49 protein-coding genes (2 of these 49 cut by a window edge) are annotated in these 57,671 nt (G+C 63.0%); 27 read left to right on the forward strand and 22 right to left on the reverse strand.

Annotation, left to right across the window (positions count from 1 at the left end; all coding sequences use genetic code 11):
* The 4 genes in view from LNV28_RS14345 to LNV28_RS14360 are tightly spaced (at most 55 nt apart) and all read left to right on the forward strand, a layout consistent with a single transcriptional unit that may run on beyond the window.
* Positions 1-875 carry the 3' portion of an ABC transporter permease gene (locus LNV28_RS14345; protein WP_263518989.1) on the forward strand. Its footprint begins 103 nt before the window's first position, so 875 of the gene's 978 nt are visible here — the last part of the coding sequence; its start codon lies off the left edge, out of view; the stop codon is at positions 873-875.
* Between the two features lie 55 nt (positions 876-930).
* Positions 931-1,875: an ABC transporter permease gene (locus tag LNV28_RS14350; protein WP_263518987.1), complete on the forward strand. Its 945-nt coding sequence runs from the start codon at positions 931-933 to the stop codon at positions 1,873-1,875.
* A 19-nt stretch (positions 1,876-1,894) separates the two neighbouring features.
* Positions 1,895-2,890, forward strand: a complete 996-nt coding sequence (locus LNV28_RS14355; protein WP_263518986.1) for an ABC transporter ATP-binding protein — start codon at positions 1,895-1,897, stop codon at positions 2,888-2,890.
* Complete coding sequence (locus LNV28_RS14360) at positions 2,887-3,882, forward strand: ABC transporter ATP-binding protein (protein WP_263518985.1); 996 nt, start codon at positions 2,887-2,889, stop codon at positions 3,880-3,882. The genes LNV28_RS14355 and LNV28_RS14360 overlap by 4 nt, the downstream gene beginning before the upstream one ends.
* Positions 3,883-3,919: 37 nt before the next feature.
* Here the strand turns inward: LNV28_RS14360 and lptM are convergent, their stop codons facing one another.
* A complete protein-coding gene (gene lptM / locus LNV28_RS25220) occupies positions 3,920-4,141 on the reverse strand; it encodes an LPS translocon maturation chaperone LptM (protein WP_411969976.1) in 222 nt (73 codons plus the stop codon).
* 40 nt (positions 4,142-4,181) lie between these two features.
* On the opposite strand from lptM, the gene cyaY reads away from it, so the two are divergent.
* On the forward strand, positions 4,182-4,565 hold the full coding sequence (gene cyaY / locus LNV28_RS14365; RefSeq protein ID WP_263518983.1) for an iron donor protein CyaY: 384 nt from the start codon (positions 4,182-4,184) through the stop codon (positions 4,563-4,565).
* A 29-nt stretch (positions 4,566-4,594) separates the two neighbouring features.
* Here the strand turns inward: cyaY and LNV28_RS14370 are convergent, their stop codons facing one another.
* Positions 4,595-6,988, reverse strand: a complete 2,394-nt coding sequence (locus LNV28_RS14370) for a penicillin-binding protein 1A (RefSeq protein ID WP_411969977.1) — start codon at positions 6,986-6,988, stop codon at positions 4,595-4,597.
* 354 nt (positions 6,989-7,342) lie between these two features.
* Between LNV28_RS14370 and LNV28_RS14375 the strand changes: the two genes are divergently transcribed.
* From LNV28_RS14375 to LNV28_RS14430, 12 genes are all read left to right on the forward strand, one after another.
* Positions 7,343-8,422: a pilus assembly protein PilM gene (locus tag LNV28_RS14375; RefSeq protein WP_263518980.1), complete on the forward strand. Its 1,080-nt coding sequence runs from the start codon at positions 7,343-7,345 to the stop codon at positions 8,420-8,422.
* Positions 8,389-9,033, forward strand: coding sequence for a PilN domain-containing protein (locus LNV28_RS14380; RefSeq protein ID WP_263568987.1), 645 nt, complete (start codon positions 8,389-8,391; stop codon positions 9,031-9,033). The genes LNV28_RS14375 and LNV28_RS14380 overlap by 34 nt, the downstream gene beginning before the upstream one ends.
* Before the next feature lie 8 nt (positions 9,034-9,041).
* Positions 9,042-9,740, forward strand: coding sequence for a type IV pilus inner membrane component PilO (locus LNV28_RS14385; protein WP_263518979.1), 699 nt, complete (start codon positions 9,042-9,044; stop codon positions 9,738-9,740).
* Positions 9,741-9,748: 8 nt separating this feature from the next.
* Positions 9,749-10,303: a pilus assembly protein PilP gene (locus LNV28_RS14390; protein ID WP_263518977.1), complete on the forward strand. Its 555-nt coding sequence runs from the start codon at positions 9,749-9,751 to the stop codon at positions 10,301-10,303.
* A gap of 23 nt (positions 10,304-10,326) precedes the next feature.
* Complete coding sequence (locus tag LNV28_RS14395; RefSeq protein ID WP_263518975.1) at positions 10,327-12,492, forward strand: type IV pilus secretin PilQ; 2,166 nt, start codon at positions 10,327-10,329, stop codon at positions 12,490-12,492.
* 63 nt (positions 12,493-12,555) lie between these two features.
* Positions 12,556-14,994: an Ig-like domain-containing protein gene (locus LNV28_RS14400; protein WP_263518974.1), complete on the forward strand. Its 2,439-nt coding sequence runs from the start codon at positions 12,556-12,558 to the stop codon at positions 14,992-14,994.
* A gap of 13 nt (positions 14,995-15,007) precedes the next feature.
* Positions 15,008-15,580 (forward strand): shikimate kinase, encoded by a 573-nt coding sequence (locus LNV28_RS14405; protein WP_263518973.1) that lies wholly within the window; start codon positions 15,008-15,010, stop codon positions 15,578-15,580.
* Positions 15,581-15,621: 41 nt separating this feature from the next.
* Complete coding sequence (aroB, locus tag LNV28_RS14410; protein WP_263518971.1) at positions 15,622-16,731, forward strand: 3-dehydroquinate synthase; 1,110 nt, start codon at positions 15,622-15,624, stop codon at positions 16,729-16,731.
* Positions 16,732-16,789: 58 nt separating this feature from the next.
* A complete protein-coding gene (locus LNV28_RS14415) occupies positions 16,790-17,920 on the forward strand; it encodes a deoxyguanosinetriphosphate triphosphohydrolase (RefSeq protein ID WP_263518969.1) in 1,131 nt (376 codons plus the stop codon).
* Between the two features lie 144 nt (positions 17,921-18,064).
* Positions 18,065-18,811: a transposase gene (locus LNV28_RS14420; protein WP_263518967.1), complete on the forward strand. Its 747-nt coding sequence runs from the start codon at positions 18,065-18,067 to the stop codon at positions 18,809-18,811.
* 138 nt (positions 18,812-18,949) lie between these two features.
* A complete protein-coding gene (locus LNV28_RS14425) occupies positions 18,950-23,707 on the forward strand; it encodes a glutamate synthase-related protein (protein ID WP_263518965.1) in 4,758 nt (1,585 codons plus the stop codon).
* Positions 23,708-23,843: 136 nt separating this feature from the next.
* On the forward strand, positions 23,844-25,310 hold the full coding sequence (locus tag LNV28_RS14430) for a glutamate synthase subunit beta (RefSeq protein ID WP_263518964.1): 1,467 nt from the start codon (positions 23,844-23,846) through the stop codon (positions 25,308-25,310).
* Here the strand turns inward: LNV28_RS14430 and LNV28_RS14435 are convergent.
* From LNV28_RS14435 to LNV28_RS14465, 7 genes are all read right to left on the reverse strand, one after another.
* Positions 25,299-25,796: an energy transducer TonB gene (locus LNV28_RS14435; RefSeq protein ID WP_263518962.1), complete on the reverse strand. Its 498-nt coding sequence runs from the start codon at positions 25,794-25,796 to the stop codon at positions 25,299-25,301. The two genes, LNV28_RS14430 and LNV28_RS14435, sit on opposite strands and share 12 nt — an antisense overlap.
* A gap of 342 nt (positions 25,797-26,138) precedes the next feature.
* Entirely contained in the window at positions 26,139-30,407 is a 4,269-nt protein-coding gene (locus LNV28_RS14440) for a pilus assembly protein (protein ID WP_263518960.1), read from the reverse strand.
* A 48-nt stretch (positions 30,408-30,455) separates the two neighbouring features.
* Entirely contained in the window at positions 30,456-31,085 is a 630-nt protein-coding gene (locus LNV28_RS14445) for a pilus assembly PilX family protein (RefSeq protein ID WP_263518958.1), read from the reverse strand.
* Positions 31,079-32,131: a PilW family protein gene (locus LNV28_RS14450; protein ID WP_263518956.1), complete on the reverse strand. Its 1,053-nt coding sequence runs from the start codon at positions 32,129-32,131 to the stop codon at positions 31,079-31,081. The genes LNV28_RS14445 and LNV28_RS14450 overlap by 7 nt, the downstream gene beginning before the upstream one ends.
* Before the next feature lie 14 nt (positions 32,132-32,145).
* Entirely contained in the window at positions 32,146-32,592 is a 447-nt protein-coding gene (locus LNV28_RS14455) for a type IV pilus modification PilV family protein (protein WP_263518954.1), read from the reverse strand.
* 108 nt (positions 32,593-32,700) lie between these two features.
* A complete protein-coding gene (locus LNV28_RS14460; protein WP_263518952.1) occupies positions 32,701-33,345 on the reverse strand; it encodes a GspH/FimT family pseudopilin in 645 nt (214 codons plus the stop codon).
* Positions 33,339-33,788, reverse strand: a complete 450-nt coding sequence (locus tag LNV28_RS14465) for a type IV pilin protein (protein WP_318013858.1) — start codon at positions 33,786-33,788, stop codon at positions 33,339-33,341. The genes LNV28_RS14460 and LNV28_RS14465 overlap by 7 nt, the downstream gene beginning before the upstream one ends.
* A gap of 204 nt (positions 33,789-33,992) precedes the next feature.
* Between LNV28_RS14465 and LNV28_RS14470 the strand changes: the two genes are divergently transcribed.
* Genes LNV28_RS14470 through LNV28_RS14495 form a run of 6 tightly spaced genes read left to right on the forward strand, consistent with a single transcriptional unit; the run spans position 33,993 to position 37,883 of the window.
* Complete coding sequence (locus tag LNV28_RS14470; RefSeq protein WP_263518950.1) at positions 33,993-34,832, forward strand: ABC transporter ATP-binding protein; 840 nt, start codon at positions 33,993-33,995, stop codon at positions 34,830-34,832.
* Positions 34,829-35,611 (forward strand): lipid asymmetry maintenance ABC transporter permease subunit MlaE, encoded by a 783-nt coding sequence (gene mlaE / locus LNV28_RS14475; protein WP_263518948.1) that lies wholly within the window; start codon positions 34,829-34,831, stop codon positions 35,609-35,611. The genes LNV28_RS14470 and mlaE overlap by 4 nt, the downstream gene beginning before the upstream one ends.
* Positions 35,612-35,627: 16 nt before the next feature.
* Positions 35,628-36,113, forward strand: coding sequence for an outer membrane lipid asymmetry maintenance protein MlaD (mlaD, locus tag LNV28_RS14480; RefSeq protein ID WP_263518946.1), 486 nt, complete (start codon positions 35,628-35,630; stop codon positions 36,111-36,113).
* The gene (locus LNV28_RS14485; protein WP_263518944.1) at positions 36,110-36,877 is read left to right on the forward strand and encodes an MlaA family lipoprotein; all 768 of its coding nucleotides are present in this window, start codon (positions 36,110-36,112) and stop codon (positions 36,875-36,877) included. The genes mlaD and LNV28_RS14485 overlap by 4 nt, the downstream gene beginning before the upstream one ends.
* A 35-nt stretch (positions 36,878-36,912) precedes the next feature.
* Positions 36,913-37,557, forward strand: a complete 645-nt coding sequence (locus LNV28_RS14490) for an MlaC/ttg2D family ABC transporter substrate-binding protein (RefSeq protein ID WP_263518942.1) — start codon at positions 36,913-36,915, stop codon at positions 37,555-37,557.
* Between the two features lie 26 nt (positions 37,558-37,583).
* Positions 37,584-37,883 (forward strand): STAS domain-containing protein, encoded by a 300-nt coding sequence (locus tag LNV28_RS14495; RefSeq protein WP_263568988.1) that lies wholly within the window; start codon positions 37,584-37,586, stop codon positions 37,881-37,883.
* On the opposite strand, the gene LNV28_RS14500 is transcribed toward LNV28_RS14495, so the two are convergent.
* Positions 37,876-38,736 carry a MurR/RpiR family transcriptional regulator gene (locus LNV28_RS14500; protein WP_263519169.1) on the reverse strand — a complete coding sequence of 287 codons (861 nt, stop codon included), beginning with the start codon at positions 38,734-38,736 and terminating at the stop codon, positions 37,876-37,878. The genes LNV28_RS14495 and LNV28_RS14500 overlap by 8 nt on opposite strands.
* A gap of 88 nt (positions 38,737-38,824) precedes the next feature.
* Entirely contained in the window at positions 38,825-40,270 is a 1,446-nt protein-coding gene (gene zwf / locus LNV28_RS14505; protein WP_263518938.1) for a glucose-6-phosphate dehydrogenase, read from the reverse strand.
* A gap of 228 nt (positions 40,271-40,498) precedes the next feature.
* Between zwf and tal the strand changes: the two genes are divergently transcribed.
* From tal to LNV28_RS14520, 3 genes are read left to right on the forward strand one after another with little or no spacing between them, the layout of a single operon-like run.
* Positions 40,499-41,443 (forward strand): transaldolase, encoded by a 945-nt coding sequence (tal, locus tag LNV28_RS14510; RefSeq protein WP_263518936.1) that lies wholly within the window; start codon positions 40,499-40,501, stop codon positions 41,441-41,443.
* 2 nt (positions 41,444-41,445) lie between these two features.
* A complete protein-coding gene (pgi, locus tag LNV28_RS14515) occupies positions 41,446-43,083 on the forward strand; it encodes a glucose-6-phosphate isomerase (RefSeq protein WP_263518934.1) in 1,638 nt (545 codons plus the stop codon).
* Positions 43,080-43,709, forward strand: coding sequence for an HAD family hydrolase (locus LNV28_RS14520; protein ID WP_263518932.1), 630 nt, complete (start codon positions 43,080-43,082; stop codon positions 43,707-43,709). The genes pgi and LNV28_RS14520 overlap by 4 nt, the downstream gene beginning before the upstream one ends.
* Here LNV28_RS14520 and LNV28_RS14525 read toward each other — a convergent pair.
* The 10 genes from LNV28_RS14525 to LNV28_RS14570 all read right to left on the reverse strand — a co-directional run bounded on the left by LNV28_RS14525 (position 43,703) and on the right by LNV28_RS14570 (position 57,041).
* Positions 43,703-43,894 (reverse strand): DNA gyrase inhibitor YacG, encoded by a 192-nt coding sequence (locus tag LNV28_RS14525; protein WP_263518931.1) that lies wholly within the window; start codon positions 43,892-43,894, stop codon positions 43,703-43,705. The genes LNV28_RS14520 and LNV28_RS14525 overlap by 7 nt on opposite strands.
* A 38-nt stretch (positions 43,895-43,932) precedes the next feature.
* Positions 43,933-44,688, reverse strand: coding sequence for a cell division protein ZapD (gene zapD, locus LNV28_RS14530; protein ID WP_263519168.1), 756 nt, complete (start codon positions 44,686-44,688; stop codon positions 43,933-43,935).
* Positions 44,689-44,803: 115 nt separating this feature from the next.
* Positions 44,804-45,415: a dephospho-CoA kinase gene (gene coaE / locus LNV28_RS14535; RefSeq protein WP_263518929.1), complete on the reverse strand. Its 612-nt coding sequence runs from the start codon at positions 45,413-45,415 to the stop codon at positions 44,804-44,806.
* Entirely contained in the window at positions 45,412-46,344 is a 933-nt protein-coding gene (locus LNV28_RS14540) for a prepilin peptidase (RefSeq protein WP_263518927.1), read from the reverse strand. Before LNV28_RS14540 ends, coaE begins: the two co-directional genes overlap by 4 nt.
* A 9-nt stretch (positions 46,345-46,353) precedes the next feature.
* Positions 46,354-47,574 (reverse strand): type II secretion system F family protein, encoded by a 1,221-nt coding sequence (locus LNV28_RS14545; RefSeq protein WP_263518926.1) that lies wholly within the window; start codon positions 47,572-47,574, stop codon positions 46,354-46,356.
* A 47-nt stretch (positions 47,575-47,621) separates the two neighbouring features.
* A complete protein-coding gene (pilB, locus tag LNV28_RS14550; protein WP_263519167.1) occupies positions 47,622-49,289 on the reverse strand; it encodes a type IV-A pilus assembly ATPase PilB in 1,668 nt (555 codons plus the stop codon).
* Between the two features lie 264 nt (positions 49,290-49,553).
* A complete protein-coding gene (locus LNV28_RS14555) occupies positions 49,554-52,280 on the reverse strand; it encodes a CHASE domain-containing protein (protein ID WP_263518924.1) in 2,727 nt (908 codons plus the stop codon).
* Positions 52,277-54,577 carry a sensor histidine kinase gene (locus LNV28_RS14560; RefSeq protein WP_263518921.1) on the reverse strand — a complete coding sequence of 767 codons (2,301 nt, stop codon included), beginning with the start codon at positions 54,575-54,577 and terminating at the stop codon, positions 52,277-52,279. The genes LNV28_RS14555 and LNV28_RS14560 overlap by 4 nt, the downstream gene beginning before the upstream one ends.
* Positions 54,578-54,592: 15 nt before the next feature.
* Positions 54,593-55,465: a phosphate/phosphite/phosphonate ABC transporter substrate-binding protein gene (locus LNV28_RS14565; protein ID WP_263518920.1), complete on the reverse strand. Its 873-nt coding sequence runs from the start codon at positions 55,463-55,465 to the stop codon at positions 54,593-54,595.
* A 31-nt stretch (positions 55,466-55,496) separates the two neighbouring features.
* Positions 55,497-57,041, reverse strand: a complete 1,545-nt coding sequence (locus LNV28_RS14570) for a methyl-accepting chemotaxis protein (protein WP_263518918.1) — start codon at positions 57,039-57,041, stop codon at positions 55,497-55,499.
* 42 nt (positions 57,042-57,083) lie between these two features.
* On the opposite strand from LNV28_RS14570, the gene LNV28_RS14575 reads away from it, so the two are divergent.
* A complete protein-coding gene (locus tag LNV28_RS14575; protein WP_318013859.1) occupies positions 57,084-57,611 on the forward strand; it encodes a response regulator transcription factor in 528 nt (175 codons plus the stop codon).
* Positions 57,612-57,620: 9 nt separating this feature from the next.
* On the opposite strand, the gene LNV28_RS14580 is transcribed toward LNV28_RS14575, so the two are convergent.
* Positions 57,621-57,671 carry the final stretch of a protein-glutamate methylesterase/protein-glutamine glutaminase gene (locus LNV28_RS14580; RefSeq protein WP_263518914.1) on the reverse strand. It continues 1,077 nt past the right edge of the window, so the window shows 51 of its 1,128 coding nt (coding positions 1,078-1,128); its start codon lies off the right edge, out of view; its stop codon occupies positions 57,621-57,623.

Here is a 57,671-nt window from a genome sequence, read left to right on the forward strand (position 1 = left end):
CCAATCTGCTGGGCCAGGATGCCACACAGGAGCAGCGCGAGTCCTTGCGCCGCGATCTGGGCCTGGATGCGCCTTTCCCGGTGCAGTTCGCCCGATTCGTCGGCAATGCGGTTCAAGGTGAGTTCGGTTTGAGCTTGCGTCAAGGGCGCAAGGTCTCGGACCTGATCGCCGAACGTCTGCCGGCCACGCTGGAGTTGGCTCTGGTTGCGGGTCTGATTGCTCTGGGTGTGGGCATTCCACTCGGCGTCTACGCGGCTTTGCGGCGGGGCAAGGCGAGCTCGCAGCTCTTGATGATGCTATCTCTGCTGGGTGTGTCCCTGCCGACCTTTCTCATCGGCATCCTGCTGATCCTGGTGTTTGCAGTCTGGTTGAAATGGCTGCCCAGCTTCGGCCGCGGTGACGTCGTCGCCTTTGGCAGTTGGACCACTGGCTTGCTGACCGTCGATGGCCTGCGCCATGTGCTCTTGCCGGCCATCACCTTGTCGGTGTTTCAGCTGACCCTGATCATGCGATTGGTGCGTTCCGAAATGCTGGAGGTGCTGCGCACCGACTACATCAAGTTCGCTCGCGCACGCGGCCTGAGCAACCGGGCGGTGTACTTCGGCCATGCCTTGAAGAACACCTTGGTGCCGGTAATCACCATCACTGGTCTGCAACTGGGCCAGCTGATTGCTTTTGCCATCATCACTGAGACGGTGTTCCAGTGGCCGGGCATGGGCCTGCTCTTCATCCAGGCGGTGCAGTTCGCCGACATCCCGGTCATGGCCGCCTATTTGTGCCTGATCTCCTTCATTTTCGTCACCATCAACTTGCTGGTGGATTTGCTGTATTTCGCGGTCGACCCGCGTTTGCGCACGCAGGGCAAGGCCCATTGAATCGCTTGAATCTGCCAAGCTGCCCCGACCCTGATTCCAGAGAAGCATCGAACCGATGAGCCACCCTTCAAGCCCGCCCGTGCCCGCCGCACCGAATGCGCTGCAGCGCTTTTTCGACGGCGACGTATGGCATTCCTTTCGCAGCTCGCCGGTGGCCATGCTGGCCGCCGTGATCGCGCTGATTTGTATCTTCTGCGCGGTGTTTGCCGAGTTCGTTGCACCCCATAACCCCTTTGATTTGGCCTCGCTGGAGCTGATGGATTCGCGCCTGCCGCCGGCCTGGATGGAGGGGGGCAGCAGCAAGTACCTGCTCGGTACCGACGATCAAGGGCGGGACATCCTCTCGGCCCTCATGTACGGCGCCCGCATCTCGCTGTTCGTGGGCCTGGCTTCCGTGTTCTTGAGCATGGTGCTCGGGGTCGGCCTGGGCTTGCTGGCGGGCTTTGTCGGCGGCCGGATTGACGCGCTGATCATGCGCGTCTGCGATGTCATGCTGTCCTTCCCGTCCATCCTGATCGCCCTGCTGATCGACGGGGTCGGCCGGGCCATGTTCCCAAACGCACACGACACCCTGGCCTTTTTGGTGCTGATCCTGGCGATCTCGCTGACCGGCTGGGTGCAGTACGCCCGCACGGTGCGCGGCACGACCATGGTTGAGCGCAACAAGGAGTATGTGCAGGCGGCGCGCGTCATCGGTGTCACGCCGCTGCGCATCATGCGCCGCCATGTGCTGCCCAATGTGCTGGGCCCGGTGCTGGTGCTGGCCACCATCCAGGTGGCCTCGGCCATCATCACCGAGGCGACCCTGTCCTTCCTCGGCGTCGGCGTGCCGCCAACCAGCCCCTCGCTGGGCACCTTGATCCGTGTGGGCAACGACTTTCTGTTCTCTGGCGAATGGTGGATCACCATCTGGCCCGGCGCCATGCTGGTGCTGATTGCCTTGTCGGTGAACCTGCTTGGGGACTGGCTGCGCGATGCGCTCAATCCCCGCCTGCGTTGAATTGCAAACTTCCCTGCCCATGAGCACACCTTTGCTTGAGGTCCGCCATCTGCGGGTCGAATTCCCCACCCGGCGCGGCACCTTGCTGGCGCTGGACGACATCAATTTCGACATCGCGCCGGGAGAGATCCTTGGCGTGGTGGGCGAGTCGGGCGCCGGCAAATCGCTGACCGGCGCGGCCATCATCGGCTTGCTGGATCCACCGGGGCGCATCGCTTCAGGCGAAATCCTGCTGGAGGGCCGGCGCATCGACAACCTGCCTTACGAGCAGATGCGCAAGATCCGTGGTCGCCAGATTGGCGCGATCTTCCAGGACCCGCTGACCTCGCTGAACCCGCTCTACACCGTCGGGCAGCAGCTGATCGAAACCATCACCACTCATCTGGACCTGAGCCAGGCGCAGGCGCGCGCCCGCGCCATCGAGTTGCTGGAGCAGACCGGTATCCCGGCTGCAGCGGAGCGCATCGACCAGTACCCGCATCAGTTCTCGGGCGGCATGCGCCAGCGCGTGGTGATCGCCCTGGCCTTGGCCGCCAGCCCGAAGCTGATCGTCGCCGACGAGCCGACCACGGCGCTTGATGTCTCCATCCAGGCGCAGATCATTGCCCTGCTCAAACGCATCTGCAAAGAGCAGGGCGCGGCGGTGATGCTGGTCACCCATGACATGGGTGTGATTGCCGAGACCTGCGACCGCGTGGCCGTGCTTTACGCTGGACGCGTCGCCGAGATCGGCCCAGTGCACGATGTCATCCACAAGCCGGCCCACCCCTACACCGCCGGCCTGATGGGTTCCATCCCGGCCATGGACGAGGACCGCGAGCGTCTGCTGCAGATCGATGGTGCCATGCCGCGGCTCAACGCCATCCCGACCGGCTGCGCCTACAACCCACGCTGCCCTCGAGTCTTCGAGCGCTGCCGCAAGGAGCGGCCCGAGCTGGTCCGTGTCGGCGCGGGGCGTGCTGCGTGCTGGTTGCATGCGGTGGCGTCCGAGTCCGAACTGGAGGGTGCGCGATGAGCCGGCCCCTGGTGGAGGTCAAGGACCTCGCGAAGATCTTCGATGTGTCGCCGCCCTGGTTGAATCGGGTGGTGGAGCGCAAGCAGCGCCAGTTCGTCCATGCCGTGGACGGCGTGAGTTTTTCCATTGAACGCGGCAAGACTCTGGCTCTGGTCGGAGAGTCGGGTTGCGGCAAGAGCACGGTCGCGCGACTGCTGGTGGGTTTGTATGAGCCGACCCGCGGCAGCGTCGAGTTCGACGGGGCGGACACCGCCAAGACCTTGGCGTCCAGCGGCGCCCTGGCCTTGCGTCGGCGCATGCAGATGATTTTTCAGGACCCCTATGCGTCGCTGAACCCGCGCTGGAAAGTGCAGGACATCATCGCCGAGCCACTGCGTGAGCATGGCTTGATTGTTGGCCTGGAGGCTCAGCGTGCTCGTGTGGCTGAGTTGTTGCAATCGGTGGGTCTGACGGCGGCCGACCGCGAGAAGTTTCCGCACCAGTTTTCCGGTGGTCAGCGTCAGCGCATTTCAATTGCCCGAGCCTTGGCCACGCAGCCGGAATTCCTGGTCTGTGACGAGCCGACCTCGGCCCTGGATGTATCCGTTCAAGCCCAGGTCCTGAACATCATGAAGGATTTGCAGCGCGCGCGCGGGCTGACCTATCTCTTCATTTCCCACAACCTGGCCGTGGTCCGTCATGTCTCGGATCAGGTGGGTGTGATGTATCTGGGGCGGCTGGTCGAGTTGGCGGACAAGGCTGACCTGTTTGCGCGACCACGGCACCCGTACACCCGCATGCTGCTGGATGCGATTCCCGACATTCACATGAGCGGCCGTTCACGCACCCCCGTGCAGGGCGAGGTGCCCAACCCACTGAACCCGCCCAGTGGCTGCAGCTTCCATCCGCGCTGCCCTCACGCTGGTCCGCGCTGCAAGGCCGAACGACCGGCCTTGCTGGAGATCAAGGGTGTGCGCGTGGCCTGCCACGCGGTGGAGGAAGGCCGGATCTGAATGTCGCCGCGTAGCAGCGCCCTGGATGCTCAGCGCATCAAGGGCGTGCGGCGCTGGCAGCTGGTGCTGCGGCCTTGCCTGCTGTTGGCTTGGGCTGATGGAGCGGACCTTTTTGGCCGCAGGCGCTGAGCAGGCTGAGGCTGAGGCTGAGGCTGAGGCACAGAGTTAGCGCAGAGCGGCGGCGGCCCAAAGACCTTGGCGGGTGAGCGGTGCCGGTCTGCGGGCCTACACTGCGGACTTCCTTGTTGTTTGCTTTCATGGCCGCAGTTTATCGCCGCGTGTCGTCAGCTCTTGCCATCATGTCGCAGCCGTCCGCCCCCTCGTCCTCCCTTGTTCCCGCCGCCACACCGCTCAGCGACGCAGACTACCAAGCACGCACCCGCCGTGTGCTGGACCAGGTCGAGGCAACCGTCGACGCCTGGCTGGATGCCGATCTCATTGACATCGACAGCCACCGCAGCGGCGGCCTCTTGGAGCTCAGCTTTCCCGGCGGCAGCAAGATCATCTTGAACACCCAGGCGCCGCTTCAGGAGCTATGGCTGGCCGCGCGAGCCGGTGGCTTCCATTTTCGGTACGTGGACGGTCAATGGCTGGACACGCGCAGCGGCGCGGAGTTCCATCAAATGCTGTCTGAACTGGCCAGCGCCCAGGGCAGCAAGGCGCTGCTGTTCAAGGCGGCCTGACTGGCCCAGAGGGTGCCGCCAGGCAAAGCCTAGCGCTTGAACAGATCGAGGATGCTCTTCTTTTCGTCGTCGCTGGCGGCACTCGGCATCTTGCCCTCTGACTGAGTCAGCTCTCGCACGCCGGCGGTGCCGGTGTACTCGTCGTAGTACCACTCGCCGTTGCGGTTGACCACGCCTTCGGGCGCTGTCATTTCGTTGACCGCTACGCCTTTCAACGTCTGGCTCATGTACTCGATCCAAATCGGCAGTGACAGACCGCCACCGGTTTCCCGATCGCCCAGTTTCTTGGGCTGGTCGTAGCCCATCCACACCACGGCCACCACCTCCTGCTGGTAGCCGGCGAACCAGGCGTCCATGGAGTCGTTGGTGGTGCCGGTCTTGCCGTAGATGTCAGGCCGCTTGAGTTGGGCCTGGGCCTTGGCCGCGGTGCCGCTGCGTGTCACTTCTTGCAAGAGGCTGGACATCAGGAAGGCGTTGCGGGCCTCGATCACGCGGCTGTCTTCACTCAAGTCCAGCTGGGGCGCTTCGTAGAGCAAACGGCCTTTGTTGTCAGTGAGCTTGGCGATCAGCTGCGGCGTGACGCGATGGCCGCCATTGGCGAACACAGCATAGCCCTGCGCCATCTGCATCGGTGTCACCGAGCCGGCGCCCAAGGCCATGGTCAGGTAGGCCGGGTGCTTTTCGGCTTCGAAGCCAAAGCGGGTGATCCAGTCCTGCGCGTAATTCACACCAATGGAATTGAGCACACGGATCGACACCATGTTTTTGGACTTGGCCAGAGCCTTGCGCAAGGGCAGGGGGCCGTCGAAGGTGCCATCGTAGTTCTTGGGCTCCCAGGGCTGGCTGCCGGTGGTGGCGGCGTCGAAGAACAGTGGTGCGTCATTGACGACGGTGCTGGGTGTAAAGCCCTTTTCCAGCGCCGCCGAGTAGATGAAGGGCTTGAAGCTGGAGCCAGGTTGGCGCCAGGCCTGGGTCACGTGGTTGAACTTGTTCTTGGCATAGTCAAAGCCGCCGACCATGGCCCGCACACGGCCGTTACGCGGGTCTAGCGAGACGAAGGCGCCTTCCACCACGGGCAGCTGGGTGATGGTCCATTCTTCCTGGCTCGGCTTGGCCGCGACCGGAGCCTTCACCACGCGAATGATGGCGCCGCGTCGCACCCGGGTCTTGGGGTTGCCGTTTTCGGCCAGGCCGGAGGTGGCCGGCTTCAGGCCTTCGCCGGTGATGGTGACAGTTTCGCCACTCTGCAATGCGGCCACCACCTTCTTCGGGCTGGCCTCCAGCACCACGGCAGCCAGCAGTTCGTCATTGGCGGGGTGGTCGTTCAGGGCCTCGGCGATGCGGCTGTCCAGCTCGGCCGGGTTGGCCGGCAGATCGGCATAGGCTTCGGGGCCTCGGTAGACCTGGCGGCGCTCAAAGTTGAGGATGCCTCGACGCAGGGCTCGGTAGGCTACGTTTTGTTCCTCGGCCTTGAGTGTGAGATAAACATTGAGGCCGCGCGTGTAGGCTTCCTCGCCGTATTGGCTGTAGATCAGCTGGCGCGCCGCTTCGGTCACAAACTCGGCATGGCTGGGCGTCTCATTGGCTGGGCGCAGGCGCAGCTTCTGTGCCTTGGCGCTGTCGCGTTGTTCTTCGGTGATGTAGCCGTTCTCCAACATGCGCTCGATGATGTATTGCTGGCGTATGGTGGCCCGGCGAGGGTTGTTGATCGGGTTGTAGGCGGATGGAGCTTTGGGCAGTCCGGCCAGCATGGCCGCCTCGGCAATCGTGAGGTCCTGAATCGGCTTGCTGAAATAGACCTCGCTGGCGGCGGCGAAACCATAGGCGCGATGCCCCAGAAAGATCTGGTTCATGTAGATCTCGAGGATTTGCTCTTTGCTCAGCGCGTTTTCGATCTTCAGTGCTAGCAGGATCTCGTAGATCTTTCGGGTCAGCGTCTTCTCGGTCGAGAGGTAGAAATTGCGCGCCACCTGCATGGTGATGGTGGAGGCACCCTGACTGCGTGACTCGGTGAAATTGGCCAAACCGGCGCGGATCACGCCGAGGTAGTCCACGCCCCCGTGCTGGTAGAAGCGCGCATCTTCGATTGCCAGCACCGCATCCTGCATGACCTTTGGAATTTCCTTGATGGGCAGGAAATTGCGTCTTTCGTCGCCAAATTCGGCCAAAAGGGTACCGTCATTGGACAGCACCCGCAGCGGTAGCTTGGGGCGGTAATCGGTCAGTCCGCTGATGTCGGGCAGATTTGGGTAGGCGGTGGCCAGGGCCATGGCCACCAGCATCAGCACGGCAAAGGTCCCGGCTGCGGCCAAGCCGAGCAGCCAAGTCAGGGCCTTGAGCAAGACATGTGCGGCAGGCTTGCGCGCGGCGTGCCGGGTCTCAGATGTGGGCTGCTGCGGGGAGTTCTTCTTGGCGTCGCTCATGGGCCTCCGGGTGGGTCGGCGCATTATAGGAAGGGCAGGTCTGAGTCGCGGCCTCAGCTGATTCCAGTTTCTGGGCGGAAATGAACCGGGGGTTTTGCCTGCTTGTCAGCTCCTGGCCTCAAGCCGTTGGGCGGGAGAATTAGGCATAAGCATTTCAGTGGGGCGCTTGTAGGCAGTCTAAAAGCCGAGTTTCTTGGTGTTTTTCGGGGCATCCAGACCGGCGGCGCCCGTGTATGTTACGCAACGAGCTGTTACCAGCTGTGACCGCTTTTCATTGGGCGATCAACACCTTTGCTGCTAGCATTCAAGTAACTTATTAACAGTCCGGCGCACAAACGTTGGGGGATTCGCGTCATGGGCATACTTGACGTTTTACTGGGTCGAAAGCATCCGCCGATGATTGGCCTCGATATCAGTTCGTCGAGTGTCAAGTTGGTGGAGTTGGGCCAAAGCGCCAGCGGTGAGCTGGTGTTGGAGCGATTTGCCACGGAGTCTTTCGAGAAAGGCTGGATCACTGACGGCCAGATCGAGAAATTCGACGAGGTGGCCGACGCGGTGCGGCGTGTGGTGGCCCGCAGTGGCAGCCGCACCCGGGATGCGGTGTTGGCGATGCCGCAATCGGCCGTTATCACCAAGAAGATCATGTTGCCAGCGGGTTTGCGTGACGAAGAGCTGGAAATCCAGGTCGAGGCCGAGGCGAATCAGTACATTCCCTTCTCCCTCGACGAAGTGAGTCTGGATTTCTGCGTGATCGGGCCCAGCCCAACTTCGGTGGGTGATGTTGAAGTCCTGATCGCCGCTTCGCGCAAGGACCGTGTGCAAGATCGCCAGGGTTTGGCTGAAGCGGCCGGCCTGCGGCCTGTGGTGCTGGACATCGAGTCGCACGCCTCGCGCATGGCCATGGGTCGCTTGATCGCCAACCTGCCGAATGCAGGCAAGGACGCGCTGGTGGCTTTGTTCGAGATTGGTGCGGACACGACCAGTCTCAAGGTGCTGCGCGATGACGAAATGCTCTACGACCGCGATCAGGCCTTTGGCGGCTCTCAGCTGACCCAGCTGATTTCGCGTCAATACGGCTTCTCCTTCGAGGAGGCGGAGCAGAAGAAACTGTCGAATGACCTGCCCGAAGACTTTGAGGTCGCGGTGCTCAATCCTTTTGTGGACAGTCTGTCCCAGGAAATCGGCCGAGCTCTGCAGTATTTCTTCACCAGCACGCCGCACCACAAGGTGCACTACGTGATGCTGGCGGGTGGCACGGCCACCTTGCCGGGCCTGAAGGAGCGCGTGACCGAGTTGACTGGCTTTGCTTGCATGGTTGTGAACCCTTTCGAGAATATGGAGCTGGGTTCTTCGGTGCGTGAGCAGAAGCTGCGCCGTGAAGCGCCGGCCTATTTGACCGCTTGCGGCCTGGCGATGCGGAGGTTCTACCAGTGATCTTGATCAATCTGCTTCCCCATCGGGAAGAGAAGCGCAAGCGCCGGAAGAGTGCCTTCTTTGCCGGCTTGGGCTTGTCCGCCCTGGTTGGTGTTGGTCTCTTGATGGCCGGCTATGCTCTTTATCAGCATTTGAGTGCTGAGCAGCGCAGTCGCAATCAGTACCTAAACGATCAGATCGCCAAACTCGACGACCAAATCAAGGACATTGCCAATCTGAAGTCCGAGCTCGAGTCGCTGAAATCGCGCCAGCGGGCTGTGGAAGACTTGCAGAGCGATCGCAATACGCCGGTGCAACTGCTCAATGAGCTGGCCCGGCATACGCCCGAGGGTGTGTACCTGACGGCGATACGGCAATCCGAAAAAGTGGTGACGATCAGCGGCATTGCCCAGACCCAGGAACGCGTGTCGGAGTTCATTCGCAACACCTCACGCAGCTCGGAATGGCTGGAGCGGCCTGATTTGGTGGAAATCAAGGCCACCAATTTGAGTACCAGCAGCAGAGATCAAAAGCGCCTGAATGAGTTTTCCATGCGGGTGTCAATTAAAGAGCCGGTCCGTGAAGCCGCACCCGGCATCCCGAACAAGCCCGCTGCGGCGCCCAAGTCCTGAAGGCAAGCATGGCCAGTACGTCTTTGAATCTCAAATTTGACCCCAATGCCTGGGCAGCTGAGCTTGCGGATCAGTTTCGCGGCCTGAACCCAAATGAGCCGGGGCAGTGGCCTTGGCTGCCCAAACTGGCTGCCTTTGTTGGTGTCACGGTTCTGGTGTTGGTTCTAGGCTGGGTGTTCGCACTGTCCGACGAGCAGGCGCACCTTGATGCTGAGGTGGCCAAAGAACCAGGTTTGCGCCAGGACTACACTGCCAAACTGGCCCAGGCTGTCAACCTGCCTGAGTTGCGCAAGCAGAAGAGCCAGGTCGAGGAGTACGTGACCCAGCTGGAGAAGCAGCTTCCAGGCAAGGCCGAGATGGATGCCTTGTTGTCCGATATCAATCAGGCGGGTGTGGGCCGCGGTTTGCAGTTCGAGTTGTTCCGTCCTGGGCAGGTGCTGGTCAAGGACTACTACGCTGAACAGCCGATCTCCTTGCGTGTCTCCGGCCGCTACCACGACATCGGTGCGTTCGCGGCCGATGTGTCCAACCTCTCGCGAATCGTCACCCTGCACAACCTCAATGTGCTCGCGCCGACGGGCAAAGAAGCGGGTAGTGGCACCCTTAGCATGGAGGCCACCGCTCGCACCTACCGCTACCTGGATACCTTGGAAGTGGCAGAGCAGAAAAAGCTGGCTGCCAAGACCGCAGGTGGAGCGAAGAAATGAGCGCCCGAATGAAGCAAAGCCAGGCGGTTGGGCATCAAGCCTTTCGCCTTCTCGGCATCGTCGTGATCGGGCTGGGTCTGGCGGCCTGTTCCGCCGACATGAATGAACTCCAGCAATGGATGGAACAGCAACGCAAGGACGCCCGGGCCAATATTGTCCCCTTGGTGCCGCCCAAGAAGTTCCTGCCCCAGCCCTATGAAGCCAGTTTGGGTGTCGAGCCCTTCAGCCAGCAAAAGCTCAGCGTGGCGGTAAAGCAGGAAGCTTCCCTGCCCAATTCCTTGTTGGCGGCTGAGATGAAACGGCCGCGTCAGCCTTTGGAGGCCTATCCGCTGGACAGCATGTCCATGGTGGGCAGCATCACGCGCCAAAGCCAGCGCTACGCCTTGCTGCGTGTGGATAACCTGCTCTACCAGGTCAAAGGTGGCGACTACCTGGGTTTGAATTTTGGGCGGGTGATGAAGATCAGCGAAACCGAAATCGGATTGCGAGAAGTCGTCCAGGACGCTGCGGGCGAGTGGATTGAACGCACCAGTACCCTCCAGCTGCAGGAGAAGGGACGATGAAAAATTTCCAGGAGACATCGAGGATGAGCCATTGGCGCAAATGGGCTACGGCCTCGGCCTTCGTTCTGACGGCGCTGGCCATGGTTGCGCCGGCCCAGGCTCAGACGGCCATCCGCTCCATCAATAGCACCCAGCAATCGGGTGTGGAGGTGGTGCGTATCGAACTGAGCCAGCCGCTGACGGAAATTCCGCGCGGCTTCACCGTGCAGACGCCGCCGCGTATCGCGATCGACCTTCCCGGCGTGGTCAATGGCGTCGGGCGCTCGGTGGTGGAAATCAATCAAGGCAATTTGCGCTCGGCCAATATTGCACAGGCTGGCGAGCGTTCGCGGGTGGTGCTGAATCTGCGCACGCCTTCGGGCTACCGCGCCGAGTTGCAGGACAACGCCCTGCTGTTGATTCTTGAAACTGCCGCAGCAGCTCCCCAGGCCGCTAATGAGCCCGTGCATTTCTCGCAAAGTCTCAATGCCGAGGCGCAAGCAATTCGTGACATTGACTTCCGGCGCGGCCAGGACAACTCCGGCCGAGTGATCGTCAATTTGCCGAGCAACCAGGTCGGCGTGGATATCCAGCAGCAAGGTCAGAACTTGGTGGTGGAATTCCTGCGCTCGACCTTGCCGGAGGGCCTGCGTCGCAAGCTAGATGTGGCCGATTTCGGTAGCCCGGTGCAGTCGGTGGTAAGTACCCAGAACGGTGACCGGGTCCGTATGGTCATCGAGCCCAAGGGGGCTTGGGAGCACAGTGCGTACCAGAGTGACAACCAGTTTGTGCTTGAGGTGCGCCACCAGAAACAAGACCCCAACAAGCTGACCACCGGCCCCGGTTACGCCGGCGACAAGTTGTCCTTGAACTTCCAGAACATCGAGGTTCGAGCACTGCTGCAGGTGATCGCCGATTTCACCAACTTCAATGTGGTGACCAGTGACACCGTGACCGGCAGCGTCACCCTGCGCCTCAAGGATGTGCCTTGGGATCAAGCCCTGGACATCATCATGCAGGCCAAGGGCCTGGGTTTGCGCAAATCCGGAAATGTGCTGTGGATCGCGCCCAAGGACGAACTTTCGGCCAAGGAAAAACTCGACCTCGAAGCCAAGGCGCAGATCGCCAACTTGGAGCCGGTGCGTACCCAGTCGATCCAGCTCAATTACACCAAGGCGGAAGAAGTGGCCAAGGGCTTGAGTGGTCAGAATGCGAGCGGCGGCGGAAGCGGAGGACAGAATCCCGCGCGAATCCTTTCGCCGCGCGGCAGTGTGATCTTCGAGACTCGCACCAATCAGTTGTTCGTCACCGACATTCCTTCCAAGCTGGAGGAGATCCTGGCCATGATCGCCAAGATCGACATTCCGGTGCGTCAGGTCTTGATTGAAGCTCGCATTGTTGAGGCTGACGACAAGTTCGGCCGTTCCTTGGGTGTCAAGTTGGGCAGCGCCGATCTGCGCGGGCTCAACGGGGGAATTCCGGGTTATTCAGTCGGCGGCAATAATTACCTGACCTTGGGTGGCAGCTTGAACGGTATCGCCGGACAGACATTGCAACCAGGTGGCAGCGTGGGAGTGGACGGCGCAGGTCGATTCAATACTCAGTTCGTCAATTTGCCGGCCAATGTTTCCTCCGACAGCTTTGGTGGTGCCAATGTCGCGAACTTTGCCTTGTCGCTGTTCAATGCCAGCGCCAACCGTTTCCTGAACCTGGAACTTTCTGCGTTGGAAGCCGACGGCAAGGGCAAGATCGTCTCCAGTCCTCGCGTGATCACTGCCGATCAGGTCAAGGCCTTGATTGAGCAGGGTGAGGAGTTGCCTTACCAAGTGGCCACTTCCAGCGGCGCAACCTCGATTCAGTTCAAGAAGGCTGTGCTGAAGCTGGAAGTCACGCCGCAGATCACGCCGGAAGGCAATGTGATCTTGGATGTGGACGTCAACAAGGACAGCCGCGGCACGCTGACGCCGCAGGGCTACGCCATCAACAACAAGCATGTGAAGACCATGGTTCTGGTCGAGAACGGTGGCACGGTCGTGATCGGCGGCATCTTCACCCAGGATGAACGCGATAGCGAATCCAAGGTGCCTGTGCTGGGCGACATCCCTTATCTGGGGAATTTGTTCAAGAGCAAGAGCCGCACCACCAGCAAGACCGAGCTCTTGATCTTCCTGACCCCCAAGGTGGTCAGTGATCGAGCCACAGTGCGCTGAGGCGTAAGCGATTTCGGGAGAGGCCGCGCGCACGAACGCGGGGCATTGCAGGAGTTTGCAGAAATGAATACATCAATGGGTACCGGTCGCCTGTCATGGCGCCGAATGGCGGGCCGCGCTGCCGCTGTGCTGCTGGCTGCGACTTTGTCAGCTTGTGGCGGAGGTGGCGGCGATTCCGGAAAGTCCGTGTTCGACCCGGGAGCGGGCACTCCTCCGACCACGCCGACCACGCTGACGGATCTGGCCATCGTCGCTGACAAGACCGCAGTGCCGAACTCCGGCTTGGAAAATGTGACTTTCACGATCACCGCGCTGACCACGGGGAATGCAGCGTTGACCGGAGTGGAAACGCCGATCACGGTGGAGGTGGATACTGGGGCCATCGTCACCCCATCGGCCAAGGTCACCGGCAAGGACAACGGCAAGATGACTGCCGTGGTTCAAATCACGGACAAGACCAGTCGTACCGTTAAACTGACTGTCAGTTCGGGAACGATCAAGAAGACTGCCAGCTTCGATGTGGTGGACAGCCTAACCGGCAGCAAGGTGGCTGATCTGCGTATGGTCCTCGACAAGGTGACCATCCCCAACGATGGCACCCAGGCGATGAAACTCACGGTGACTTCGGTTGACGCAGCCAACAGCGCCATCGGCGGCTCGCCGGTCAGTTTGGCTTTGCTGGATTCTTCTGTGGGCGGCTCAGTGGTCAATGCCTTTGGCAAGACTTCAACCGATTCGACCACAGGGCAGCTGACTGCGGATGTCAGCTTGATCACCAAGAAGGTCAATCGCTCGATTTCGGTGCAGGCCACCAGTGGCACGGTGGTGCGGACCATCACTTTTGATGTGATCGAGGCCGTATCTGTGATTCCGAAGGCCAGCGATCTGTCCATCTCTTTGAGCCGCAGCACCGTTGGAAACTCTGGCACTGAACCGGTCGATGTGGTGGTGACGGCAGTCGATAGCTTGCGCAACGCGGTCAGCGGCATCAAGGTGACATTCACCGTGGATAGCAACGCTATCTTGGTTCCGGGCAATCTGACCACGGACTCTTCGGGGCAAGCCAAGGCCTCAGTGCTGGTGGGGGCCGATCATTCGAATCGCACAGTTACGGTGACAGCCACCAGTGATGCTTTGTTGCGTCGCGCTTCGTTCAAGGTGACGGGCGCCAAGTTGCAGGCGCAACTTCTGCCGGCTACCTTGCGCAATGGTGATACTGGCGCCGTCGAGTACACATTGACCGACGTTACAGGCAATCCGATGCCGGATGTGGCTGTGACAGTGGACAGCAGCCAAGGGCCTGCAGTTGCTTGTGTCGGTAAGCCTGCCCCCGCCCCCAGCATCACCGATTTGAAGGGTAAGTATTCCTTTTGTTACAAAGCCACGGGCAGTGGCCCGACTTTGATCAGTGGTTCAGCGGGTGGCGCCTCGGTGAGCAGCACGGTGCAGATCGATGCGACGGTTTCAGATGTGCCGCCTGCTACGACTATTGGTTCAGCGACTTTCACGGCGTCGCCTGGTGTTGTGGCCGTCAATTCGGTGGGCAGCACAGAGAATCGAGCTGAGTTGCGCCTGCTTTTCCGTAGCGACAAGAATGAACCTGTTCCTAATGTTCGCGCTCGCATTGGCTTCGGCAGCAACAACTCTGGTACCGATGGCGAGATCAGTTCGGGCAAGGACAAGATCATCATCTCTGATGCAACTGGCGTTGCCGTGACTAGCTTTGTGGCGGGGCAAAGACCTAGCCCTACCGATCAAGTCAAGATCTATGCGTGTTTCTCCAAGACCGACACTGTGGAGGCTATCAGTGCCTGCCCTCCAGAGCGCCTTCGGACGGTATCTCTGACGGTGGTCGAACAACCTGTGTCAATTTCGATCGGTACCAATGCTCAGATCGGTACGGGTTCAAATAAGTTGACTTACTACCTCGAATTCACTGTCTTGGTCGTCGATTCAGCTGGGAATCCTAAGGCTGACGTGCAGGTAACGCCTTTGATTGATCTCCCGACCTACCTGAAAGGTTTTTGGTGGTACGACGCCGGGCAAAAGAAATGGTTCCAGGTCCTAACTGTGACGCCTGATCGCCCAGAATTGGGATGCTTGAACGAAGACTCCTCCGTGGGCAGAGGTTTCCGAAATGGCACTATTGAAACAGGAGAGGATGTCAATGGTAGCGGGCAGTTGGACCCCAGAAAGTCCGATGTGTCTGTGACCATGATGGGCTCGACAAAAACCAATTCAAGCGGGCTTGCGGTACTTCGAATCGAGTATCCCCAAAACTATGGCAGTTGGGTTGAGTATGCTTTGCGAGTCAGTGCCTCTGGTGTCGTGAGCCCGCCGGCATTCTTCGGACGAATCGCTTCGGAGGGGGATACTGTGGGTACGCTCAAAGGGACAGCCCAGATTACTGGCGTGCCCATTGATGTGGTGAAAAGTGAGGGTGAGCCGCCGTTCAAAGTTAGTCCCTATGGTCGGGACTCGAGTTGCTCCAGCCCTAATTGACCAAGTCTATTTGATGGACAGATCGCCGGTTGTTGCTCTCGTCGGCATGCCCGGCGGTGGTAAGTCCACCGTCGGACGCCAGCTGGCCCGCCAGCTGGGCATGCGCTTCGTCGACACGGATGCAGAAATTGAAGCGCGGATCGGGGAGCCGATCCGCGTTTTTTTTGAGCATTCGGGCGAGGCTGCGTTTCGCGATATCGAGAGCCAGGTTCTTACCGAGTTGCTGACGCGCAGCGGCGAACTGGTGCTTGCCACTGGTGGCGGCATTGTGCTGCGGGAAGCCAACCGGCAGCTTTTGCACGACGCTGCCACGGTTTTGTATTTGCGATCGACGCCGGAGGAGCTGTTTCGGCGCCTGCGCCACGACACCCAACGGCCTTTGCTGCAGGTGCGCGATCCTTTGCAGAAGTTGCGTGAGCTCTATGTTCAGCGCAACCCGCTCTATCGCAGCTGCGCGCACTATGTGCTCGAGACGGGTCGACCTTCGGTTCACGGCCTCGTCAATATGGCTTTGATGCAGCTGGAACTGGCGGGTGTGATTGATCCGTCCCGCGTTGCTGCCACGGTGGGCGCCGAACCCTGTTGAGCTCAGTCGGCCCTTCGGGTCAGCCACCGTACACTTGGCAGATGACTGTTTCGGCCCCTCTTCATTCCGCTGTCCAGTGCGTTTCGATTGCACTTGACCAACGCAGCTACGACATCCATATCGGCCCAGGCTTGCTGAGCTTGGCGGTTTCCTGGCAAGGTCTGCCCAAAGCATCTTGTGCGCTGATCGTCAGCAATGAGGTCGTGGCGCCGCTGTATTTGCAGCGCTTGCAAGCCCAGCTCAGTGCCCACTATGCGCGGGTCGAGTTCGTGCAACTGCCCGATGGCGAGCTGCACAAGGACTGGGCCAGCCTCAATCACATTTTTGATCACTTGCTGGCACGCGCCGCGGACCGCAAGACGGTGTTGTTCGCGCTCGGCGGTGGTGTGATCGGCGATATGACTGGTTTCGCAGCAGCCATCTATATGCGCGGCGTGCCCTTCGTGCAGGTTCCGACGACTCTGCTGGCTCAGGTGGACTCCTCGGTGGGTGGCAAGACGGCTATCAATCATCCGCTAGGCAAGAACATGATCGGGGCCTTCTACCAGCCCGAACGGGTGATCGCCGATCTCGATACCTTGGATACCTTGCCGCAACGCGAGCTGGCGGCTGGCTTGGCCGAAGTCATCAAGTACGGGCCGATTGCCGATGGTGATTTTCTGTCCTGGATCGAAGCCAATCTGGATGCCCTACTGGCGCGCGACAAGTCAGCGTTGGCCTACGCCGTGAAACGCTGCTGTGAGATCAAGGCCTGGGTGGTGGGCCAGGATGAACGCGAGCAAGGTCTGCGGGCCATTCTCAATTTCGGCCACACCTTCGGCCATGCCATCGAGACCGGCATGGGCTACGGGCAATGGCTGCACGGCGAGGCCGTCGGCTGTGGCATGGTCATGGCGGCCGATCTGTCGGTGCGGAAGGGCTTGATGCCCGCAGCTTTTCTGCCCCGCTTGCGCGAGCTGATCGAACGCGCAGGTTTGCCGGTGCGGGCGCCGCGCTTGGGAGCCGAGCGCTATATGGAGCTGATGCGCGTGGACAAAAAGGCCGAGGCTGGCGAGATTCGCTTTGTGCTGATCGAAGCCTTGGGCCGCGCCGGCATGCATTGCGCGCCGGATGCGCTGGTGGCTGAAGTGCTCGCTGCCCATTGCGAATGAGGCCGCCGCTTCGGTCGAGTCGCTGAACGACATAGTCAACCTAGGAATTCAGCGCTCAATGCCACTCGCCCCTTACGCCTGCGACCCTTCGAACAGTCGAGGCCGGCGCCATCCGGAGGCGGCAGCGCCGACCCGCAGTGAGTACCAGCGCGACCGCGATCGCATCATCCACAGCACTGCGTTTCGTCGCTTGGTCTACAAGACTCAGGTCTTCATGAACCATGAGGGCGATCTGTTCCGTACGCGGCTCACACATTCCCTGGAAGTGGCCCAGTTGGGGCGCTCCATGGGGCGAAGCCTGGGACTCGATGAAGATTTGATCGAGGCGATCGCGCTGGCGCACGATCTGGGCCACACGCCTTTTGGTCATGCGGGGCAGGACGTGTTGGACGAATGCATGAAGCCCTACGGCGGCTTTGAGCACAATCTGCAATCGCTGCGCGTGGTGGACAAGCTGGAACTGCGCTACCCCGCTTTCGATGGACTCAATCTCAGTTTCGAGACCCGCGAAGGCATCTTGAAGCATTGCGCACGACGCAATGCAGAACTGCTAGAGGCGGCCGAGCCCGACGGCGTCGCCAGAAGATTCCTACACGGTGGGCAGCCGAGCTTGGAAGCGCAGCTCTGCAACTTGGCCGACGAGGTCGCCTACAACGCCCATGACGTCGATGACGGTGTGCGCTCCGGCCTGCTGACACTTGAACAACTGGAAGAAGTGCCCTTGGTGCACTTCTATTTGCGTGAGGCCTTGATGGAGTATCCGAACCTGGACAGCAAGCGCCTGCTGTTCGAAACGATACGGCGCATGCTCTCGGCGCAGGTCTACGACATCATCGATGCCACTCGGCTGGCCTTGGCGGAAGGCGAGGGCATTGGCAATCTGGCTGCCGTGCGCTCAGCTCCACCGCTGATTCGGTTCAGCCCGGAGATGCGCAAGGCAAGCACCGAGCTCAAACGCTTCTTGTTTGCCAAGCTCTATCGCCACAGCCAAGTCCAGCAAACCCGGCTGCGGGCTGAGCAGGTCTTGCGCGACTTATTTCGTATCTACACCAGCGAATCGGCGCAGCTTCCGCCCGATTTTGCCGGCGCCACCGACGCTCCACGTGCTTGTGCCGACTACATCGCTGGCATGACAGACCGCTTCGCCTTGCGCGAACACCAACGCTTGACGGGCCAGACTCTGTTCTGAGTTGCCGGCGGCTTGGAGCGGGCTCGGTAAAAGGACGGCAGCACCAACTGATGCCATCAATGGATGGTTTCTGTCGCCAGTCCCTAAGAATCCGCTCAAAATAGGGTCAGTGTCATTTAACTCGCCGTTCTTGGAGCAATCACCATGGCTCGCCTCCCACGCTTGCTGCTGCCCGGTCAGCCTCACCACCTGATGTTGCGCGGCAACAACCGCCAGCCCATCGTTCACGCCGATGCGGACCGGCAGCAAGTCTTGGAGTTCCTGCGCGACGGCGCACGCCAGTACAAGGTCGCCATCCATGCTTATGCGCTGATGGACAACCATCTGCATCTGGTGGCTACGCCTGAAGACGAGCAGGGCATCAGCAAGATGATGCAGTCTCTGGGCCGCCGCTATGTTGCATGGTTCAACCACAAGTACGGGCGGACCGGAACCTTGTGGGAAGGGCGCTTCCGTGCCACGGTCATCGACAGCGAACGCTACTTTCTGGCTTGCATGCGCTATGTCGAACTGAACCCGGTGCGCGCCGGGCTCTGTGCTCTGCCGGAAGACTTTCCTTGGTCAAGTTGCGCCAGTCACCTTGGACGGCGTAGTGATGCTTTGCTCAGCGACCACCTCCTGTACTGGACCCTTGGCAACACGCCCTTCGAGAGGGAAATGGCCTATCGCGAACTGTTGATGGAAGGTTGCACGGAAGCCGAGCGCCTCAGCATCACTCAGGCCACGCTGAAGGGCTGGCCATTGGGTTCCAGTGGCTTCCTCCGTGCTCTGGCGGATCAAACGCAGCGTCGCGTGCAGCCGCAAGCCCGAGGTAGGCCGCGAAAGCTGGACGTTACAAGCGAACCATCTGCGCCTTCAATCATCTCGAAAAATTACTCTGACCCTATTTAATTGCTCTGACCCTATTTAATTGAGCGGAGATCAGTTGATTAGATGTAAAACGACTCTGACCCTAATTCTTTTTGCTTGAGGCTTTTGCTGCAGCGCATTAATCTCCGTCTCCGTAACTGAATTACGTCGGAGAGTGCCATGAGCCATAACGCAGCAGACCATCAAGCCGAGATCCAAGATCTGGCCGCCCACGGCATGTACCGGCCGCAAAACGAGAAAGACGCCTGCGGCTTGGGTTTTGTTGCGCACATCAAGGGTCAGAAGGCGCACTCCATCGTTCAGCAGGGTCTGAAAATTCTTGAGAACCTGGACCACCGCGGCGCTGTCGGTGCTGACAAGCTGATGGGCGACGGCGCCGGCATCCTGATCCAGATCCCCGACGAATACTTCCGCGCCGAAATGGCCAAGCAGGGCGTGGAACTGCCGCCCCCTGGCGAGTACGGCGTCGGCATGATCTTCATGCCCAAGGAGCACGCCTCCCGCCTGGCTTGTGAGCAGGAGTTGGCCCGCGCCATCAAGGCCGAGGGTCAGGTTTTGCTGGGCTGGCGCGATGTGCCGGTCGATGCCGAGATGCCCATGTCGCCGACGGTGCGCGATAAAGAGCCCATCATTCGCCAGATTTTCATCGGCCGCGGTCCGGACATCATCGTGCCCGATGCCCTGGAACGTAAGCTCTATGTGATCCGCAAGACCGCGTCGAGCGCCATCCAGGCGCTGCAACTCACGCACAGCCGCGAGTACTACGTGCCCAGCATGAGCTGTCGCACCATCATCTATAAGGGTCTCTTGCTGGCCGATCAGGTGGGCAGCTACTACAAGGACCTGGCCGACCCGCGTGTGGTCTCCGCCATCGCTCTGGTCCACCAGCGCTTTTCCACCAACACCTTCCCCGAGTGGCCCCTGGCCCACCCCTACCGCATGGTCGCCCATAACGGCGAGATCAACACGGTCAAGGGCAACTTCAACTGGATGCGTGCGCGCGAGGGCGTGATGAAGTCGCCGGTGTTGGGTGAAGACCTGAACAAGCTTTACCCGATCAGCTTCGAGCACCAGTCCGACACGGCCACCTTCGATAACGCCCTGGAACTGCTGACCATGGCCGGCTACCCCCTGGCCCATGCCGCCATGATGATGATCCCGGAAGCGTGGGAGCAGCATGAGCACATGGACCTGCGCCGCCGGGCGTTCTACGAGTACCACGCCGCCATGATGGAGCCCTGGGATGGCCCAGCCGCCATGGTCTTCACCGACGGTCGCCAGGTCTGCGCCGCGCTGGACCGCAACGGCCTTCGCCCGGCTCGCTACTGCGTCACCGACGACGACCTGGTCATCTTGGCCTCAGAGTCCGGCGTGCTGCCCGTGCCTGAAAACAAGATTGTCAAGAAGTGGCGTCTGCAGCCCGGCAAGATGTTCCTGATCGACCTGGAGCAGGGCCGCATCATCGATGACGAAGAGCTCAAGAATCAGTACGCCAACGCGCGGCCCTATCGCCAGTGGATCGAGAACGTGCGCGTCAAACTCGACGACATCGAAGTGGCCGATACCTCGGCTGCCAGCTTCAGCGCCAGCCTGCTCGATCGCCAGCAAGCCTTTGGTTTCACGCAGGAGGACATCAAGTTCCTGATGGCGCCCATGGCCGCCACCGGCGAAGAAGCCCTGGGCTCCATGGGCAACGACTCGCCGCTGGCTGTGCTGTCCAGCAAGGACAAGCCGCTGTTCAACTATTTCAAGCAGTTGTTCGCTCAGGTGACCAACCCGCCGATCGACCCGATCCGCGAGGCCATCGTCATGTCGCTCAACAGCTTCATCGGCCCCAAGCCCAATCTGCTGGACATCAACGCGGTCAATCCGCCGATGCGCTTGGAGGTGTCGCAGCCGGTGCTGGATTTCAAGGACATGGCCCGTCTGCGCCAGATCGAGGCCCACACCCATGGCAAGTTCAAGTCCTACGAGCTGGACATCACCTACCCGCTCGCCTGGGGCCACGAGGGTGTGGAGGCGCAACTGGCTTCGCTCTGTGCCGAAGCGGTCGATGCGATCAAGAGCGGCCACAACATCCTCATCATCACCGACCGCGGCCTGAGCGACAGCCATGTGGCGATCCCCGCCTTGCTGGCCCTGTCTGCCATTCACCACCATCTGGTGCGTGAAGGCCGCCGCACGACAGCCGGCCTGGTGGTCGAGACCGGCAGTGCCCGTGAGGTGCACCACTTTGCCGTGTTGGCCGGCTTCGGTGCCGAGGCGGTTCATCCCTACCTGGCCCTGGAAACCCTGGCCGAAATCGCCGCCGGCCTGCCGGGCGCTTTGTCTGCCGACAAGGCCATCTACAACTACATCAAGGGCATCGGCAAGGGCCTGTCTAAGATCATGTCCAAGATGGGCATCTCCACCTATATGTCCTACTGCGGCGCGCAGATCTTTGAGGCCATCGGCTTGAAGTCGGACTTCGTGGAGAAGTACTTCCGCGGCACGCCCACCCAAGTGGGTGGTATCGGCGTGTTCGAGGTGGCGGAAGAGGCCATCCGCCTGCACCGTGCCGCCTTCGGTGACGACCCCGTCCTGCACAGCATGCTGGATGCCGGCGGCGAATACGCCTGGCGTGCCCGCGGCGAAGAACATATGTGGACGCCGGACGCCATTGCCAAGCTGCAGCACAGCGCGCGCAGCGGCAAGTTCGACAGCTACAAGGAATACGCGCAAATCATCAACGACCAAAGCAAGCGCCACATGACGCTGCGCGGCTTGTTCGAGTTCAAGTTCGATCCCAGCAAGGCGATTCCGCTGGACGAAGTCGAGCCTGCGTCCGAGATCGTCAAGCGCTTCGCCACCGGCGCCATGTCCCTGGGCTCCATTTCCACCGAGGCCCATGCCACCCTGGCCGTGGCCATGAACCGCATCGGCGGCAAGAGCAACACCGGCGAAGGTGGCGAGGACCCGGCGCGTTATCGCAACGAGCTCAAAGGCATCAAGATCACGGCCGGCACCAAGGTGTCCGATGTGATCGGCAACAAGGTCATCGCCGTCGACTACGAGCTCAAGGAGGGCGATTCCCTGCGCTCCAAGATCAAGCAGGTGGCCTCGGGCCGCTTCGGTGTCACCACCGAGTACTTGGTCAGCGCCGATCAGATCCAGATCAAGATGGCCCAGGGCGCCAAGCCGGGTGAGGGCGGCCAGCTGCCCGGCGGCAAGGTCAGCGAGTACATCGGCATGCTGCGTTATTCGGTGCCGGGCGTGGGCCTGATTTCGCCGCCGCCGCACCACGACATCTATTCCATCGAGGACCTGGCCCAGCTGATTCACGATCTGAAGAACGTGAATCCCAAGGCGGATGTGTCGGTCAAGCTGGTCTCGGAAGTCGGCGTGGGCACCATCGCCGCCGGCGTCACCAAGGCCAAGGCCGACCACTTGGTCATCGCCGGACATGACGGCGGCACGGGCGCGTCGCCCTGGAGCTCGATCAAGCATGCTGGCACACCCTGGGAGCTGGGCCTGGCTGAGGCGCAGCAAACCCTGGTGCTGAACCGTCTGCGCGGCCGTGTGCGCGTTCAGGCCGACGGCCAGATGAAGACCGGCCGCGATGTGGTCATCGGTGCGCTGCTGGGCGCTGACGAATTCGGCTTTGCCACCGCGCCGCTGGTGGCCGAAGGCTGCATCATGATGCGCAAATGCCACCTCAACACCTGTCCGGTCGGTGTGGCCACGCAAGACCCGCTGCTCCGTGCCAAGTTCACCGGCAAGCCCGAGCATGTGGTGAATTACTTCTTCTTCGTCGCCGAGGAAGCGCGCCAGATCATGGCGCAGCTGGGTCTGCGCAAGTTCGAGGATCTGGTCGGCCGCAGCGATCTGCTGGACACCAAGAAGGGCATCACCCACTGGAAGGCCAAGGGCCTGGACTTCAGCCGGGTCTTCCATCGCCCGGCGCTGGCGGCCGATGTGGCCCGCACGCACGTTGATGTGCAAGACCATGGCTTGGACCGCGCGCTCGATGTGAAGCTCATCGAGAAGTGCCTGCCCGCCTTTGAGAAGGGCGAGAAGGTGCAGTTCATGCAGGAAGTTAGCAATGTGCGCCGCACCGTCGGTGCCATGCTGTCTGGTGAGTTGATCCGCCGCCGTCCTGAGGGCCTGCCCGACCACACCATCTTCATCCAGATGGAGGGCACGGGTGGCCAGAGCTTCGGCGCCTTCCTGGCCCAGGGCATCACCTTCTACTTGATCGGTGACGCCAACGACTACACCGGCAAGGGCTTGTCCGGCGGCCGCGTGGTGGTGCGGCCCAGCATCGATTTCCGTGGTGATGCGACGCAGAACATCATCGTCGGCAACACCGTGCTTTACGGCGCAACGCGCGGCGAGGCCTTCTTCCGCGGCGTGGCGGGTGAGCGCTTTGCGGTGCGGCTCTCGGGTGCCTCGGCCGTGGTCGAGGGCACGGGTGACCATGGCTGCGAGTACATGACCGGCGGCACCGTGGCTGTGCTGGGCAAGACCGGTCGCAATTTCGCCGCTGGCATGAGCGGTGGCATTGCCTATGTGTTCGATGAGGACGGCCAGTTCGCCAAGCGCTGCAATACCAGCATGGTCGCCTTGGACAAGCTGCTGCCTTCGCACGAGCAGGAAGCCACCGTGGATCGCGCCGTCTGGCACCACCTCGGCGACGCGGAGGTGCAGACCGACGAAGCCATTCTCAAGAAGATGTTGGAAGACCACCACCGCTGGACCGGCAGCGCGCGGGCCCGCCACATCCTCGACCACTGGGCCGAATCGCGCGCCAAGTTCGTCAAGGTCTTCCCTCACGAGTACCGCCGAGCGCTGGGCGAGATCCACGCGGCCAAGCAGGCAGCTTCGACCATTGAGCAGGCCAAGGCTCCGGCCAGCGCCAAGCCGGCCGTCAAGGCCTGAGCGAGGGTAGCCCCAGTGGCGTGAGGCGAATCGGGGTTGGCAGTCAGAAAATGACGCTGACCCTAATTTTGAAGTTTGAAGCGGCAGAGTTTAAAAATTGACTCTGACCCTAATTAGTGAAATTCAGGAGCGAAGCATGGGCAAGGTTACGGGCTTCATGGAGTTTGAGCGGCTGGAAGAGGGCTACGAGCCGGTCGGTGCGCGGGTCAAGAATTACAAGGAATTCGTGATCGGCCTGAGTGTCGAACAGTCCACGCAGCAGGCTGCACGCTGCATGGACTGCGGGACACCGTTTTGCAACAACGGCTGTCCGGTCAACAACATCATTCCGGATTTCAACGACTTGGTGTACCAAGGGGATTGGGCCAATGCCATCACCATCCTGCACAGCACCAACAACTTCCCCGAGTTCACCGGCCGCATCTGCCCCGCGCCCTGCGAGGCGGCCTGCACGCTGAATGTCAACGACGACGCGGTGGGCATCAAGTCCATCGAGCACGCCATCATCGACCGCGCATGGGCCGAAGGCTGGGTGCAGCCGCAGTTGCCCAAGTACAAGACCGGCAAGACCGTGGCCATCGTCGGCTCCGGCCCGGCCGGCTTGGCGGCCGCCCAGCAGTTGGCGCGTGCCGGCCATAGCGTGACCGTGTTCGAGAAGAACGACCGTGTTGGCGGCCTGCTGCGCTATGGCATCCCCGACTTCAAGATGGAGAAGTCCCACATCGACCGCCGCGTTGCGCAGATGGAGGCCGAAGGCGTGGTCTTCCGCACCAGCGTGCTGGTCGCCTGCATGCCGGAAGGCTCCAAGGTCACCAACTGGGCCAAGGACAGCATCAGCCCGGACGAGCTCAAATCGCAGTTCGACGCCGTCTTGCTCAGTGGCGGCTCTGAAGCCAGCCGCGATCTGCCGGCTCCCGGTCGTGAGCTGAGCGGTATTCATTTCGCGATGGAATTCCTGCCGCAGCAGAACAAGGTCAATGCGGGTGACAAGCTCAAGGGTCAGATCCGAGCCGACGGCAAACATGTGGTCGTGATCGGCGGCGGCGACACCGGCAGCGATTGCGTCGGCACCAGCAACCGCCACGGTGCCAAGAGCGTCACCCAGTTCGAGCTCATGCCCCAGCCACCCGAGGTGGAAGACCGCCCCCTGACCTGGCCTTACTGGCCGCTCAAGCTGCGCACCTCCAGCAGCCACGAGGAGGGCTGCGAGCGCGAGTTCGCCATTTCGACCAAGGAGTTTGTCGGTGAAAAAGGCAAGCTGACCGGCGTCAAGACCGTGCGCGTCGAATGGCAGGGCGGCAAGATGGTCGAAGTGCCGGGCTCTGAGCAGATCATCAAGGCCGATCTGGTGTTCCTGGCCATGGGCTTTGTTGCTCCGGTCGCCACCGTGCTCGATGCCTTTGGCGTTAGCAAAGACGCACGCGGCAACGCCAAGGCCAGCACCGATTTCAGCGGTGGCTACAAGACCAATGTAGACAAGGTCTTCGCCGCTGGAGATATGCGTCGGGGCCAGTCCCTGGTCGTGTGGGCGATCCGGGAAGGCCGTCAAGCGGCGCGGGCAGTCGATGAGTTCTTGATGGGGCGTAGCGACCTACCGCGCTGAACCTTCGGATTCACAGCCCGGGCCGCTTGGCCCACTCGTGTTCATCAATGCCCCCGCCGTGACGAGATCCCAGCGGGGGCGTTCTTTTTCCTGGAAGCGAACGTCCACGCAGAGCCGGGCTGCGACTTCTTGCCCGTCGAGCCTGCCGGGCCTGAAGGTCTGGCCCAGAAAGGCCTGCTGAACGGCTTTGACGAAGCGCTGGGGCAAGCGGCCAGCCGGCACCCGTACCTCGTCCACCTGACCGCTCTGGCTGATCAAGAGCGCCACAGATACTTGGGCACGGCCCTCAGGCAGGGTTTCATCGGGATGGATGATGGAGAGGCTCGCGCCGTCCAGCGGCCTCGGTGGCTCAGTCAATGTCTCGGCTGGGCGGTAGTTGGGCTGCGCGGCTTCGTCCTCATCATCCTCGTCGGCCGTCGGTGCGCGAAGGGCCGACGGCGGGTCGGCGGCTTGCGTCAGCTTCCGCGGCGCTTGGGTGGTCTGCATGTGCTCAGCACCTGGCCGCTCACCCGTTTGAGAGAGAGCGCGCGCGCCGCCTGCCGCCTCGCCCAAGTCCTTTGTTTGTGAGGCTTGCTCGCTGCGCCTCGAGGCGCTCAGCAAGCGAACCGTGATGGTGCTGTCAGGTGCTGGCCCCGCATCCGCCCCCTCGGTACGTGGCCAGCCGAAGGCCCCGATCAACAGGTGCAGAGTCAGAGCGCCGACCAGACTCCAGAGCAGGCGTCGGTCGAGCGTGGAGTTCCAGCCGGGCGGGTGCGCCACCCGGTGAGCGCCAGCAACGAAGCTGCTGGCGGCATTCAAGTACACCACCTCGCCGAGGCGCTCATACGCTCAATCCGTCAACTCGCGCCAGGACAGGCGGCGGGTGTTGCTGTTGCTCAGACCTTGCGGGCGAACCGGCGTGACGGTGGTGTTATTCGAAAGACGCACCAAATCGATCACTTTGTTGTTCGGCAACTTCACCGTCGAGGGCCGAGTGGCAATGGCAGTGCCCAGCGAAATGCTGACGATGTTCTGGGCGCTGTCGACGGCGCCGCCGGTGCGGTAGTCGAAGTAATTGATCCAGCTGGAGCCGCCCACTGTGCAAATGCCCGAGGAGTTGATCACATTCGAGGTCACGCCCAGGACACCGCCGACCAGCACGGGCTCATTGGTGACCCGTTCGCGGGTGCTGGGCAGATCCACATACCAACCGTTCTTCACGCTCAGGTCCACCGGCTGCGGGTTGCCGTTGCTGCGGATCGGCGAGCCCGGGCTGCAAATGGTCGAGTTGTCCGGGCAAGTGCCGTTGCTCAGTGTCTGCTGGACAAAATTGTTAGCAACCAGGCGAGGGTTGCCAAAGTCGCTGGCACTCAGGCGGTCCTTGATGGCGTAGATGCTTTGCGTGGTGGCATCGCTGAGATCGCTGACCCCGAGGTAGCGGCCGGTGCCGACAAAAACCATGGGATAGGTGCCCACCATGCCCAACTCCGGGCGCGAGGTGATGGGCTGCACCTGGCCCAGCGAGTTACGCAGAGTGGCGATGCGCTGTGCTTCGTAACCGGCAGCGCCCACATTGTTGTTGATGTCGAAGCGCCAGACATTGCCCAGATTGTCGCCGCCGTAAACACGCAGGGCTGTATTGTCCTTGTCCGAGTCGTTGGCCCAGGTGCTGATGTGGGCGAAGCCGCTGGGCGTTCCGGCGCTGCCAACTGCCAGGCCGCCAGCCAAGGTGGGAATGCCATTGGGCAGGGTCGAGATAGGCGTGCCGGAGCTGACATCAAGGACGAAGAGGCGGCCGTTGCCATCGCCTGGCGACACATTGTTGTAGCCCGAGGGCGCGATAACCACCCAGGTGCCGTCGACCAGCTTGGTGATCTCGGCTTTGCCGAAGGTGTAGCCCAGGTTGTCGTGTGTGAACTCCCACAGCGGCTTGGGGTCGGTGGGCGAAGTGATGTCAATGGCGATGTAGGCCCTTCCGCCGGCGCCAAGGCCGGTGACGAGTACCGTGCGCCAGTCGCTGCCAATCTTCACTTCCTGGACCACCGGGCTGGCGTCGACGAAGTACTCGTGCTTGTTGCCATAGCTCTTGTCGGCCAGTTTGTTGAGTCGCGGCATGACCTGGCTGGGCACATAGGCCCAGACCTCGTTGCCGCTGGCTGCACTGAAGGCATGCAGCATGCCGTCATTGGCGCCGACGTAAACCATGCCGTCGCGAGTGGCCAAAGAGTTCTTGTGGGCGGCGAAGCCGGCGTCGTTGTAGTTCATCAGCGCGGTCTTCACGTAGACCGCTTCGGAATTGACGATGTCGCCCAAGAGCTGGGTGCGCTGACGGAAGAATTTCGCCGGCTCACCCAGCGTACCCTCATCGCTGCGGCTGCCGCGCAGATAGTCCACCAGGCGTTGGCCGGCAGCTGTGCTCTGATCGCTGTTGCTCAGGCAGTAGTCGCCCGAGGTGCAGAACTGAACCAAGTTGTTGCCTGCGGCGGTCAGCGTGGCGAGGTTGAAGTAGCTCTTCTGGGTGGCGCTGAGGTTGTTCCAGGTGAATTCGACTCGATTGCTGCTGGCACCCGAGCTGAACATATAGATCTTTCGGCTGCTGTTGCTGTCCAGCAGGGTGCCGGCGGACCAGTCTTCGGTAGCACTGATGGCGCCGGTGACCAGATCGATGCGCTGAGACTTCAGCTGCCCGGTCCACTCGCCCGATTTGAAATTCGAGATAAAGACCTGGTTGTCACCCGAGGACACATTGGGGTTGCTGGCGGTGGCGGCCGCTGCCGCGCCGTCCTGGGCGGCAATATTGTTCAGGGCCGATTGCAAACCGCTGTACAGGCTGAGCGGATTGCTGGCGCTGAAGTAGGTGCCGCCGCCGTTGACGGCTGCGTGCCACAGGTCGTCGATGGTGGTCAAGGTGTTGGATGCCGGCGTGGGCCAGGTGCATTCACCGCTCGACTGCCAGGTGCAGGTGCCGGCCGCCACATTGGGGCTGCTGCCTTGGCTGACGGCAAAGTAGTCGCCGGCAGTGGCGCGCAGGTAGTCGGATTGGTACTGCATATAGCCGGATGCACCCAGACCCAGAGTGAAGCTAACCATGCGCTGCTGGGCATTGAGCGTACCGTTGCCGCAGACATCGGCGCCGGTGCCAGAACCGCTGGTGCAGTCGGTCGAGCCGTCATCACCGGTCCTGAGATCGGCCTTGTAGTAATAGGCCGCAACGTCAGCCAGGGTGTTGGAAACCGCGTTGCCGTCTTTCTGCGGGCGTGCCATCGTGCCATCCTGGTCCCCCAATGCGGTGCCGTCCAGCTGCGTCAGGGTGACGGCTTCGTTCCAGAAGCCGTCCGTGGACAGCACGGTGTAGTTGCGTTGACAGGAATACTGCACCGGGTCGACGATGGTGCCGCCGTTGTAGCTGCCGGTCAGCTTGCCGGCGTACAGGCGACCGACATCATCCAAAGCCCGCCGCAGCGGCGTGGAACCGCTCGGGAGTGCATTGAAGAGCCGGCTGTACCAGTCCGATTTGCTGGCGCCGCTGTAGGTGGCGAGGTTCAGAAAGGCGTCACCCTGACTGTTGTTGATGCTCATGTAGCCAACACGGAAATTGCTCGTCACGGCAGAGAAAGCCTGGCTGGTCGAGGACTTCATCATCTGCATGCGCGTGTGGTAGTAAGTCCACCAGTTCGCGAAATTGGTCATTTCCTCGGCATAAGTGCAGCTGCTGCCGGCGCAATCCGTGCGGGTTCCCGCCTTGGGGTAGCTGTCGCGTGCGGGGATGATGTCAACCCGCTGGAAGCTGCCAGGGTAGCCACCTGCAAGACCTGGTGTGCCGGGGGTTGGTGCCAGGTAGTTTGAGAACGTTGGCGTGGTGGGGCTGATGCTGAGGGCACAGTTCGCCGGAGTTGTGGTCAGCGAGATCGCGCCGGGCGCTGACACACCCGCAGGGGCGGTGATGGTCACGGTGCGGTTGGACTGGGTTGCGAAGTAGCCAGTGCCGCCATTGTTGATCCGCGAGGTCAGCGAGGCCGCCAAATTGGAGCGGTTCGATTCCAGGCTTGTGGCACTGGACAGCAGTTGGATGGCACCTGATTTCAGAGAGTTGATGGAGACTGAGCATGAGATCGTGTTGATCGTCAGCAAGGTCGTGGCGCGGGTTTCCTGGGTGGCCGGGATCCCGACTGTGCCGGCCGTGAAAAACTTGGTGGGGTAACGAGCTTCCGGGTAGATGTTGCTGCGCACGGCCTGGCAGGACCCTGCGGCCGGCGTAGCCGCACGGGCGTTGGCGTCCGTGTTGCACCAGCGCACAGGCGCGGGGAACTTGAAGGTCGCGGTTTCCGTCATTTGGCAGTTGCGCAGATTGACGTTGTCGCAGTACTCGGCCGGGATGATGTTGTAGTAGTGCGGTCCCCACGCCTGCGCGCTGATGCTGGGCCGGTCTGGCGCGCCGGTAGCCTTGTTGCCGCTGCCCGTCGCGGTGGTGGCGCGGAAGGTGGTGTAGCTCTTGTTGTTGACGATGCCGGGCAGGATGTAGTTGTCGTTGCGCAGGCAATCGGTGTAGCTGATGTCCGTGCACCATTCGGTATCGGGGTAACCGGTCAGCAGGTTGATGTTGTTGGTGTTCTGGATGCCGAAGGCGTCGTTGGCGACCACCGTCCAGCCGCTGGTGTTGGCGGAAGTCATGCTGGACCAACTCACGCCAGCCGAACTCAGGGGCGGCGTGTAGCGTATGGCCGGGTTATAGGCCATGCTGTTGAAGCTGGCGCTCAGAAAGGGCGGGTGGCCGCGCAGGTTGCCGAAAGGCGGCGCACCGCGCCAGCAAGCATTGCTGCTGTCACCGCCTTGGCAGCAAGTGTTGCTGAAGCTGCCGCTGTTGGTCGAGGTGGCACCGGCCGATCGGCAGAGCTGCGGATCGGGCGTGGAATCGCCATTGACATGGTCGGGCATGAAGTCAAAGCCCATGGAACCTGAGTCATCGAGGACGAACATCAGGTTCGGCTGCACAGCATTGGGGGTGGCCACGACCAGCGGGGTGCTCGAGATGTCGGTGACTGCAGCACGGGTGGTGCCGCTCAGTTGCAGTGCGGCCAAGCCGAGCCAAAGGGCAAAGAGGCGTTGCTTGCTGCTCATGGGGAACTCCAAATCGGATCTGGGGTGAAGCACCGGCAAGGCCGGAGCTCAAAGGGCCACGACGGCCTGGACGAAACCAATCGTGTTGCGCGGCCCGGCGACGCGGGCTGTGATGCGGTAGTAGCGTTGGTTAGGGATGCTGGTCGGCGTGCCACTGTTGACGCGCTGGCTGCGGCCCTCGCCAACATTGCTGGCGGGCGCGGCTTCGCAGCCTATGCCCGAGGTCGGCGCGCCTTGGCCATTGCAAAGACGCTGGATCACGAAGGACACTGTGTTTCCTGCCGCGTCCGCAGCAAGGACGTTGACTGTGTTGCTGGGAACCAGAACCGTGGTCCAGAAGGTTTCCCAGCTTTGTCCGGCGGCGGGGTCTTGCCGCAGTGCCAGGTAGCCCACGGGCTGTCCGGCGGCGATGATGATGTTGTTGTGCAGATTGGTTGCGATGTTGTTCTGCTCCAGCCAGGCCACGGCGGTCTCGATGCCCAGGTCGGCAGACTGAATGGCGGACTGCTGGAAGGCCAGATTGCCTGCCACCTTGTTGCTGCTGAGCATGGATCGCATCAGGCCGACGGCGGCCAGCGACATGATCACCAGCACGACGATGGCCAGCATCAGCACGATGCCGCGCTGCCGGGACGGTCGCGCTTCGCGGTTCGAAATGGGTTGGCGATGGTTCAGCATGGCGTTTGCGCTCCTTGCCATGCCAGATTGCGAAGGGGAACAACCGCCTCGAACACTTTGTAGCGGTAGTACTGCCACTCGTTGTCGGCCGAGAGGTTGATGGGGTCATCGGCGCTACCGGCCCAAGTCGGCGCGTTGGCGGCCACGGTCACTTCCGTTTTCTCCTTTTGGCCGCTGACGGTGGTGATCGCGAAGCGTACGGCCGACATGCGCGCCCATTGATTGGCTGTGCTTGGGGTGGTTTGGTCGAATATGTCGACGGAGCAGTCCGAAGGCGCGGCAGAGGTGTCTCGCCCGTATTGCGCGCGCAAATTGACCACGTTGTCGATGATCTCCACCCAGGCCTGAGCCGTCAACGCACTGCAGTCGTTCACCATCAGGTCGCATTGCGTCAGTCGCCCGTTGCGGACCGCGTAGGCCAGAATTTTGGGGCTGAGCCCCCAGTTGAACAGCGTGTCCTGGATGCCGACCGCGCCTGTCGCGACCGCCACATTGGCGCCCACGGGCTGCGCGCTGACACGGTCCATTAGCAGGTTGCAAGGCGCCGGGCGCACCTGGTTGGCGGCGATCACCCGGTCATTGATGGAGAACGCCGAAGCGGTGGCCACCGAGTAGGTCACGGCATCAGGTTCGGAGTTGATGCGGTCACCCTCGGGTGCGCCATTGCCGCTGCTGTAGACCACCAGCAAGGTGTCGCTGCCGGCATCACCGGCTGGAATGTCGGCATGGTTGACCGTGACCGGGCCCAGGGTGTTGAGTACACGCGCGGTCGGCAATGTCAGATTGCATCCGGCCAGCACCAGGTTGGCCGCGCCGTGGCCGCTTTGGCGGATGTCGCGCTGCAGTTGGGCGATGGCGATGGCGCCGTTGGTTTGTGCTTCGTCGCCGCTGGTGGCCGTGCGCTGGCCGCGCTCGGAGAGCGAGAACACCTGCATCACCACGATCACGGCAATCATGCCCAGCACCACGCCGACCAAGAGCTCGATCAGGCTGAAACCGCGCTCATGCCGTGCTGAAGAACAAAAAGATGAAGTGGTCGTTTTCAAGTCGGTCTCCGGAGTCACTTCATCTGGGTGATCATCACCAGGTTGTGTGGGTTGCTGCCGAGGTTTTCACCCGGTGCGGCCCACTTCACGGTGACGGTGATGCGCAAACTGGGCGTCAGCACGGGCCCGCCGGCGGGCGTTCCTGCCAAGGCAGGCAAGGGGTTGATCTGGGTGAAGGTGACGGTCGGTGGGTAGGTGGCTACACCTGGGAGGGTCGAACTGACCTTCTCCAACCAGAGCTTGTAGCCTTCGCCCTCAGTGGCGCTGCTGTAGTTGGTTTGCAAAGTGGCGAGATTGCGATTGCCCACCCACATGGTGCCGATCAACTCATTGGCCAGCAGCGCAGCGTCCGAACGGTACTTGGCCTGCCCGGCCTGTTTCACGGCCGTTGCCTGCAGGCCGACCAGGCCGAGCACGCCCAGGGCGAACACCAGCAGGGCGACCAGCACTTCCAGCATCATGAAGCCACGGGGGCGGTCTGAGCGGTATGTGTGGTGCCTGCGCGGTTCACCGCTGGTGCTGGAGTGCCGAGTTGCTGCGAGAGGGCGTGTGTGCTTCATATCCAGACCTCAAGCTCCGCAACCCTGAACATCGCTGTTGGGCAGTTTGGGGTTGCACATGCGCACCTGGCCGGAGGGCGTGATGACGATGCGCAGGCAGACGGCCGCGCCGTTGGCATCGCATGACCCAGCCGCTGCGTTGATGACGTCCATGGTGATGTTGGCGGCTGGCGCCGGCGTCGGCTTGCCCAGGCCGTTGAAGACCACCGAGCCCACGGTGGCGGTAATTTCGACTGAGCCGTTGCCATCCTTGCTGGGCTTGGTGTGCAAGATGCGCGGAGCCACAGTATCGGACGGCGCCGACGCACAGCGGGTTTCAACCGAATCCGCGGCCGTGTTGGCGCCGATCATATTGATCACCCAGTTGGTGCCGCTGGTGCTGATGGCGCAGTCATTGCCAAGCGAACTTGTGAGCTGAAAGCGTACGCCGGTGTTTCGCGCCACAGCTTCGGCCTTGGCCAATTGGATGCCTGCACTCAAAGCCGTCGCGGTGTTGCGGATGCGGCTGTTTTGTAGCCAGTTGGAAAAACTCGGGGCAGCTATGGCCATGAAGATGCCGAGCAAGGCCAGGGTCACGACCAACTCGATCAAAGTGACGCCACGCTGGCGCCGGCCTCGAGCCCTGGCTTCGGCACTGATGCCAGTCTTTAGCATGATCCGTCCTGCTTGGTGGCCCAGCAGGTGTTGGGGTTGGGCGTGGTCCAGCCCGATGGCAAGGCGGCGCTGCTCTTCACGCCAGCTTCGTTGATGGTGTACGTGAAGCCCGCCATCGAGTCCCTGCCGACGGCGCGCAGAGTGAATGCGGTGGCGCTGGACGCTGAGCAGGAGAATGTGAAGTACTTGCTGCTGGTGCTGTCGGAGCTGCAATCCGGTGCACCGACATAAGTGCGGCGGTCCTGGAAAAACTGTTCCAACCGAACCTGCCGCGTGGCCAGACCCGCTGTGGCTTCAGGAATTTTTCCCCGAACCACATAGGCTTGGTAGGAGGGCAGCGCCACGGCGGCAAGGATGCCGATGATGGCCACGGTCACCATCACTTCGATCAGGGTGAAGCCCTGGTCTGGACGTGATTGAGAAGAGGTGACGCGTGCTGACATGGGGTGCTCCTGGTTGGAATTGATTTTCGGCCGCAGCATTTCGCTTGTGTAGCCGCCTATCAGACTGTCCCTCGCGCTGGTCGGAGTCAGGCCCGGAAATGTGAACTATTTGGGGTGCTTCTCGGCGGCTCGGTGCGCGATCGGTGTTTCCCCTATGATGTGATCTTTGTCAAAAACGGGCCTGTGCCCGCCTGCTTGAGGCTCATGGCCCCCTATTCATCCACATCCATTTCCGCACCGGAAACGCCCCTGATCGAATTGCGTGATGTCAGCTGCGGTTACGGCGACCGGGTGATTCTGGAACGCGTGAATCTGCGCATCCCGCGCGGCAAGGTGCTGGCCCTGATCGGCACCAGCGGTGGTGGCAAGACCACGGTGCTGCGCTTGCTGGGCCGGCAGATCAAGCCGATTTCCGGTCAGGTGCTGTTCGACGGTGTGGATTTGGCTGGGTTGAATCTCGATGAGCTCTATGCCGTTCGTCGGCGCATGGGCATGTTGTTCCAGTTTGGAGCCTTGTTCACCGATCTGACGGTGTTCGAAAACGTGGCCTTCCCGCTGCGCGAGCACACCCGCTTGCCTGAGGCCATGATCCGAGATCTGGTGCTGATGAAGCTCAATGCCGTCGGCCTGCGTGGTGCGCGTGATTTGCTGCCGTCCGAGATTTCCGGCGGCATGGCGCGCCGTGTGGCCTTGGCGCGAGCCATTGCCCTGGACCCGGATTTGGTGCTCTATGACGAGCCCTTTGCCGGCCTGGACCCGATCTCGCTGGGTGTTGCGGCGCGCCTGATCCGCGATCTCAATGATGCTCTGGGCCTCAGCAGCATCATCGTCTCCCACGATTTGCATGAGACCTTTGCTATTGCTGACGAGGTGGCCATGATCGCCAATGGTCGCGTGGTGGCTCAGGGCACTCCCGATGAGTTGCGCCACAGCAGCGACCCCTTGGTGCAGCAGTTCGTGGGCGCGCATGCCGATGGGCCGGTGCGCTTCCATCAACCGGCCTGCCCTGTGGCTGAGGACTTCGGCTTGGGGCTGGCGGCATGATGTTCAAGGTTTCGACCACCATCGGTCGCAGCTTGCGTCAGCAACTGCTTGATCTGGGCTCCAGCACCCGGCTGTTCTTGCAGCTGTTGGCTCGCTCCCCTGCAGCCCTGCTGCGTTTCTCGCTGGTGCGTGAGCAGGTCTACTTTCTGGGCAACCGATCGCTGTCCCTGATTGGTGTGTCGGGTCTGTTTGTTGGTTTCGTGCTGGCCTTGCAGGGCTATTACACGCTGCAGCGTTATGGCTCGGCCGAGGCCGTGGGCTTGCTGGTGGCGCTGAGCCTGGTTCGAGAGCTGGGCCCGGTGGTCGCGGCACTTCTGTTTGCCGGGCGCGCTGGTACCTCGCTGACGGCCGAAATCGGCTTGATGAAGGCGGGCGAACAGCTGACCGCCATGGAGATGATGGCCGTGGACCCGCTGACCCGGGTGCTGGCTCCGCGCTTCTGGGGCGGCTTCATCGCCATGCCTTTGCTGGCTGCATTGTTTTCTGCGATTGGCATCATCGGCGGCTGGTTGGTGGCCGTGCCCCTGATCGGCATTGATGCCGGCGCCTTCTGGTCGCAGATGCAGGGTGGCGTCGACGTGTGGGCCGATGTGGGCAATGGCGTCGTCAAGAGCCTGGTTTTTGGTGTCACCGTGACCTTTGTGGCCTTGTTGCAGGGCTATGCCTGCAAGCCCACGCCCGACGGCGTGGCACAGGCAACCACGCGCACGGTGGTGATGTCGTCGTTGGCGGTCCTGGCACTGGACTTTGTGCTGACCGCGATGATGTTCTCGATTTGATTTGTAGGGGTAGAGGATGCAAGCCTCAAGGCATGATGCATGGGTGGGTTTCTTTGTGCTGCTGGGTGGAGCGGCCTTGCTGTTTCTGGCCCTCAAAGCCGGCAACCTGCTGAGCCTGAACTTTGACGAGACCTACCAGGTCACGGCCAAGTTCGACAATATTGGCGGTCTGAAGTCGCGCGCGGCGGTCAAGAGTGCGGGCGTGGTCATCGGTCGCGTCGAATCCATCACCTTCGACGACAAGAGCTTCCAGGCCAAGGTGGTCATGAAGCTCTACAAGAACGTCGCGTTCCCCAAGGACAGCTCGGCCAAGATCCTGACGGCTGGCCTGCTTGGTGAGCAGTACATCGGCCTGGAAGCCGGCGCCGACGAGAAGAACCTGGCCGCCGGTGACAACATCAGCCAGACCCAGTCGGCCGTGGTGCTGGAAAACCTGATCGGCCAGTTCCTCTACAACAAGGCGGCAGATTCCGGCACGCCAGCCGGCGGAGCCAAGCCATGAGCACATGGAGCCGCAGCCTGCGCCAACTGCTCCTGATCTTGGGCGTGGTCCTGCTCAGTGGTTGTGCCAGTCTGCGCGGGCCCGGTGCACCGGGGCAGAAGCTCGATCCTTGGGAAAGCTGGAATCGCAAGGTCTTCAACTTCAACGAGGCGCTGGATACCAGCGTGCTCAAACCCGTGGCCACGCTCTACAGCGAGGTGGTGCCGGCGCCGGTCCGCCAAGCCGCCGATAACTTCTTCAACAATGTGGCCGACGCCTGGTCCGCGGTGAACTTGCTCTTGCAGGGGCGCTTCAAGGCCAGCGTGGAGCAAGGCATGCGCTTTGCCGTCAACTCGACCCTGGGTTTCGCCGGCCTGCTCGATATCTCTACCGAAGTCGGCTTGGAGCGCAAGAGCGAGGACCTGGGCAAGACATTCGGGGTCTGGGGTACGGGCACGGGGGCCTACATCGTCTGGCCTTTGTTTGGCCCGTCGTCCGTGCGTGACACCCTGGCCCTGCCTTTCGACCGCATTGCCACTTCGCCAACCCTGGTGGTCAAGGATGGCTACAGCAAGACTGCGCTCGGTGCCCTGCAGCTGATCAATGCCCGTGCCAACTTCCTGCGTGCGGGTGAGATGCTCGACGGCATCGCCCTGGACAAATACACCTTCATCCGCGACGCGTACTTGCAGCGTCGCGGCAGTTTCGGCAACGACGACGAGTACGAGGTGCTGACACCCGAGCCAGTCGGAGCGCCCGCATCCAGCCCGCAGGCCGGGCCTTGATCGGCTCCGCGCCCCCGCTTCAAAGGAATGATGAAATGAATGTTTTGCGACGTGTCCTGAATCGCGGCTTGCTGGCCGCTGCCTGTGTCCTCAGCCTGGGTCTGCCCCTGCAGCCCGCCCTGGCCGCAGACGCCAGCAGCCCCGATGGCTTGATCCGCCAGCTGTCCCTGGAAACCTTGGATTCGGTCAAGACCGACAAGGCCATCCAGGGCGGCGATTTGCAGAAGATCATCAGCCTGGTCGACGGCAAGGTCATGCCTCATGTCAATTTCCAGCGCATGACCTCTTCCGCGGTCGGTCGTTTCTGGCGCCAGGCCACCCCCGAACAGCAGCAGCGCCTGCAGGATGAGTTCAAGACCCTGCTGGTGCGCACCTATGCCGGCGCGCTGACCCAAGTCAAGGACCAGACCATTGCCTTGCGGCCGCTGCGTGCTTCGCCCAGTGACACTGAGGTGGTGGTCAAGACCGAGATCCGCGGCAAGGGTGACCCGATTCAGCTCGACTACCGTCTGGAAAAGTCCGGTGCCGTCTGGAAGATTTATGACGTCAATGTGCTGGGCATCTGGTTGGCCGATCAGTACCGCAACAGCTTTTCGCAAGAGATCGGCGCCAATGGCATCGATGGCTTGATCAAGGTGCTGACCGAGCGCAACCAGAAGGCCGCGGGCGGCAAAGCCTGATGAACAGCCCGGCAAGTCACTCCAGCATGCTGAAGCTGCCGGCGTCGGTGCGTCTGGATGAGGCCGGTCGTCTCTGGCCGGCACTCAATCAAAGCCTGCGTGCTGAATCGGCCCAGGTGCGCAGCGCGGCCGGCACGGAGCTGCATCTGAGCGCGGCCGAGCTGCAGCATTTTGATTCGGCGGTCTTGACGCTCCTGATCAGCGCCGGCCGCGTCTGTGCGGCCGAGGGGCTGCATCTGCGCGTGCACGAGGTGCCGCCCAAGCTGCAAGAGCTGGCGCGCGTCTACGGCGTCGCCGAACTGCTGTGGCCCGAGCTGCTCAGCTGATATAGCGCTTGCCGCGCAGGTTGCGCTTGATTTCCTGCAGCATCGGCCGCAGATCGGCGCCGAGGCGCAGGGCCACGCCGGTGGTCAAGATGTCCACGGCGGTCAGGTGCAGCAGGCGCGACACCATGGGACTGTAACGGTCATAGTCCTCGGGGTGGTCGACTGCGAGCAAGACCTGGCCCGGGCTCAGGCCCAGCTGCGCCAGCGGTGAGCCGCTGGCTGTGATGATGATGATGGTCGCGCCCTTTTTGCGCGCGATCTCCGCCGCATCGAGCAGGTCGCGGCTGCGGCCGGAATTGCTGATGATGACCGCGCAGTCGCCCGGCTGCAGCATGGTCGCACTCATCAGCTGCACATGGCCGTCGCTGCAGGCGGCGGTATTGATGCCGAGTCGGAAGAACTTGTGCTGCGCATCCTGCGCCACGATGCCCGAGTTGCCGACGCCGTAGAACTCGATGCGCCGATGGCTCCGTGCGGCTTCGGCCAGCGCATTGATCGCGCACTCGAAGGCATGGCTGGCCGCGTCATTGCGGTAGTGCAGCAGGGCGGCGACCGCGTTGTCCACGACCTTGACGATCAGGTCGGCCGGCTTTTCATCCTCGTCCACTGCGCGGTGCACAAAGGGCACACCTTCGTTGACGCTGCCGGCCAGCTTGCGCTTGAAGTCGGTCAGGCCGTCATAGCCGACGCTGCGGCAAAAGCGCACCACGGTCGGCTTGGACACATGGGCCCGGTCGGCCAGTTCGCTGACCGGCAGATTGGCAAAGGCCCGCGCGTCACTGAGCAGCAGCTTGGCCACGCGCTGTTCTGCCGGTGGCAAGGCCGGCAGAGCGGCCTTGACGCGTTCGAGGATGCTCATGTCTGCCCTCCTGCCGGGCCGCCCCAAAGGAGGGCAGCGCCCCCTCGGGGGGCAGCGAGCGGAGCGAGTCTGGGGACAGACATCATGCTTCCTCGGACCAGTGGAAGCCGTCGCGCGCCACCAAGGCGCTGGCGGCGGCCGGGCCCCAGGAGCCCGCGGTGTAGGGGCGGGGGCCGGTGCTGTCCTGCTTCCAGGCGTCGAGTATGGGCTCAACCCAGCGCCAGGCCTGCTCTTGCTCATCGCTGCGCACGAACAGGTTCAGGCGGCCGGCGATGGCGTCCAGCAGCAGGCGCTCGTAGGCGCCGACCCGGTTGGTGGCGAAAGCCTTGTCGAAATCCAGGTCCAGGGACACCGGCGACAGGGCCTCGCCATGCGCGCCGCCCTTGGCGGCCAGCAATTGCAGCTCCAGGCCGTCTTCCGGTTGCAGCTTGATCACCAGGCGGTTGGCCTGGTTGGTGCCCGGGAAAATCGGGTGCGGCACGGGGCGGAAGTTGATGACGATTTGCGCGTCACGGGCCGCCAGGCGTTTGCCGGTGCGCAGGTAGAAGGGCACGCCGGCCCAGCGCCAGTTCTGCACCTCGGTGCGCAGGGCGACAAAGGTTTCGCAGTGGCTCTCGGCCGGCACCTTGGCTTCGTCCAGGTAACCGGGTACGGCCACGCCGCCCACCGTGCCAGCGCGGTACTGGCCGCGCACCACATCGCGGGCCACGCTCTCTGGCGTGAAGGGCTTGAGCGAGCGCAGCACCTTGAGCTTTTCATCGCGGATGGCGTCGGCATCGTTGGTCGAGGGCGGCTCCATGGCGATCATGGTCAGCAGCTGCAGGGCATGGTTCTGGATCATGTCGCGCAGCGCGCCGGTGCCGTCGTAGAAGGCGCCTCGCGTGCCCACGCCCAGTTCTTCGGCCAGGGTGATCTGGATGTTGGCGATGCTCTCGCGGCGCCACAGCGGTTCGAACAAGGCGTTGCCGAAGCGCAGGGCCGAGAGGTTCTGCACCGAGGGCTTGCCCAGGTAATGGTCGATGCGGAAGGCCTGGCTTTCCTTGAAGACCGAGCGCACCACGGCGTTGATCTCTTGCGCGCTGGCCAGGTCGTGCCCCAGGGGTTTTTCGAGCACCACGCGCACACGCTCGTGGTTCAGGCCGGCTTCGCCGAGCTGCTGGCAAATCTGGGTGAAGAGATGCGGGCTGGTGGCCAGGTAGAGCACCACAGTGTCGGCACTGCGCTCGTCCAGCCAGTCCTTGAGGCGCTGGTAGTGCTCGGGCTGGGACAGGTCCATGCGGCGGTAGTGCAGCAGGGCGGCGAAGCGTTCGAATTCTTCGTCGTTGGGGCGCTTGGAGCCGTCCACCTCGCGGAAGCGCTCCTTGAGCCATTCGCGGTAACGCTCGTCGCTCATCTCGTCACGGGCCACGGCCAGAATGCGGCCGCCGGCCGGCAGCTTGCCGTGGCGGAAGGCCTGGAACAGGGCGGGCATGAGCTTGCGCCAGGTCAGGTCGCCAGTGCCGCCGAAGAAAACGAGATCGAAAGACATGAAGTGGGCCCTGTTGCGGTTCATTGAAAAAATGAACCCTTGATGTAACAAAGTTTCTGGAATTATGATGCATGAGTTTCGTAATTCGGTCAATGCGGCCGGCCTTTTTTACGGTGCTCATGGGGGTTTGCTCCAAGAGACGGCTGTAACCCGGGCTCAGGCTTGCTGCGACAGGGACTGCGCGAGAGCGGTTCTAATGGAGGTTTGAACCGCTTTTTGGAGTGCCCCGTGAACCAGCTCGATCAACTCAAGTCCCTGACCACCGTCGTCGCCGACACCGGCAACTTTCTGCAGCTGGCCCAGTTCGCACCGCGCGACGCGACCACCAACCCCTCGCTGATCCTGAAAGCGGTGCAGTCGGCCGATTACGCGCCCCTGCTCAAGGACACCGTGGCCGCCCATCAAGGCAAGCCGCTGGACGAGATCGTCGACCAGGTGCTGGTGCGTTTCGGTCTGGAGATCCTCAAGGTCGTGCCGGGCCGCGTGTCGACCGAAGTCGATGCCCGTCTGAGCTTTGACCGCGCCGCCACCGTGGCCCGCGCGCGCCGCATCATGGCCTTGTACGAGGCCGCCGGCATCGGCCGCGAGCGTGTGCTGATCAAGATCGCCGCCACCTGGGAAGGCATCCAGGCCGCCGCCGAACTCGAGCGCGAAGGCATCCACTGCAATCTGACCCTGCTGTTCTCCTTCTGCCAGGCCGTGGCTTGCGGCTCCGCGGGCATCCAGCTGATCTCGCCCTTCGTCGGCCGCATTTACGACTGGTACAAGAAGAGCGCCGGTGCCGCTTGGGACGAAGCCGCCCAGGCTGGCGTCAACGATCCGGGCGTCAAGTCGGTCGCCCAGATCTACAACTACTTCAAGAAGCACGGCATCCGGACCGAGGTCATGGGTGCGAGCTTCCGCAATGTGGGCCAGATCCAGGCCCTGGCCGGCTGCGATCTGCTGACCATCAGCCCCGATCTGCTGAGCCAGCTCCAGGCCCTGGATGCGCCGCTGCCGCGCGCCCTGGATGCCGAAGCCGCGCGCGCCGCCGACATTGCCGCTGTTTCCTACGACGAAGCGGGTTTCCGCTTTGCCCTCAACCAGGATGCCATGGCCACCGAGAAGCTGGCCGAAGGCATCCGCCTGTTTGCCATTGACTCGGCCAAACTGGATCAGATGATCGCGAGTTGAAGATGTCCCCAGCACCGCATCTGCGTTGTGACCAAAGCCCGGCCTGGGCCGCTCTGACTGAGCGTTATCAGGCGAGTGGCCAGCATTTCGATCTGCGCCAGGCCTTCGCGGCCGAGCCGGCGCGTTTCGAGACCTGGTCGCTGCAAGCACCCGAGGTGTTTGCCGATCTGTCCAAGAACCGCATCGACACGCCGACCTTGCAGCTGCTGCTGCAGCTGGCGCGCGATTGCGGGCTCGAGGTTCAACGCGATGCGCTGCTGGCCGGCGCGCCGGTCAACCTGACCGAGGGCCGCGCCGTGTTGCACACGGCCCTGCGTGCGCCTGCGGGCCAGGGTTTGCACAGCGAGGAAGTGCAAGCCTCGCTGAGCCGCATGCTGACCTTTGCCGAAGGCGTGCGTGACACGGCCACCAGCGGCATCCGCGATGTGGTGCACATCGGCATCGGCGGCAGCGACCTCGGCCCGGCCATGGTGGTGGGCGCCTTGCAGGCCTACATCCAGCCGGGGCTGAAGCTGCATTTCGTCTCCAATGTCGACGGCCATGATCTGGCGCCGCTGCTGCCCCAGCTGAATCCGGCGACCACGCTGTTCGTGATCGCCTCCAAGACCTTCACCACCCAAGAGACCCTGGCCAATGCCCTGGCGGCGCGGACCTGGTTCCTGGCCGCCGGCGGTACGGATGTGGCGCGCCACTTCGTCGCCACCAGCAGCAACACCGCGGCCGCTGCGGCTTTTGGCATCACCACAGCCTTCGGCTTCTGGGATTGGGTCGGCGGCCGCTATTCGCTGTGGTCGGTAATCGGCTTGCCGATCGCCATCGCCATCGGCGCAGAGAACTTCCGCTCCTTGCTGGCCGGTGCCCATGCCATGGACCGCCACTTCGCCGAGGCGCCGCTGGAGCGCAATCTGCCAGTGCTGCTCGGTGTGCTGGATCTTTGGTATCGCAACTTCCACGGCTTCAGCAGCCGCAGCGTGGCGCCCTATCACCAAGGCCTGCGCCGCCTGCCGGCCTATCTCCAGCAGCTGGAGATGGAAAGCAATGGCAAGGGCGTGGACCTGCAGGGTCAGGCCTTGCCCTATGACACCAGCCCGGTGGTCTGGGGCGAGGCGGGCACCAATGGGCAGCACGCCTACTTCCAGATGCTGCACCAGGGCACGGATGTGATTCCGGTCGAGTTCATTGCGGTGAAGCACCCGAACTTCGGCGCCCATGTGGCCGGCGATCTGGAGGCCTGCCTGCAAGACCAGCACCGCAAGCTGCTGGCCAATTGCCTGGCCCAGTCCCAGGCCCTGATGCAGGGCAAGAGCTTCGAAGAGGCCCTGGGCGAGAAGGCGCCGACCGCCTCGGCCGAGCTCGACCCTGCCACCGTGGCGCGCCACCGTAGCTTCCCCGGCAACCGGCCCAGCACGACCCTGGTGCTCGAGGCCTTGAGCCCCGCCTCGCTGGGCTCCTTGATCGCACTCTACGAGCACCGTGTCTTCGTCAGCGGTGCGCTTTGGGGCATCAACAGCTTCGACCAATGGGGTGTGGAGCTGGGCAAGGCCTTGTGCAGCAGCCTGCTGCCGCGCCTGAGCAGCGGCGACACCCAGGGCCTCGACGCCTCGACGGCCGGTTTGCTGAACCATCTGCTGGCGCCATGAATATCGTGTTTGATTTTGGCGGGGTCGTGTTCCGCTGGCACCCGCCCAGCTTTCTGGCCCGCGTCTGGCCGCACCGGGTGGCGGACGAGGTTCAAGGCGCGGCCATCGCGGCCGAGTTCTTCGAGAACTACGGCGGCGACTGGGGCGCGTTTGATCAGGGTTTGATCGATGCACCGACCGTGATCGCCCGCATCGCCGCGCGCACCGGCTGGCCGGCTGAGGAAGTGGCGCAGGTGGTGGCGGCCGTGCCCGATGAACTGCAGGCTCAGGCCGGCACCGTGGCCTTGATCGAGGCGCTGAAGCAGGCCGGCCACCGCTTGTTCTTCTTGTCCAATATGCCCGAGCCCTATGCCGACCATCTGGAGCGCAGCCATCCGCTGGCGCAGTGGTTCGAGCAGGGCGTGTTCTCGGGCCGGGTCAAGGTGTCCAAGCCGCGTGCGGAGATCTTTGATCTGGCTTGCCGCCAGTTTGGCGTGAGCCCAGAGAGCTGCCTCTTCCTCGATGACCATCCGGCCAATATCGAGGCAGCGCAGGCTCTCGGTTGGCAGACCTTGCTGTTCCGCACGCCGGAACAGGCTCGTGAGGAGCTGCAGGCGCGTGGCCTGTTCAGCCTCGTGGCTCAGTGAGGTAGGGAGTCGTCCTCGACCGGCGGGCTGGCTGCCACGCGGAATTCCTCATTGGCCCAGGCGCCCAGGTCGATTTGACGGCAGCGCTGGCTGCAGAAGGGCCGCCAGCTGTTGCTGGGGGCGAAGATCGAATCGCCACCGCATTGGGGGCAGCGCACGATGCGGGGCTTGGCTTGGGAATCCATGGTCGGGTCGGGTTCGGAAAACAGCGTTCGGACGAGAATCAGGCGCAGAGCGTCAGCTCGAAGCTGGCATCTTGGTGGGCGGGCTTGAGCCGGCCCTCTTCGTCTTGACGCATCAGGCGGATGGACACCATCAAGCGGTGGCCGGTGATCTCAGGCACCAGGCCCAGGCTGGGGTCCAGGCGCATGCGCAACAGCTGATAGCTGCGGCCGGCACCCAGGCTTTGCTGGAACTGCCCGGCCACGGCCGCTACCTTGTGCGGCGAGCCGCTGTCGCGCAGCAGGCCCAGCAGCACCTGCAAGGCCTCGGCCAGCGGCATCAGGCTTTGCGTCCACTGCATCAGGTCGTTACGACGGCGGGCCGGCAGGAACTGCTGCCAGGTGTAGTAGGCAGGCAGGTCAAACTCGCAGGTGCCGCCCGGGATGCTGATGCGGCTGCGGATGCTCATCAGCCATTCATTGCTGGTCAGCACATGGCCGGCCTTGCCGGACAGCTTGTTGAGGCCGTCGAAGGCATGGTCGATGCGGGCGATGACTTCATCGAGCACGCTCTCGGCGATCGCTGGGTTGCCGCGGTAGCCGTTGAGCTGCACCTTGTGGCGCTCCAGATCCTTGAGCAGGTCGGACTTGAGGTCGGCCCGCGAGGCCACGTCCATGATCTCGAAAATGGTGACCAGGGCGAAATGGTGATCGAGCGGGGTTTCGCGCGCCATCAGCTGTCCGAGACGATCGAACAGATGCTCCAGGCGCAGCATCGTGCGGATGCTCTCGTTGAATGGGTACTCGTATAGGACCAAGGCGGCCATCCCTGTCGGTCAGCGTTGCTCGCAAGCGGGGCGCGGCTGCGCTCCCAAGGCGGTGATTGTTTCACAGCCAATCGCCGCCCGACGCTTCAGCGCTTCAGGGCAGGCGCTATTTTGTACGCCGCCAGAGTCGTGCGAGGGTCAGGACTTGCCCCCGCAGCGCGTCCAGACACAAGCCTTCGTTGTGAATGAGGGCATCGGCGCAGGCGCGGCGTTGTGCGCGCGTGGCCTGGGCCTGTAGCACGGCTTGCACGGCCTCCCGGCTCAGCGCCGAGCGCTGCATGACGCGCTCGATCTGCAAGGCCTCGGGGCAGTCCACCACCAGCACCCGGTCGACGCGCTGGCGCCAGCGGCCCGACTCGACCAGCAGTGGCACATCGAAGACGATCAGGTCGCTGTCGGCGGCAGCCTCCGCACGGGCCGTCTCGGCGCTGATCATGGGGTGGAGGATGGCCTCCAGGCGCTGCCTCGCTGCCGGATCGTCAAACACCAGGGCGCGCATGGCGCTGCGCACCAGACCTTCTTCGGCGCTGACCAGGGCGGGGCCAAACTCGGCCGCCAGTGCGGGTAGGGCGCTGCCGCCGGGGGCGGTCAGCTGACGCGAAATCGCGTCGGTGTCGATCAAGCTGGCACCGGCCTCCAGCCAGAATCCGGCGACCGTGCTCTTGCCGCTGCCGATGCCACCGGTCAAGCCGATTCGCAGAGCCTGGCTGCGGCTCACACCCAGCCCAGCCAACCCATCACGCGTTCGGGACCGGCAAACAAGACGACGAACCCGCCGCCGGCCAGAAAGGGGCCGAAGGGCACATAACGCCCCTCGCGCAGGGCGGAGTTCATCTTCATGGCGATGCCGACCAGTGCACCGATCAGGGACGCGCCCAGCACGATGGGCAGAATCATCTGCCAGCCCAGCCAGGCACCCAACGCGGCCAGCAGCTTGAAGTCGCCATAGCCCATGCCTTCCTTGCCGGTGGCCAGCTTGAACAGCCAGTAGACCGACCAGAGCGAGAGGTAGCCGGCCAGCGCGCCGATCAAGGCGGCATCCAGGGGCAAGGTGTAGCCCAGCAGCGCTGCACTCAAGCCCGCCCAGAGCAGGGGCTGGTTGATCGAGTCGGGCAGCAAGGTGGTGTCCCAGTCGATGGCGGCCAGGGCAAGCAGGGCAGCACCAAAACCGCACCAGAGCAGGGTCTCGGGTCGTGCCCCAAAGCGCCAGGACAGGGTCGCGAACAGCAGGCCGGTGGCCAGCTCGATCAGCGGATAGCGTTTGGAAATGGCTGCTTTGCAGGATGCGCATTTGCCGCCCAGACGCAGCCAGCCCAGCAGGGGCAGGTTCTCATGCCAGGCCAGCTGGTGGCCGCAATGCGGGCAGCGCGAGCGTGGTGTGGCGATGCCCAGGTGTGGCAGCTTGTCCATCTGCTGCGCCAGGGCCGTAGCAGCGCTGGCCAGGCCAGCCGCTTCGGGCTGGCGCCAAGCTGCGGCCTTCTGCAGCTCGGCCGCATCGCTGAGCTGGGCTGCCGAATCGGCCAGCCACTGGCGCTCCATCATCAGGGGCAGGCGGTGGATCACCACATTGAGAAAGCTGCCGATGCACAGGCCCAACAGGCCCAGCATCAGGGGGCTGAGCAGCCAGGCGTAGTCGTCGGGATTCATGAGCATGCTTCAGACCACCTGACCGAGCTTGAAGATGGGCAGGTACATGGAAACGACGATGCCGCCGATGATGGTGCCCAGGAAAACGATGATGAAGGGCTCCATCAGACTGGAGAGGGACTTGACGGCCTCGTCCACTTCGTCCTCGAAGAACTCGGCGGCTTTGCCCAGCATGTGGTCGAGTGAGCCCGACTCTTCGCCGATCGCGGCCATTTGCAGCACCATGGTCGGGAAGATACCGGTGGTCTGCATGGACGTGGTCAAGGCCGTGCCGGTCGAGACATCGCGCTGGATCTTCTCGGTCGCCTCCGCGAACACGGCATTACCGGCGGCGCCACCGACCGAGTCGAGTGCTTCCACCAAGGGCACGCCAGCGGCAAACATGGTGGACAGGGTGCGGGTCCAACGCGCCACGGCCGATTTGTAAAGCAGGTCGCCGAAGATGGGAATCTTGAGCAGCAACCGGTCCATGGTGTGCTGCATCTTGACCGAGCGCTTCCAGCTCTGAAAGAAGAAATACAGGCCGCCACCGATGCTGCCGAAGATCAGGTACCAGTAGGAGACGAAGAACTCCGACATGGCGATCACCATGAGGGTGGGCGCGGGCAGGTCGGCGCCAAAGCTCTTGAACACGTCCTTGAAGGCTGGCACGACGAAGATCATGATCACCGCCACCACCACGAAAGCGACCACAAAGACCGCGACCGGGTAGGTCAGGGCCGATTTGATCTTGTTCTTCAACGCGACCGTCTTCTCCTGGTAGATGGCCAGGCGGTCGAGCAGCGCTTCCAGGATACCGGCGGCTTCACCGGCTTCAACCAGATTGCAGTAGAGCGCATCGAAGTAAAGCGGTTGCTTGCGCAAGGCATTGGACAGGCTGGTGCCGGTCTCGACGTCTTGCTTGATGTCGTTGAGCAGGCGGGTCAGGCGGGGGTTGGTGCTGCCCCGGCCGACGATCTCGAAGGACTGCAGCAAGGGCACGCCGGCCCGCATCATGGTGGCCAGCTGGCGGGTGAAGACGGCGATGTCTTTTTGCTTGATGGCCTTGCCGCCGCTCATGCGGCGTTTTTTGACCTTGCTGACCAGGATGCCCTGGCGACGCAGGGTGGCGCTCACCATGGCCTCACCGCCGGCGCGCAATTCGCCGCGTACGATCTTGCCGTTGCGGTCCTTGCCTTCCCACTCGAACACGAACTCCGCCGCGTTCTTGGCTGCCGCACTAGTCGCCATACCACCTCCTGGCCTCAGGCCCTTGTTTCCGCCTTGGCGCGAAAAGTCTATTCATTGGTTGCTGCCAGCACTTCTTCGAGCGTGGTCACGCCGGCCCGCACCTTGACCAGGCCGAACTGGCGCAGATCGCGCACGCCCTCGGACTGGGCTTGGGCGGCGATGTCCATGGCCGATCCTTCGGCCAAGATGATGCGCTGGATGGCCTCCGTGATAGGCATCACCTGGTAGAGACCGACCCGGCCGCGGTAGCCGCTGTTGCAGCTGTTGCAGCCGACAGCCCGGTACTGCTTCCAGCTGCCGTCCAGCTCTTCTTCCTTGAAGCCAGCGCGCAGCAGGGCGTCGCGCGGGTATTCGGCCGGCGCCTTGCAGTTCTCGCACAGGCGCCGCACCAGGCGTTGAGCCGTGATCAGCAGCACGCTGGACGCGATATTGAAAGGCGCCACGCCCATGTTCAAGAGCCGTGTCAGGGTCTTGGGCGCGTCATTGGTGTGCAAGGTGGACATCACCATATGGCCGGTCTGGGCGGCCTTGATGGCGATGTCGGCCGTCTCCAGGTCGCGGATTTCACCGACCATGATGATGTCTGGATCCTGGCGCAAGAAGGACTTCAACGCGGCCGAAAAGCTCAGGCCGGCCTTGTCATTGACATTGACTTGGTTGATGCCGGGCAGGTTGATTTCGGCTGGGTCTTCAACCGTCGAGATGTTGACGCCGGGCTGGTTCAGGATGTTCAGGCAGGTGTAGAGCGACACGGTCTTGCCCGAGCCGGTGGGCCCGGTGACCAGCACCATGCCATATGGGCGGCTGATGCAGGCCATCAGCCGCTCTTTCTCAATCTTCTCGTAGCCCAGGGCATCAATGCCCAGCTTGGCCGAGGAGGGGTCAAGAATACGGATCACGATCTTTTCGCCGAACAGGGTCGGCAAGGTGCTGATCCGGAAGTCGATGGCCTTGGCGCCGAACTTGAGCTTCATGCGGCCGTCTTGCGGCACGCGGCGCTCAGCGATGTCCAGGCGCGACAGCACCTTGATGCGTGAGGCCAGCTTGTCCTTGATGGCGATCGGCGGCTGGGTGATCTCGCGCAGCTCGCCGTCGACCCGGAAGCGCACGCGGTAATGGAACTCGTAGGGCTCGAAGTGCAAGTCGGAGGCGCGTAGATTGATGGCGTCCACCAGCATCTTCTGCAGGAAGCGCACCACAGGCGCGTCCTCGACATCGGCCAGCTCGGCCGCGGTTTCCTGCGGAGCCGAGTCTTCCTCGGCGATGTCGAAATCGAAGTCACCCCCGGTGATGGTCTCCAGCGCTTCACTGGCGCTGCTGCTGGCGCCGGCCAAGAGCTTGGTCAACTTGTCGTGCTCGACGATCACCCATTCTGGCGTCAGTTGGGTGGCGAATTTGATCCGCTCGACCACGTCTTGGTCGGTCGGGTCGGCGCCGCCGATGAAGAGCCGGCTGCCGCGTCGCCCGAGCACCACCACCTGGTATTGCTGGGCCAGCTTGTTGTCGATGATGTTCTGCGGCATGCGCTGAACATCCATGGCATTCAGGTCCAGCAGCGGAACGGCCAGGGCCGTGGACAGGGTGTGAGCCAGGTCGGCCGAGCTGACCAGACCGGCAGCGATCACCGAGTTGACGAAACTGGTTTTCTTCTCGCGCGCCTGGCGCATCAGGTCTTCGGCCGCTTTGGCTTGCAGCTTTCCAGCGTGCACAAGCATGCGCGCCACGCCAGAAAGGGCGGACTGAGGCGGCTCGGCCAGGGTGGGTTCCACGGTGTAGTTCAGACTCGCAGGGCTAATGGGCAGGAAGGGCAGATGGGGCCGGCAGAGCCGGTGGCTTGCATCGCGGCAGGCCAGTCAGGACTGTAAACCGAGCGCGGCCGGACTTTGCCCCACGGGACCGGTCCAAGTGCACGATTTGACCCCGGGTTAGCCCGCGTGGATGCCCGAAACAACAGGCCATTTGCTCGCTTGCCCTGGCTCTCAACTCGGGTCCGTGATGCTGTCATGGGCAGGGGCCAGCGGCAGCCAGACGTCGACCACGCAACCTTGGCCGGGCGCACTGACCAGACTCAGCCGGCCCTGCATCAGCTCGACGATTTCCTTGACGATGCTCATGCCCAGGCCGCTGCCCAGCTTGGTGCCGGACTTGTCGGCGCGGTAGAAGCGGTCGGTCACCTGAGCCAGCTCTTCGGGGTTCATGCCAATGCCCTGGTCCTCCACCTGCAGCAGCACGCCGCCGTCGTGGCTGCGCAGGCGAAGTTGCACGGGCCCGCCCATTGGTGAGTATTTGTAAGCATTGGAAAGAATGTTCCTCAGCACCTGCTGCAGCTTGCCGGGATCGATGTGAACCGCCCAGTCTCCAGGTGCACTGTCCAGAACGGCGGGCTCCCGTCCATCGGGCACCGCATAGTCGGCCAGGGTCTGCTCAACCAGTGGTTGCAGTGGCACCGTGCTGAACTCGAAATCGCGGCCGCGCCGCGCCTCGATGCGGGCCAGGTCCAGCAGTTCGTTGAGGATGGCCATCATGGCCTGGCACTGCCGGTAAACGCGCGCGAGCAGCTCCTTCTGCCGCTCGACCGGCATCTCGCGCATCAGCAGCAACTCGGTGAAGCCGTAGATGCTGACCATGGGCGTGCGCAGCTCGTGGGCGGCGGTGCTCAGGAACTCGCTCTTCATGCGGTCCACCTCGAACTGGTGGGTCACATCGCGGACCTGCAGCATGGCCGAGACCTCGTGGCCGTCACCGGGCTGCAGACTCAGGGTCAGCACCCGCGGGCTCGGTGTTGCCAAGCTCAGGGTCAGGGCCTTGCAGCGGAGTGCCTCCGTGTTGATCTCGATCGCATCCGCGCCTTGCCTGGCCTGCAGCAAGCCCAGCAAGGCTTCGATGTCCAGGCCGAGCAGCTCGCCGTCGCTCAGGCCGCAGAGCTTGCCGAATGCCGGGCTCGCATAGCTGAGGCGTTGGTGAGCGTCGAAGGAGACGAAGCCGTCCGGGCTCAGCGCAAAAATGGCGGCCAACTGCTGGCTGCGTTCGCGCATCTGGGCCTGCACCCGCTTGAGCTCGTCAATGTCCTGCAAGGAGCCGGCCATGCGCCGGTGTTCGCCGCTGGCGTCGCGGAACACCTTGGCGCGCGAGCGGAACCAGCGGTAAGCGCCGCTTTCGGTGCGCAGGCGGAACTCCACATCGTAGGGCCGCAGGCCTTCCAGGGCCGCGGCCAGGGCCTGCATGGTGCGTTCCCGGTCGTCGGGATGCAGGCGCTCGTCGAAGGCCAGCAGTCCGGGCTCGATGGCGTCGGGTTCGTAGCCGAGCAGGCGGTAGTACTGCGGCGACCACCACTGGGTTTCGCCATGGGTGTCGAGGTGGTCCCAGAGGCCGTCCGAGCCGCCCTCGAGCGCCAGGGCAAAGCGCTCGTTGCGATCGGCCAGCTCGGCCTGCGCTTGGCGCAGGTCCAGGGTCATGGCCTCGGCAATGCTGAGCGCGCGGCTGCGCCCGATGCCCAGCAGCCAGACCACCACCGCAGCCAGCAAGCTCATGATCACACCGCCGACGCCGGCCCAGAAGGGCTTGCCTTCGACCACCAGCTGATCGAACAGCGCCGTGCTGTGGATGCGAAGCATCAGGGGTTGGCCTCCAACCGGCAGCTCCAGCTGCTTGAGGAATAGGGCCTGATCGGGCGCTGTCGGCGTGTTCGCCGAGCCCAGTTGGAATACCGCCTGGAGCTCGCCCGCTTTGGGTTGATTGAGGAGCTGGAAATCCAGTAAACCCTGAGTGGTCGCGCCGATGCCGGCAAGCAGTTCTTCCACCACGATGGGTGTGTAGAGCAGGCCTTCGGTGGCGCCCATTCGCTCCGCTTCGCTGTTCAGCACGGCGCCTGAATGGTGCAGGGGCAGCAGGTAGAGAAAACCACTGCGCCGCGCCGCGTCCTGGATCAGCTCGATGCGGCCCGACAAGGTGGGCAGGCCCGTGCGGTAGGCGCGTTCTACCGCCTGTCGACGCACGGCTTCTGAGCCCAGATCAAAACCCCAGGCCGCCTGGTTGTTGCTCAGAGGTTCGATGAACTTGATGACGAAGAGATCGTCGGCTTGTCCCTCACCGTGCACCCTGAAGTCCGGCGCCGCATCGACTTGCTCGCGCAAGGTGAAGTTTTCCAGCTCGCTGCGCTCGACGCGCTGGATGAATCCGAAGCCGCGTATGCCGGGGAACTCCAGCGGTAGGTTGTAGGCACCGACAAAGCGGGCGAACTCCTGGCGGCGCAGGTTCAGGCCGGCGGCGTAATGGGCTGCCAGGCCGCGCAGGCCGTAGGTGGGCAGCTCGAAGCGCCGACGCACATCCTGTTCCAGCAGCTCGACCAGATGGTCGAAGCGGGCCTGGGCCAGGCCGCGCGTGCTGTGGATCTGGTATTGCACCGCGGCGCCGCTGATCAGCAGACCGAGGCCCAAGGTGACCAAGGCGGCCCAGAGCGGTGGCCAGACGCGCTCGCCCAAACGCTCACCGAGGCTGAGGTGCGCCTGGCGCAAGCCACGCCAGGTCAGCAGGGCCACCACGGGCACGGTGTAGATCAGCAGCTCGGCCCAGATCTGGCTGGCCCAACTTTGGCTCTGCCACAGCGGCGCCAGCAACAGGTGATGCAAAGCGGTCAGCAGCAATAGCAGGGCCGCGACCTCCAGTGCGACCCGGCTGGCCAAGCGCGAACGGGCACTCCAGTTCATGAGATCGCAGTGGGTGATGCGGGCTCCAGCGGCAGACTGGGCAGGCGCACCGTGGCTGTCGTGCCCTCACCGGGCTGGCTGAGCAGGCCCAGGCTGCCGCCATGCAGCTCCACGATCTCCTTGACGATGCTCATGCCCAGGCCGGTGCCTAGGATCGTGCCGGACTTGTCGGCGCGGTAGAAGCGTTCGGTGACATGGGACAGCTGTTCGGCGCTCATGCCAATGCCATGGTCTTGAACCGACAGCGCGAGCTGTGGCGGGCGCCCATCGATTCCGGCTTCCTGCGCGACCTCCACGCGCACCAAGCCGCCGCCGGGCGAGTATTTGTAGGCGTTGGAGAGCAGGTTGCGCAGGACCTGCTGCAGCTTCTGGCGGTCGGCGTGGACGCGGCAGGGCAGGGCGGGCAGATTCAGCTCGGGCAGCGCGCGCTCCTCTGGGGGGCTGAAGTCCTGCACCACCTCGGCAACCAGGGTGTTGAAGTCCAGCACTTCAAGCTCGAAGTCCTGACCGCGCCGCGCTTCGATGCGCGCCAGATCCAGCAGCTCGTTGAGGATGGCGATCATGGACTGGCATTGCCGGTGGATGCGGCCGAGCATTTCCTTCTGGCGCTCAGGCGGCTGTTCGCGCATCAGCAGCAGCTCGGTGAAGCCAAAGATGCTGGCCATGGGCGTGCGCAGCTCGTGCGCCGCGGTCGAGAGGAACTCACTCTTCATCTGCTCGACTTCGACCTGGTGGGTCACATCACTGAGGTGCAGCAGCTGCGCGGCGGCGCCGCCGGCGCTGGTCACGCCTTCATGCAGGGCCAGTTCGAGCACGCGCCGGGTCGGGCGCTCGAGCTCGATGCGCAGCTTGCCCTGGCGCAGTTCCTGAATGCTGATGGCGCGCGCGTCGGCGCCGCGCAGGCTGAGCAGGCAGCCGAGCAAGGCCTCCTCGTGCAGGCCCAAGGCCTGTTCGGGAGCCAGTGCCGCCAGGCGGCTGAAGGCCGGGCTGACATAACGCGTGATGTGCTGGGCGTCAAAGGAGACAAAGCCATCGGGGCTGAGGGCGAAGATGGCCGCCAGCTGCTCGCCGCGTTCGCGCAGGCGCTGGATCAGCTCCTGCACCAGTTGCAACAAGGCAGCGCTTTCCTCGCTGCTGCCGGCCACGGCGGACTGCGGCGTGCTCAGCTGCGGCGCGGCGAAGTCCTGCAGCAGTTGGCGCATGGTTTGCATGGCCTGGGCGCGGGCTTGCAGCTCGTCCTGCAAGCGGTCGTCGAGTGCCTGCTGCTGGCTGATGTCGCGGAAGGCATAGACCCAACCGCTGCCGCCGGCAATCTCGGTGCGGCTCAGGTCCAGCACATGGGCGCCCTGGGCGCTCGGCTTGAGTCGCAGCCGGGCCTTCCAGCTGCCCTGCTGAGGCAGTGCCTGGCTGTCTGCCAGGTCCACCAGGTCCGGCAGCACGGCCTGGATGCGCTGGCCCAGCAAGCTCTCGGCCGGGCATTCGAGCAGGCTGCCGAGCACGGGGTTGGCCAAGAGGATGCGCCCCTCGGCGTCGGTGGTGGCAATGCCGTCGCCGATGGCGCCCAGGGTGACGGCCGCGCGCTCGCGCTCCAGCTGCAGTGAGCTGGCTGCTTGGTTGAGCACTTCGAAGGTCTGGCGGAATTCGAGCGGTGCGTCATCGGCCTGCATGGGGCTGAGCGCGCCGCCCGAGACCTTCAGCTGTTCGCCGAAGGTGCGGATCTGACCGAGGTTGCCGAGCCAGCGGTTGAGCGGCCACCAGACCATGGCCAAGCCGGCCAGCAGGCTGAGCACGCCCAGGCCAACCGCCACCATGGACTGCTGCCAGAAGGTGTTGGCGATGTGGGCGACGTTGAAGCGCAAGCGCAGCACGCCGTAGTCTTTGCCGCCGGCGGTGATGGACAGATTCAGCTCCGGCAACTGCTCTTTGACTGCGTTGCTCAGCCAGCCGGGCACGTGCAGCTCGGGGTCTTCGCGCACGCTGCGTTCGATCCGACCCCCCTTGAGATCAATGAACAAGGCGGCGCTGATGTCCGAGTGCTTGGCGGTGCGGGTGAGAGCCCGCTCGATGGTGTCGTAGTCGCCGATCACCGCCGATTCGGCGACTGCCGGGCCGAGCAGGCTGATCAAGGTGTCGGCCGAATCCTGGGCGTTGCTGATACTGCTGCTGAAGCTGCGGGACGCATACCAGCCGAGTGCTCCGCCCATGAACAGCAGGAGGGAGAGCAGATAGAGCAGAAACACCCGCCCGATCAGGCTGGAGGGCAGCAGTCGCCCCAGCAGGTACTTCAGCCTAGGCATTCCGGCGCTCGCGCTTCAGCGCACCTGCGCCGGTGCGCTCTGGTAGAAGCGCCGGTAGGGCGCGTATTCGCTGCCGTCCGAGGTGATGAAGTAGGCCTCCTCAGTCAGGCCGATGTGCTTGGACACCTCCTGCAAAATAGCCTTCCCCTTGGGGTCCTTGTGCATGCCGGCGAACGCGCGCGCGACCGCCTGCACATCCTTCTCGGGCACCTTGGCCGAGGCCATCAGGGCCAAGTCATGCAGGGGCTCCGAACTCCAGAGCACGCGGTACTTCTTGCCTTCGCGGCGGCCATAGTTCTCGGCCAGCTGCGAGTTGACGCCCGCTGCCGCGACCTTGCCGCTGAACAGTTGGGCCAGGGCGCCATCGGTGTTGCCGGCGAACACCACCTTGGCGTCGATCTTGCGGTTGATCAGCTGGGCATAAGGCACTTTGTAGGAGACAAAGGCCTCCGGCCCGGGGTAGACCACATCCTTGCCGGCCAGCTGGGCCAGCTCAGTCACGGGCGAGTCGGCCGGCACGATCAGCTGACCCTGGATGGGCGGGGTCAGGCGTCGGCCGATCACTTTCCAACCCAGCTGTTCGCGCTCCGGGCTGAACAAGTGGTTGCTGAACACGAACTCCACCTCCTGGGCCAGCACATAGGCGGTGGTGTCGGCCGAGGTGCGGCCGATCTTCAGGACCAGGCGCACGCCGGCTTTCTCCGAGACATAGGCCATGATGGGATTCCAGTAGTCCGCCGTCAGCGCAATGCTGGCCTGGTTGACTGGAGAGAATCGGTAGCTGGGCTCGTCGGCGGCGAGCGCGCTGGTGCTGCCCAGTCCCAAGCCAAGCAGGCTCAGGCAGGACAGCAGGCGGCGGCGCAGGCTCTGAAATGCGTTGGCGCTCATGGCGGGGCTCCCGTTTGAATAGGCTCGTGATTCAGAAGAAATCGATGTTGGATCCGCCGCCTGCGTCGCTCCCGCCCGTCGTGGGTTGCGAGCGCTCCTGGCGTTTGCTCGCTGCCGCCGCAGCCGTTTGCTGCGCTTTGCGCAGCAGCTCGTTGACGGCCGCGTCGTCGCCCAGCCTGAAGGTGCTGAGCACCTCGGCCAAAGCTGCCGCCTGCTGCTGCAGCTCATCGGCGATTTGGCCCGAGCGCTCGGCCACATGGACGTTTTGCCGCGTCACCTCGTCCAGCTCCTTGACGGAGGCGGCCACCACCTCGATGCCCTGGGCATGCTCGGCGTTGTCGGCGGTCAGGCTTTCGAACACCGCGCCTACGCTCTTCACCGAGCTGACCAGTTCTTCCATGGTGCTGCCAGCGGTGCTGGCCAGATGGGTGCCGCGCTCGACGGTTTCTATGGAGGCCGAGATCAGGTTCTTGATCTCCCGCGCCGCTTCGGCCGAGCGGCCGGCCAGGCGCCGCACTTCGCTGGCCACGACCGCAAAACCCCGGCCCTGCTCGCCTGCGCGGGCTGCTTCGACCGCAGCGTTCAAGGCCAGGATATTGGTCTGAAAGGCAATCGCGTCGATGGTGCCGATGATGTCCGTGATGCGGCGCGAGGATTTGTCAATCTCCTCCATGGTGTTGACCATCTGCGTCACCACCGCGCCACCGCGCACCGCCAGCGCCGAGGAGGCATGGCTCAGTTCCCGTGCTTCCTTGGAGGCGCGTGCGCTCTCCTGCACGATCACCGTGATCTGCTCCAGGCACATGGCTGCGTCCTTGAGGCCGTTGGCTGTGCGGTCGGTTCGTGCCATCAGCTCGCCGCTGCTGTCGCCGACTTCCTGAGCCACGCCGTGCACATTGACCGTCGCGTCGCGCACCTGGCGCAAGGCGGCCGCCATGCGGCCCTGCACATGTTTGAGGCGCTGGCCGACCGCGGAGTCGGTGCGTACCACGTCGAGGTTGAGTCGGATCGGGCCGTCGCGGCCCATGGCGTTGACCAGGAATTCGAGCTCGAAGCGTTCGCTGGCCCGGCGATGCATGTCGATGGCCGCGTGGATCAGAAAACCGGCGAGGACCAGGATGAAGCCGATGTCGGCGATGCCAGCCAGGCGGCTGTCGGTTTCATGCACGAACAGCGGCGTGGCGGCACTGCTGAGGGCCTCAAAGCCAAGGTGATGCGCGATCAGCAAGGCGCCGGCGTAGGCAATCAGCTTCCAGTCGCCATAGGGCAACATCAGGCACAGGGTGACATAGACATTGGCGTGGATGGTGGTGTCCCCGCGGCTGATCTGCAATTGGGTGACCACCAAGAGCACCAGCAGCGTCGCCAGAAAACGTCGGCAGATGGGTTGTCCGCTCCAGAAATGCAGAGCCGCGCCGCCGCTCAGCAAACAGCCCAGGCTCAGCATCAAAGCAGTGCCGAGCTGCTCATAGCCATAGCCCAAACCGATGGCAAGCAGGGCGTTCGCCGCGATGACGGTCAATAGGAAGCGATCCTGAGCCCGGTTGCCTTGTTGCAGTGCTGGGTGAGCATTCATGCGAACTTGATCCTTTGACTTGCGAATACAGCGGCCACCCTTTTGGATGAGGGCCTTTCTGTTCATCGGCCCAGTGTTGCTCAACTTGAGCCGGGCTGCGTGCATTCTCTAGAGCCGCAAAAAACTGCCATTTCTGCGCGCCGAAGCCTGCTCGGCTTGAGGCATCATGGCAGGCATTGCTGGCCACGTCTCGGGGTGAATATGGCGAAAAAGATCTTGATTGTTGAAGACCAGGAAGAAATCCGCGAATTGATCCGCGTGACCCTGGAATTCGATGACTATGAGATACACGAAGCGGCCAACGGTACGGAAGGCCTGGCCCAGGCCCAGCGCCTGCGACCGGATCTGATGCTGCTCGATGTGATGATGCCGGGCGGTCTCAATGGCCTGGAGGTCTGCCAGAAGGTCAAGGCCGATGCCGGACTGAAGCGCACCAAGGTCGTGTTGCTGACAGCCCGAGGCCAGGAGGCCGACAAGCAGGCCGGCGCCAAGGCCGGTGCGGATGAGTATCTGATCAAGCCCTTCAGCCCACTGGAGCTGATGAAGGTCATCAGCAAAGTGATTCGCTGAAGGGGGCTGTCATGGGAGCCGGCCCGCCAAGGCCTGCAAGGTGAGCGGCATATCGCTCAA

It is taken from the genome of Paucibacter sp. DJ2R-2, from assembly GCF_025717675.1.
Taxonomy (GTDB): domain Bacteria; phylum Pseudomonadota; class Gammaproteobacteria; order Burkholderiales; family Burkholderiaceae_C; genus Paucibacter_A.

Excerpts from the sequence above, each read along its gene's own strand:
- LNV28_RS14350 (WP_263518987.1), top strand. The coding sequence starts at position 931 with ATGAGCCACCCTTCAAGCCCGCCCGTGCCCGCCGCACCGAATGCGCTG.
- LNV28_RS14395 (WP_263518975.1), top strand. The coding sequence starts at position 10,327 with ATGAGCCATTGGCGCAAATGGGCTACGGCCTCGGCCTTCGTTCTGACG.
- cyaY (WP_263518983.1), top strand. The coding sequence starts at position 4,182 with ATGTCGCAGCCGTCCGCCCCCTCGTCCTCCCTTGTTCCCGCCGCCACA.
- LNV28_RS14460 (WP_263518952.1), bottom strand. The coding sequence starts at position 33,345 with ATGCTAAAGACTGGCATCAGTGCCGAAGCCAGGGCTCGAGGCCGGCGC.
- LNV28_RS14385 (WP_263518979.1), top strand. The coding sequence starts at position 9,042 with ATGGCCAGTACGTCTTTGAATCTCAAATTTGACCCCAATGCCTGGGCA.
- LNV28_RS14440 (WP_263518960.1), bottom strand. The coding sequence starts at position 30,407 with ATGAGCAGCAAGCAACGCCTCTTTGCCCTTTGGCTCGGCTTGGCCGCA.
- LNV28_RS14355 (WP_263518986.1), top strand. The coding sequence starts at position 1,895 with ATGAGCACACCTTTGCTTGAGGTCCGCCATCTGCGGGTCGAATTCCCC.
- LNV28_RS14545 (WP_263518926.1), bottom strand. The coding sequence starts at position 47,574 with ATGGCGACTAGTGCGGCAGCCAAGAACGCGGCGGAGTTCGTGTTCGAG.
- aroB (WP_263518971.1), top strand. The coding sequence starts at position 15,622 with ATGACTGTTTCGGCCCCTCTTCATTCCGCTGTCCAGTGCGTTTCGATT.
- lptM (WP_411969976.1), bottom strand. The coding sequence starts at position 4,141 with ATGAAAGCAAACAACAAGGAAGTCCGCAGTGTAGGCCCGCAGACCGGC.
- LNV28_RS14400 (WP_263518974.1), top strand. The coding sequence starts at position 12,556 with ATGAATACATCAATGGGTACCGGTCGCCTGTCATGGCGCCGAATGGCG.
- LNV28_RS14520 (WP_263518932.1), top strand. The coding sequence starts at position 43,080 with ATGAATATCGTGTTTGATTTTGGCGGGGTCGTGTTCCGCTGGCACCCG.
- mlaD (WP_263518946.1), top strand. The coding sequence starts at position 35,628 with ATGCAAGCCTCAAGGCATGATGCATGGGTGGGTTTCTTTGTGCTGCTG.
- LNV28_RS14565 (WP_263518920.1), bottom strand. The coding sequence starts at position 55,465 with ATGAGCGCCAACGCATTTCAGAGCCTGCGCCGCCGCCTGCTGTCCTGC.
- LNV28_RS14375 (WP_263518980.1), top strand. The coding sequence starts at position 7,343 with ATGGGCATACTTGACGTTTTACTGGGTCGAAAGCATCCGCCGATGATT.
- LNV28_RS14370 (WP_411969977.1), bottom strand. The coding sequence starts at position 6,988 with ATGAGCGACGCCAAGAAGAACTCCCCGCAGCAGCCCACATCTGAGACC.
- LNV28_RS14420 (WP_263518967.1), top strand. The coding sequence starts at position 18,065 with ATGGCTCGCCTCCCACGCTTGCTGCTGCCCGGTCAGCCTCACCACCTG.
- LNV28_RS14555 (WP_263518924.1), bottom strand. The coding sequence starts at position 52,280 with ATGAACTGGAGTGCCCGTTCGCGCTTGGCCAGCCGGGTCGCACTGGAG.
- LNV28_RS14540 (WP_263518927.1), bottom strand. The coding sequence starts at position 46,344 with ATGAATCCCGACGACTACGCCTGGCTGCTCAGCCCCCTGATGCTGGGC.
- LNV28_RS14560 (WP_263518921.1), bottom strand. The coding sequence starts at position 54,577 with ATGCCTAGGCTGAAGTACCTGCTGGGGCGACTGCTGCCCTCCAGCCTG.
- LNV28_RS14430 (WP_263518964.1), top strand. The coding sequence starts at position 23,844 with ATGGGCAAGGTTACGGGCTTCATGGAGTTTGAGCGGCTGGAAGAGGGC.
- LNV28_RS14465 (WP_318013858.1), bottom strand. The coding sequence starts at position 33,788 with ATGTCAGCACGCGTCACCTCTTCTCAATCACGTCCAGACCAGGGCTTC.
- LNV28_RS14490 (WP_263518942.1), top strand. The coding sequence starts at position 36,913 with ATGAATGTTTTGCGACGTGTCCTGAATCGCGGCTTGCTGGCCGCTGCC.
- pgi (WP_263518934.1), top strand. The coding sequence starts at position 41,446 with ATGTCCCCAGCACCGCATCTGCGTTGTGACCAAAGCCCGGCCTGGGCC.
- LNV28_RS14405 (WP_263518973.1), top strand. The coding sequence starts at position 15,008 with ATGGACAGATCGCCGGTTGTTGCTCTCGTCGGCATGCCCGGCGGTGGT.
- LNV28_RS14470 (WP_263518950.1), top strand. The coding sequence starts at position 33,993 with ATGGCCCCCTATTCATCCACATCCATTTCCGCACCGGAAACGCCCCTG.
- LNV28_RS14390 (WP_263518977.1), top strand. The coding sequence starts at position 9,749 with ATGAAGCAAAGCCAGGCGGTTGGGCATCAAGCCTTTCGCCTTCTCGGC.
- LNV28_RS14485 (WP_263518944.1), top strand. The coding sequence starts at position 36,110 with ATGAGCACATGGAGCCGCAGCCTGCGCCAACTGCTCCTGATCTTGGGC.
- pilB (WP_263519167.1), bottom strand. The coding sequence starts at position 49,289 with ATGCTTGTGCACGCTGGAAAGCTGCAAGCCAAAGCGGCCGAAGACCTG.
- LNV28_RS14445 (WP_263518958.1), bottom strand. The coding sequence starts at position 31,085 with ATGCTGAACCATCGCCAACCCATTTCGAACCGCGAAGCGCGACCGTCC.
- mlaE (WP_263518948.1), top strand. The coding sequence starts at position 34,829 with ATGATGTTCAAGGTTTCGACCACCATCGGTCGCAGCTTGCGTCAGCAA.
- LNV28_RS14415 (WP_263518969.1), top strand. The coding sequence starts at position 16,790 with ATGCCACTCGCCCCTTACGCCTGCGACCCTTCGAACAGTCGAGGCCGG.
- LNV28_RS14360 (WP_263518985.1), top strand. The coding sequence starts at position 2,887 with ATGAGCCGGCCCCTGGTGGAGGTCAAGGACCTCGCGAAGATCTTCGAT.
- LNV28_RS14435 (WP_263518962.1), bottom strand. The coding sequence starts at position 25,796 with ATGCAGACCACCCAAGCGCCGCGGAAGCTGACGCAAGCCGCCGACCCG.
- LNV28_RS14570 (WP_263518918.1), bottom strand. The coding sequence starts at position 57,041 with ATGAATGCTCACCCAGCACTGCAACAAGGCAACCGGGCTCAGGATCGC.
- LNV28_RS14425 (WP_263518965.1), top strand. The coding sequence starts at position 18,950 with ATGAGCCATAACGCAGCAGACCATCAAGCCGAGATCCAAGATCTGGCC.
- zwf (WP_263518938.1), bottom strand. The coding sequence starts at position 40,270 with ATGTCTTTCGATCTCGTTTTCTTCGGCGGCACTGGCGACCTGACCTGG.
- LNV28_RS14455 (WP_263518954.1), bottom strand. The coding sequence starts at position 32,592 with ATGATGCTGGAAGTGCTGGTCGCCCTGCTGGTGTTCGCCCTGGGCGTG.
- LNV28_RS14495 (WP_263568988.1), top strand. The coding sequence starts at position 37,584 with ATGCTGAAGCTGCCGGCGTCGGTGCGTCTGGATGAGGCCGGTCGTCTC.
- LNV28_RS14525 (WP_263518931.1), bottom strand. The coding sequence starts at position 43,894 with ATGGATTCCCAAGCCAAGCCCCGCATCGTGCGCTGCCCCCAATGCGGT.